The organism is Primorskyibacter flagellatus (genome assembly GCF_014638275.1).
Classification (GTDB): Bacteria; Pseudomonadota; Alphaproteobacteria; order Rhodobacterales; family Rhodobacteraceae; genus Pseudooceanicola; species Pseudooceanicola flagellatus_A.
The window spans coordinates 832,944-890,614 of the sequence record NZ_BMFJ01000001.1; the positions used below are offsets into that span (position 1 = coordinate 832,944).

Sequence of the window (57,671 nt, forward strand, 5' to 3'; positions counted from 1 at the left end):
GGCTTTTCGCTGTCCGAACTGGCCGGGGCCGGTGGACGCGGCCGCAAGGTCAACCCGCCGAAATACCGCCACCCGGAAAATCCCGAAATGACCTGGAGCGGTCGCGGGCGTCAGCCGGACTGGTACAAGGAAATTGTCGGTGCGGGCACCGATCCCGAGGATCTGCTGATCGCCAAGTCGAAGTGATCCCGGCCCTTCGGGGTCGTGACTGTCTTTGGTGACAGGGGCAAAACCGGGCCGGGAGGTATCCCGCTGCCCGGTTTTTCATCCTCTGCCGGCGAAATCGGTCCGCGGGGTCGGGTCGATAAATTTACCATTTGATAAAATTTTGATCCGTGCCACGCTGCGGGGGAGGACATCCGCCGGAGACACAGATGAGCCATTCGCCCCGCACCGACGGCATCGCCGCCAGCCGCCTGACGCCGGACCAGCTGGCGCAGAACTTCACCGACCTGCACCCCGCGCTTGATCCGCACGAGGCGCATGTGGCTGCGGACCGGTGCTATTTCTGCCATGACGCCCCCTGCATGACGGCCTGCCCGACCTCGATCGACATCCCGCTGTTCATCCGCCAGATCGCCACCGGCACGGCGGAGGCGGCGGCAAAGACGATCTTCGAGCAGAACATCCTTGGCGGCATGTGTGCCCGGGTCTGCCCGACGGAGACGCTCTGCGAGGAAGTCTGCGTGCGCGAGGTGGCCGAGGGCAAACCGGTGGAGATCGGCCGGCTCCAGCGCTATGCCACGGACCGGCTGATGGCGAAGAACGTGCATCCCTTCGACCGCGCCGCGCCGACGGGCAAGCGGGTCGCCGTGGTCGGCGCGGGTCCGGCGGGTCTGTCCTGCGCGCACCGGCTGGCGATGAAGGGGCATGACGTCGTGATTTATGACGCGCGGCCCAAGCCGGGCGGGCTAAACGAATATGGCATCGCCAGTTACAAGTCGACCAACGGGTTCGCACAGGCCGAGGTGGACTGGCTGATGCGCATCGGCGGGATTGAACTGCGGACCGGTCAGACTCTGGGGGCCGATGTGACGCTCGATGGTCTGGCGGCCGACTATGACGCCGTGTTCCTTGGCATGGGTCTGGGCGGGGTCAATGCGCTTGGCCTAGCGGGCGACGACCTGTCGGGGGCGGCGGATGCGGTGTCGTTCATTGCCGACCTGCGGCAGGCTGACGACCTGACCGTACTGCCCGTGGGGCGCGACGTGGTGGTGATCGGTGGCGGGATGACGGCGGTGGATGCGGCGGTACAGTCGAAGCTGCTTGGCGCGCAGACCGTCACCATCGCCTACCGGCGCGGGCAGGACCGCATGGCGGCCTCGGTCTATGAACAGGAGCTGGCGAGCGCGAAGGGCGTTCATATCCTGACGAATGTTCAGCCCGTGGCGCTGCATGGTTCGGATGCGCTGGAGGCTGTGGAGTTCGAATATACCGAAGACCGCGACGGACGGCTGACCGGTACGGGCGAGCGGATCCGCATTCCCGCAGACCAGTGCTTCCGCGCGGTCGGTCAGGTTCTGGCGGACACGCCTCAGGGGATCGACCTCACGGGCGGCAAGATCGCCGTCACTGGGGCCGGGCGCACCTCCCGCGCGGGGGTGTGGGCCGGGGGCGACTGTGCAAGCGGTGGCGACGACCTGACCGTGACCGCCGTGGCGGAAGGGCGCGACGCGGCGGAAGACATCCACGCCGTGCTGATGGAATAGGGCGGTGCAGACCGGGGGACGGATTTGTGATATGCCACCGGTATTTTTCATGGCTGCCGCAGGCGCCGCGAAACGGGGGACGGACATGCCGGATGTCGATGCCGCATTGAACACCCACTACACGACGGGTCACCTGCGCGAGGCGTTCCTGGCGGGCATCCGGGCCTCCGGCGCCGACCCGGACGCGCTGCGCCACGAGGACATCGAGAACGGTGACGAGTTCCACACCGGCGGCGGGCGCGCGACCGACGACCTGCTGGCGCAGGTGCCGCTGGCGCGCGGCATGCGGGTGGTGGACATCGGCTGCGGGGTCGGCGGTCCGGCGCGCAAGTTGGCCTTCCACCACGGCTGCCACGTCACCGGCATCGACCCGACGGAGGAATTCATCGACCTCGCGCGGGAGCTGTCGTCGCGCACCGGTCTTTCCGATCTGACGGAGTTCGTCGTGGGCAGCGGCACCGACCTGCCGCTCGCGGACGGATCGCAGGACCTTGCCCTGCTGCTGCATGTGGGCATGAATATCCCCGACAAGCCCGCCCTGATGGCGGAGGCGTTCCGTGTGCTGAAGCCCGGCGGGCATTTCGCGATCTTCGACGTGATGCGTGGCGGGGGCTCCGGATCGCCCGGCTATCCGCTGCCCTGGTCCAGCGTGCCCGAGACATCGTTCCTGGAACCGCTCACCGCCTATCGCGATATGGCAGAAGCGGCGGGGTTCACGTTGCACGCCTCCCGCGACCGGTCGGATTTCGCGCTGGACTTCACCGCGCGGATGAAGGCGCAGTTGGCAGAGAGCGGGCCGCCGCCGCTTGGTCCGCACGTGATGATGGGCGCGGGCGCGCCGGTGCGGATGGCCAATTTCAACGCCGCCATTGCCGCCGGTCAGACCGCGCCAACCGAATTGATCCTGAGGAAGCCGTGATGGGGCTGAAGCGCATCAACTTCACCGATCTGCCTGTTGCCGATTACCAGCGGGCGCTTGAATTTTACCGCGACACCCTCGGCATGGGCGTGCAGACCGATGCCGACTACGGTCCCGGCGGGCGCTGGATTTTCCTGACCGTGCCGGGGGCGGAGACGATGCTGCATTTCGTGCCCTCCGGTCAGCTGACCCGACCGGAGGGCCAGCCCGCGCTCTACCTCGTCTGCGACGATGCGGATGCGGAGGCCGCGCGGCTGAAGGCGGCGGGGGTGGCGATCCACTCCGGCCCCGATGACGCGCCCTGGGACCCCACGGTGAGATGGGTGATGATCCACGACAGCGAGGGCAACCTCGTCCTGCTGCAATCCAGCCAAAGCGAAGGAGCCTGAGCCATGGCCGACCTGACGACAGACTTCCTGGGGATCAAATCTCCGAACCCGTTCTGGCTGGCCTCGGCCCCGCCGACGGACAAGGAGTACAACGTGCGCCGCGCGTTCGAAGCGGGCTGGGGCGGTGTCGTCTGGAAAACCCTCGGCGAGGCCGGGCCGCCTGTGGTCAACGTGAACGGCCCCCGTTATGGCGCGATCTGGGGCGCGGACCGCCGGCTGCTTGGTCTCAACAACATCGAACTGATCACCGACCGCGACCTCTATCGCAACCTGGAGGAGATGACGCTGGTCAAGAAGGACTATCCGGACCGCGCGCTGATCGCCTCGATCATGGTCCCGTGCGAGGAGGCGTCGTGGAAGGCGATCCTGCCGCTGGTGGAGGAAACCGGCGCGGACGGGATCGAGCTGAACTTCGGCTGTCCGCATGGCATGTCCGAACGCGGCATGGGGTCGGCCGTGGGGCAGGTGCCCGAATACATCCAGATGGTGACGGAGTGGTGCAAGATGTACTACTCAAAGCCCGTCATCGTGAAGCTGACGCCCAACATCACCGACATCCGCAAGCCTGCCACGGCGGCAAAGCTTGGCGGGGCGGATGCGGTCTCGCTCATCAACACGATAAACTCGATCACCCATGTCGACCTCGACCTGATGGCGCCTGAGCCGACGATCGACGGCAAGGGATCACACGGGGGGTACTGCGGCCCGGCGGTCAAGCCGATCGCCCTGTCCATGGTGTCGGAAATCGCACGCAATCCCGAAACGCACGGCCTGCCGATCAGCGGCATCGGCGGGGTGACGACCTGGCGCGACGCCGCCGAATTCATGGTGCTTGGCTGCGGCAACGTGCAGGTCTGCACGGCGGCCATGACCTATGGCTTCAAGGTGGTGCAGGAGATGATCTCGGGCCTGTCGCAGTGGATGGACGAGAAGGGCTATGCCTCTACCTCGGATTTCGTCGGCAAGGCGGTTCCGAATGTCACGGACTGGCAGCACCTGAACCTGAATTACGTGACGAAGGCGCGGATCAGTCAGGACGACTGCATCAAGTGCGGGCGCTGCTATGCGGCCTGCGAGGATACCTCGCACCAAGCGATCTCCATGTCGGCGGACCGGGTGTTCGAGGTGATGGACGACGAATGCGTGGCCTGCAATCTCTGCGTCAACGTCTGCCCGGTGGAGGACTGTATCACCATGGTGCAACTGCCCAAGGGCACGGTGGACCCGCGCACCGGGCGCGAGGTCGGGGACTATGCCAACTGGACCACGCATCCGAACAACCCGGGTGCGGTGAAGGCGGCAGAGTAGGCGCGCGGCACCGGGGGGCTGTCTGCCCCCCGCGACGGCCGATGGCCGTCTCCCCCCGAGGATATTTGTCAAACCAAAGAAGCAGGAGGTCACCCGCCGCCCCGCACCGGTCCGTCCTGCGGCCTAAGCGGTGGCGACGGGCTTCTTCGGTTTGCGGTCATCGGCGTCCCCGCCTGTACCGCAAGACCCAGACTGGCGCACAAGGGTTAGCAAAATGTTTCTTTGGTTTCGGAAATATCCTCGGGGGGTGCGGGGGGCAGACGGCCGCCCGTTCCGACGGATTACTCCAGCCCCTGCCGACGGGCGTCCCGGAGGGTCAGGGCAAAGAGCGCCAGCCCGGCCAGGCTGAGCGCCGCGCCGACATATCCCGAGGCCGGGAAGCCGTAGCCCGCCGCCACGACGCGGGCGGCGAGAAAGGGGCCGAGCGCATTCGCGAGGTTGAACGCGGCGTGGTGGAGCGAGGCGGCGAGCTGCTGCGCCTCTCCGGCGACGTTCATCAGGCGGGTCTGGAGCACGGTCGACACGCCGCCGAGCAGGCCCATGAACAGAACCGGGACGGCCATGGTCCATAGCCCCGCTTGCGCCGCCAGCGGGTAGCAGGCCAGCACCAGCGCGCCGCCTCCGAAGGCCAGAACGGCGGTGGCGTTCATGTTGCGGTCGGCCAGTGCGCCCATCACAAGGTTGAACACGGTCATGCCCGCACCCGCGGTCATGAGCATCAGTGCCACCGCGGTTTCCGAGCCTCCGAGCGTCGTCTGTACGGTCGAGGCGATGTAGGTGTAGACGGCGAAGAACCCGCCGAAGCCGATCGCCCCGGTCGCGAGGGTCAGCCAGACCTGCCGGTTCTTCAGCGCGGCGAGTTCGCGCAGCGGGTCGGCACCGGGGTCCGCGGGGGTGCGTGGGGCCTTCAGCGCGACCGCGACGGCTGTTGCAAGCGCAAGGCCCGCGACGATCACGAAGCCGGAGCGCCAGCCGAGCCCTTCGCTCAGCAGGCTGGCGGCGGGCACGCCAAGGGTCGTGGCGATGGTCAGTCCGAGAAAGACCCGCGCGATGGCAGAGGCGCGGCGATTGCGCGGTACCACGGAGGCGGCGACAAGGGCGGCCACCCCGAAATAGGCGCCATGCGGCAGCCCGGAGAGGAAGCGGGAGGCGGTGAACAGACCGAAGGTCGGTGCGAGCGCCGACAGCGCGTTGAACAGGGCGAAGGCCAGCATCAGCCAGATCAGCAGCACCCGTCGCCGCACCCGCGCTCCGGCCACCGCCAGCACCGGCGCGCCGACCACGACGCCAAGCGCATAGGCGCTGATCGCGTCGGCGGCGCGCGCCTCGGTCACGTCGAGGTCGGCGGCAAAATCCGGCAGCAGGGCCATGGCGGCGAATTCCGTCGTGCCGATGGCAAAGCCGCCCATGGCGAGGGCGGTCAGCACGGCACGGGCGGAGATCGCCGGGGCGGCGGAAAGGTCGCTATTCGGACGGGCGGGCAGGTCGGAGGGGTGCGCGCTGCGCAAGGTCATGGGATGTCTTTCAGGCTCCGGGGGGCCGCGGTGCGGGTATCCCTCAGTGTCTCCTCCCGAGGGCGTAGCTAACGGCATGCAGGACCCGCGGCAATCCCGGACGGGGCCGGGAGCGGGTTTGCGGAATTGTCGGGCAGGGAATGCCGGGGGGCGGTGTCACACCCTGAGCATGCGGGTGAACAGAGTGATCAGGTAGGTTTCGGCGTCCGGGAAGGGATCCTTTACGCCGGGGCCGAGCACACGGCGCACCTGCACGTCGAAATCGGCGTAGTGCTGGGTCAGCGACCAGATGGAAAAGATCAGGTGGCGCGGGTCGGAGGGCTGAAGCCGGCCGTCCTCCATCCACCGGGCGATCATCGCGGCCTTTTCGTCGACCAGCGGACGCAGATCGTTGGACAGGGCGGGTCCGATGTAGTCCGCGCCCTGCAGGATTTCGTTTGCGAACAGCCGGCTTTCGCGCGGCATGTCGCGGCTCATCGCCAGCTTGCGGCGGACGTAGGTGAGAAGTTCGTCGAGCGGCTCGCCCTCCGGGTCGATCTCGCGCAGGGGGGCGACCCAGGTGTCCATGAGCGTGTCGAGAAGGTGGGAGTGAATCGCTTCCTTGCTCGGGAAGTAATAAAGCAGGTTGGGTTTGGAGAGACTGGCCGCCCTTGCGATCTGGTCGACCGTTGCGCCCTTGAAACCATTGGTGGAGAAGACCTCGAGCGCGGCGTCGGTGATCGCGGCTATCTTGGTCCGCTGGATGCGGGTCTGGCCTGTGGCGCCGTCTTTCAAATCCTGCCCTCGTGCAAAATATATTTCCAATCAATGTTTCGGAGTTTTCCCGCCCCGTCTACCCATGACCAAAATTTGGTCGCCGGTGTGTGCGGGTTTTGCCGCCGGGGTGGCGAATTTCTTGACTGGACCCCGCCCTCTGATAGCCTCCGCTTTGACCGATTGGTCAAAATGTCGGCAATGCGGGGACGATGATGGCTGCACCGGGCGAGAACCTCAGAATCAACGGCGACCGGCTCTGGGACAGCCTGATGGAGATGGCGAAGATCGGCCCCGGCGTCGCGGGCGGCAACAACCGCCAGACCCTGACCGACGAGGATGCCGAGGGTCGCGCGCTGTTTCAGGGCTGGTGCGAGGCGGCGGGCTGCGAGATGGGGCTCGATTCCATGGGCAACATGTTCGCGACGCGCCCCGGCACCGATCCGGACGCGCTGCCGGTCTATGTCGGCTCGCATCTCGACACGCAGCCGACCGGGGGCAAGTACGACGGAGTGCTTGGCGTTCTCGGCGGGCTGGAGGTGGTGCGGACGCTCAACGATCTGGACGTGAAGACAAAGCATCCGATCGTCGTGACCAACTGGACGAACGAGGAGGGGACACGCTACGCCCCGGCCATGCTCTCCTCCGGTGTGTTCGCCGGGGTGCATGAGGAGGACTGGGCCAAGGCGCGTGTCGACGCCAAGGGCAAGGCCTTCGGGGACGAGCTGAAGCGGATCGGCTGGGAAGGGGACGAACCTGTCGGCCAGCGGAAGATGCACGCCTTCTTTGAACTGCATATCGAACAGGGCCCGATCCTGGAGGCCGAGGGCAAGGACATCGGCATCGTCACCCACGGACAGGGGCTCTGGTGGCTGGAGGTCACGCTGACCGGCAAGGACGCGCATACCGGGTCGACACCGATGGCGATGCGGGTGAACGCGGGGCTGGGCATGGCGCGGATCACAGAACTGGTTCACCGGATTGCGATGGAGAACCAGCCCGACGCGGTCGGGGCCATCGGCCAGGCGAATGTCTATCCGAATTCGCGCAACGTGATCCCCGGCAAGGCTGTGTTCACGGTGGATTTCCGGTCCCCGGATCAGGCGAAGCTGGACGGGATGCGCGACCGGCTGGAGGCGGAGGCGCCGAAGATCGCCGAGGAGTTGGGGCTCGGGATTTCCATCGAGGCGGTTGGTCATTTCGATCCGGTCACCTTCGACGACGGTTGCGTCGGCGCGCTGCGCTCGGCCGCCGAACGCCTGGGCTATTCGCATCGCGACATCATCTCGGGCGCGGGGCATGATGCCTGCTGGATCAACCGTGTCGCGCCGACGGCCATGGTTATGTGTCCCTGCGTGGACGGGCTGAGCCATAACGAGGCTGAGGAGATCAGCAAGGACTGGGCCTCGGCGGGGGCCGATGTGCTGCTGCATGCGGTGGTCGAGACGGCTGTCGTCGTCGATTAATAATAACGCCGGGGGCGCTGCCCCCGGAGCCCCCGGGATATTTGGGAAACCAAAGAGGGGCATGCCGAGGGAGAACGGACATGAGCAAGGTCATCAAGGGCGGCACCGTCGTCACCGCCGACCGTCAGGTGAAGGCCGATGTGCTGATCGAGGGCGAGACCATCGTCGAGATCGGCGAAAACCTGAAGGGCGACGAGGTGATCGACGCCTCGGAGGCCTATGTGATCCCCGGCGGGATCGACCCGCATACGCATCTGGAAATGCCCTTCATGGGCACCACGGCGGCCGAGACCTTCGAGACCGGGACCTGGGCGGCGGCGACGGGCGGAACCACGATGGTCATCGATTTCTGCCTGCCGGGCGAGGACGGGTCGATCAAGAATGCGATCCAGGAATGGCACCGCAAGTCCGCGCCGCAGATCTGTTCGGACATCGGCTATCACATGGCGATCACCGGATGGAACGAGCAGGTGTTTTCAGAGATGAAGGATGCCGTCGATGCGGGCGTGAACTCCTTCAAGCATTTCATGGCCTACAAGGGCGCGCTGATGGTGGAGGACGACGAGATGTTCGCGTCGTTCTCGCGCTGCAAGGAACTCGGCGCGCTGCCGATGGTGCATGCGGAGAACGGCGATCTGGTCGACCTGATGCAGAAGAAGTTCCTGGCCGAGGGCAAGACCGGGCCGGAATGGCACGCGCGCTCCCGCCCGCCGGAGTTCGAGGGCGAGGCGGCGAACCGGGCGATCACCATCGCGGATGCGGCCGGGGTGCCGCTCTACATCGTTCACGTGTCCTGCGAGCAGGCGCACGAGGCGATCCGGCGCGCGCGCCAGAAGGGGATGCGCGTCTATGGGGAACCGCTGGCGCAGTTCCTGACGCTGGATGATGACGAATACCTCTCCGAGGACTGGCTGCATTCGGCGCGCCGCGTGATGTCGCCGCCGTTCCGGGGCAAGGAACATCAGGACGGGTTGTGGGCCGGTCTCCAGTCGGGCTCCTTGCAGGTGGTGGCGACGGACCATGCGGCGTTCAATTCGGACCAGAAGAAGATGGGCGTCGGGGACTTCACCAAGATCCCGAACGGCACCAACGGGCTTGAGGAGCGGCTGGCCGTGCTCTGGACCCGCGGGGTTGAGACGGGCCGCCTGACGCCCGAGGAATTCGTCGCTGTGACCTCGACCAATATCGCGAAGATCCTGAACATGTATCCCCAGAAGGGGGCCATCGTGCCCGGTGCGGATGCGGATATCGTGGTCTGGGATCCGTCGATCAAGAAGACGATTTCGGCGTCCAATCACCATTCGATCCTGGATTACAACGTGTTCGAGGGGTTCGAGGTCACCGCGCAGCCGCGTTACACGCTGAGCCGGGGCGAGGTGATCTGGGCCTGGGGGCAGAACTCGCAGCCGCAGCCGGGCCGCGGGCGGTTCGTGCCGAGAAAACCGTTCGCTTCGGCGCACAAGGCGCTGAGCAAGTGGAAGGAGCTCAATTCGCCGCGCTCGGTGAAACGGGATCCGATGAACATCCCGGCGGGGATCTGAGTGTCTGCCGCTCCCGTTATTTCGGCCAGTTCGCTCGACCTGACCTTTCAGACCAACGACGGTCCGGTGCACGCGCTGAAGGGTGTGGACCTGGATATCGGGAAAGGCGAATTCGTCAGCTTCATCGGTCCGTCGGGCTGCGGCAAGACGACGTTCCTCAGGTGCATCGCGGCGCTGGAGGAGCCGACGGGCGGCACCCTGACCGTCAATGGCATGACGCCGGAGGAGGCGCGGAAGGCGCGGGCCTACGGCTATGTGTTCCAGGCTGCGGGGCTCTATCCGTGGCGGACCATCGCGGGGAACGTCAGGCTGCCGCTCGAGATCATGGGGTTTTCCAGGGCGGATCAGAAGGCGCGGGCCGAGAAGGTGCTGGACCTGGTCGACCTCGCCGGGTTCGGCGGCAAGTTTCCCTGGCAACTGTCGGGGGGGATGCAGCAGCGTGCCTCCATCGCGCGGGCGCTGGCCTTCGACGCGGATATCCTGCTGATGGACGAACCCTTCGGCGCGCTGGACGAGATCGTGCGCGACCACCTGAACGAGGAACTGCTGAAGCTCTGGGCGCGGACGGGGAAGACCATCGGCTTCGTAACCCATTCGATCCCAGAGGCGGTTTACCTGTCGACCCGCATCGTGGTGATGAGCCCGCGTCCGGGACGGATCACCGATGTCATTGAAAGTCCGCTGCCGAAGGAACGCCCGCTCGACATCCGCGACACGCCGGAGTTCCTCGAGGTGGCGCACAGGGTGCGTGAGGGGCTCAGGGCCGGGCATGCCTATGACTGATCCCTGCTTCATCTTGCCCCAAATACTCAGAACGGCGCGACGGCGGCCGGCGGCGGGCCGTGAGTATTTCTGGCAAGATGAAGCGGAAGGCGCGCGCGATGCGTAGCCTCGGTCCGGTTCTGGTCGTGGTCGCGGCGATTGTCGCGCTCTGGTATGCCGCCTGCGTGCCGATGAACATCCACACGGCGGTGACGGATGCGGAGCGGGCCGGGGTCGCAGTGTCGCCCGATGGCGCGGCGGTCCGGCGGGATATCGGCGCGCTGCGGCTGGCGCTTGGCAACACCCATGTCTGGGGCGACACCTTCGCGCAGGAGAAGCCGCGGCTGCCCGCGCCGCATCAGGTGGCGGCGGAGTTGTGGGATACGGTGGCGATGAAGAAGGTGAGCTCCAAGCGGAGCCTCGTCTATCACGGCTGGATCACCCTGTCGGCGACTTTGGTCGGCTTTGCCATCGGAACGGTGGCTGGGGTGCTTCTCGCGGTCGGCATCGTGCATTCCCGTGCCATGGACATGAGCGTGATGCCCTGGGCCATCGCGAGCCAGACGATCCCGATCCTCGCCATCGCGCCGATGATCATCGTGGTGCTGAATTCGGTCGGTGTGCAGGGGCTGGTTCCGAAGGCGATCATCTCGGCCTATCTGTCGTTCTTTCCGGTGGTGGTCGGGATGGTGAAGGGGCTGCGCTCTCCGTCGCCGATGGACCTGGATCTCATGCGGACCTGGAGCGCGAGCCGGGGGCAGACCTTCCGGAAGCTGCGGCTGCCGGCTTCGGTGCCGTATCTCTTCGCCTCGCTCAAGATCGGGATAGCGGCGTCGCTGGTCGGAGCGATTGTCGGTGAACTGCCGACGGGGGCGGTGCGCGGCCTTGGTGCGCGGCTGCTGACGGGGAGCTATTACGGCCAGACCATCCAGATCTGGTCGGCGCTGTTCGCGACGGCGATCCTCGCGGCGGGGCTGGTGGCGCTGATTTCGGCGCTGGAAAGGGCGACGCTGGCCCGCATGGGGGTAGGGCGGTGAGCCTGTTTTTGGTCCTGTTCGCGCTGCTGCTATGGGCGCTGGCCTGGTGGGTCAACGTACGGATCGCCAACGGTCCGGCGGCGGGGACGCGGGCGGCGCGGCTTGGCGTGCCGGCGATCTTCGGGCTGACGCTGCTGGTCATGTGGGAACTGGTGGTGCGCGGTCTTGGCGTGCCGCTGGTCATCCTGCCGCCGCCCTCGCTGATCGCGGAGCGGTTCGCGGGAAGCCTGCCGATCCTCTGGGCGGATTTCATGCAGACGGTCGTGAAGGGCGCGCTGTCGGGCTATGCGATCGGGTGTCTGGCCGCCTTCGGCACGGCGATCCTGGTCGACCGGAGCGATTTCCTGCGGCGCGGGCTGATGCCGGTCGGGTCCTTCGTCGCCGCGCTGCCGATCGTGGGCACCGCGCCGATCCTCGTCATGTGGTACGGGTTCGACTGGCAGAGCAAGGCGGCGGTGGTCGTGGTCATGGTTTTCTTCCCGATGCTGGTGAACATCACCGCCGGGCTGCAGGAGACATCCGCGATGCAGCGCGACCAGATGAAGACCTGGGCGGCAAGCTACTGGCAGGGCTTCTGGAAACTGCGGCTGCCGGCGGCCATGCCGTTCATCTTCAACGGGCTTAAAATTTCATCGACGCTGGCGCTTATCGGGGCGATCGTGGCCGAATTCTTCGGCTCGCCGATTGTCGGGATGGGTTTCCGCATATCAACATCCGTGGGACAGCTGGCGCTGGACATGGTCTGGGCGGAAATCGCCGTGGCCGCCATCGCCGGGTCTGCCTTCTACGGTGTCGTGGCCTTCATTGAGCGAAAGGTCACGTTCTGGCACCCCTCTCAGAGAGGGTAATAACAGGGAGTCTTCATGATGAAACAGCTACTTACAGGTGCGGCCCTCGCGGCTTTCGCCCTGACCGCCCCGGCGGCGCAGGCAGCGGACGAGGTCAAGCTTCAGCTTCAGTGGGTCACGCAGGCGCAGTTCGCCGGGTACTACGTGGCGCTGGAGAAGGGCTACTACGAGGAAGAGGGGCTGGACGTCACCATCCTGCCGGGCGGTCCGGACATCGCGCCGCCGCAGGTGCTGGCGGGCGGCGGGGCGGATGCCATGCTGAACTGGATGCCCTCGGCGCTGGCGGCGCGGGAAAAGGGCCTGCCGGTGGTGAACATCGCGCAGCCGTTCAAATCCTCGGGCCTGATGCTGACCTGCTGGAAGGACACCGGCATCACCGGGCCGCAGGACTTCAAGGGCAAGACCATCGGTGTCTGGTTCTTCGGCAATGAATACCCGTTCCTGTCCTGGATGAGCCAGGAGGGCATTTCGACGGAGGGCGGCGCGGATGGCGTCACGGTGCTCAAGCAGGGGTTCAACGTCGATCCGCTGATCCAGCGGCAGGCGGATTGCATTTCGACCATGACCTACAACGAATACGGTCAGGTGCTGGATGCGGGCGTCTCCGAGGATGAGCTTGTGACCTTCAAGTACGAGGACATGGGTGTCGCCACGCTGGAGGACGGGATCTACGTGCTGGAAGAGAACCTGGCCGATCCCGCCTTCAAGGAGAAGATGGTGAAGTTCGTGCGCGCCTCAATGAAGGGGTGGAAATACGCCGAGGAGAACCCGGACGAAGCGGCGGAAATCGTGCTGGAGAACGACGAGACCGGCGCGCAGACCGAAGCGCATCAGAAGCGGATGATGGGCGAGATCGCCAAGCTGACCGCCGGATCCGACGGGTCGCTGGACGAGGCCGATTTCCAGCGCACCGTGGACACGCTGCTGGCGGGCGGGTCGGACCCGGTGATCTCCAAGCAGCCCGAGGGCGCCTGGACGCATGAGATCACGGATGCGGCGCTGAAGTGATCCCGTCCCGGCCGGGTGCGGGCCTTTGGCCCGTGCCTCCGGCGGGGATATTTTTTGCAAGATGAAGGGGCGGCGGTCCGGTCCGGGCCGCCGTTTCGTTTTGGGGAACGGATTTGTCGTGATAAATTTCTGGTCTCGCGACGCGGGGCCGGGGTAGTCAGGACGGACGGAACGGAAGGCAGGCAGGATTTGGACGGGTCTGAACGACAGAAGCAGTCGCGCCCGGTCGAGGTGGCGGAGGCGATCAAGGACTGGGTCGTCTCCCAGGGGCTGCGCGGCGGCGACCGGCTGCCCGGCGAGGCGGAGATGATGGAGCGGTTCGGCCGGTCCAAGGGCACCATCCGCGAGGCGATGCGCGTGCTGGAAGCGCAGGGACTGGTCAAGACCCGTACCGGACCGGGGGGCGGCAGTTTCGTGCATGAGGTGTCCGAACTGCGCGCGCGGGCTCTTTTGGGGAACTACTTCTATTTCCGCGATCTGACCCTGCAGGACATCTACCAGATGCGGCGGCTGCTGGAGCCGGAGCTGGCGGCCTCGCTCGCCGGGAAGCTCAGCGAGGAGCAGCTCGCGGCGCTGGAGGAGGTGATCGACCACTACCGGCATCCCTCGACCAGCGTCGAGGAGGAGCGGGATCAGCATGTGGAATCGCTGAGGTTCCACGCGACGCTGGCGGGTTATGCGGGAAACGAGCTGCTTGGGTTTCTCATCGGATTCATGGCGCAGATCCTGACGGAGATGACGGTGTACCGGCGGCTTTACGAACTGCCGAACGTGGAACTCTGGTCGAAGGGCCGCGCCTACCAGCTGCAACTGGTGGAGGCGCTGCGTGAGGGCGATCCGGACCGCGCGCGGCTGATCATGGCCGATCACATGGCCACCGCGCAGGCGCTGATGGAGGCGCAGGAGGCGGTGGTCGTAAAGGGCTTCATGCCGACCTGAGGCGGGTCAGTCTGTTTCCACGAAGGGGGCAGGGGTGTCGTCCTCCGGATCGGCGGGGACGCTGAGCCTGGCGATGTCCTCGGGCGTGGGAGCACGGTCCGGGGTGGCCTTGGTGGGCACAAGGCGCAGCCATTCGGCATAGGCCCCGGTGGTGGCGCGTGCGTGCAGTGCGGTCAGGTCGGCAAGCGGGGTTTCCGACCAGTCGATGCGCAGGGTCAGGGGCGGCGCGTCCGGTCCGATCACCAGCAGCGCTGCGGACATCAGCCCGCGGGAATCGCTGCCCGCCGCGTCGCCGGCCCGGAGCGCGGCGAGGATGCGCTGGTCGAAAGGCGCATCGGAGGTGGCGAAGGCGTCAAGGATGGCGTCGAGCACTGCCTCGCCGGCAAGCATGTTGCCCGAGACGATGACCCGGTCGCCCGCGCGGTGGCCGCAGGCGGGGACGCTTTCACTGCCGGTGAAGGCGGCGGTGCTGCCCTTCGGATCGATGGCCGCAAGCTGGCGGTAGGCGCGACCCGCGTCAGGGGCGGTGGTGGTGGTGACGGCCTCCTCTGCGCTCATGCCTTCTCGCATGCGCGCCAGTACGCCTTCGCCCCAGACCGTGGAGGGCGAGGTGCCCTGGCTGGCCGAGAGGCCGGAGGCGAGATCGCCGCGCAGGACCCAGCCCCCGACGCATAACGAGCCCGTCGCGGCGCCTGCGCCGAATCTGCCTGTTTCCGCGTCATATGCGAGGAGGGAAAAGGTCATGCGGGGTCTCCCTTGAAATTGTCCTCTTGAATTTATCATGAGAATTTGCCTGACTTCAATTTATCATGATCAATAAACATAGCCTGCAACAGGGAGAGGCTTCATGACCGACCAAATTTTCAACTGGACCCGCCGGGGCGTTCTGGCTGCCGGTGTGGCCATGTCCTTGGCGCTGAGCGCGACGGCGCCGGTTCAGGCGCAGACTCCTCCGGGCGTGCTGATCGTGGGCCAGATCGCCGAACCCAAGGCGCTCGACCCGGCGGCGGTGACGGCCGTGAACGACTTTCGCATCCTGATGAACGTCTATGACGGGCTGGTGCGCTACAAGTCGGGCACGCTTGAGGTCGAGCCGGCGCTTGCCGAGAGCTGGGAGATTTCGGAGGACGGAACGGAATACACGTTCTCTCTCCGCGAGGGGGTCAAGTTCCACGACGGGACCGACTTTGACGCGGAGGCGGTGAAGTTCAACTTCGACCGGATGCTGAAGGAGGATCACCCCTTCCATGACACCGGACCCTTCCCGCTGGCCTTCTTCTTCTCGGCCGTGGAGGAGGTGACGGTGGTCGATCCGATGACCGTGACCTTCAAGCTGAACGCGCCCTATGCGCCGTTCCTGTCGAACCTCGCCTATCCGACGGGGCTGATCGTGTCGCCGGCGGCGGTGGAGGCCAATGGCGCGGACTTCGGGCGCAACCCGGTCGGGACCGGCCCGTTCAAATTCGCGGAATGGCGGTCGAACGAGGCGGTCGTGGTCGAGGCGAACCCGGACTACTGGGACGGCGCATCGGCGCTGCAGGCCGTGGTCTTCCGCCCGATCACCGATGCAAACACGCGCACCGCGGAAATGCTGGCCGGCGGGATTGACGTGATGGTCGAGGTCCCGCCCGTCGCGCTGTCGGAATTCGAAGGTGAGCAGTTTTCGGTGCTGGAGCAGGCCGGACCGCATGTCTGGTTCCTGATCCTGAACGCCAAGGAGGGTCCCTTTGCCGACAAGAAGGTCCGGCAGGCGGCCAACTATGCGGTGAACAAGACGGCGCTTGTCGAGCAGGTGCTCGAGGGCACGGCGGATGTCGCCGCCGGTCCGACCCCGCCCGCCTTTGCCTGGGCCTATAACGAGGCGCTGGAGCCCTATCCCTACGATCCGGAGAAGGCCAAGGCGCTGCTGGCCGAGGCCGGGGCGGAGGGGGCGGAGCTGACCTTCTTCGTCACCGAGGGCGGGTCCGGGATGCTTGACCCGATCGCCATGGGAACGGCGATCCAGGCGGATCTGGAGGCGGTCGGCTTCGATGTGAAGATCGAGACCTACGAGTGGAACACCTTCCTCGGAGAGGTGAACCCGGGGCTTGAGGGCAAGGCGGACATGGCCGAGATGGCCTGGATGACCAACGACCCGGACACGCTGCCTTATCTCGCGCTGCGCACGGATGCCTGGCCGGACAAGGGGGGCTTCAACTCGGGCTATTATTCGAACCCCGAGGTGGACAAGCTTCTGGAAGATGCGCGGGTCGCGACCGATCAGGGGGAACGCGCGAAGCTGTATCAGGAGATGCAGACCATCGTGCAGGACGACGCGCCCTGGGTCTTTGTCGCGAACTGGAAGCAGAACGCCGTGACATCGGACCGCGTGGAAGGGTTCGAGCTGGAACCGTCGTTCTTCCTCCTGCTCAAGGATGTGGTGAAGAACTGAGCGGGTGTAATGTTAGCGAGTATGGCCGGGCCGTCCGCGGCCCGGCCGGGTGCCGCACCTTGCGGTGCGGCATGCCTCCGGCGGGGATATTTTTCGCAAGATGAAACGGGCTTCCCGCCTTAGCCTGACGTCCGGATGATCCGGGCGCGCCGAAAGGAGGGCCGCCATGGGCGGGTACATTCTGAAACGACTGGTCTCTGCGATCCCGGTACTGTTCGGGATCACGGTGATCGTGTTTCTCATCATGGCGATGATCCCGGGGGATCCGGCGCTCGCAATCCTCGGGTCCTATGCGACGCCGGAGAACGTGGAGAAGCTGAACCGGGATCTCGGGCTCGATCAGCCTCTGGTGGCACGGTATTTCATCTGGCTCGGCAATATGCTGACGGGGGATTTCGGGCGGTCGTTTTCGCTGAACCGGCCGGTGATCGACGAGGTGCTGGACCGGTTCTCGGCGACGCTGATCCTGGCGGGGACGTCTCTTGTGCTTTGCGCGATCTTCGGGATCGCGGCGGGCGTGGTGTCGGCGGCGCGGCAATACGGGTTTGCGGACAAGGCGATCACCTTCGCCGTGCTCCTGGGGATTTCGATCCCGTCTTTCTTCCTTGGCATGATGATGATCCTGCTGTTCGCGGTGCGTTGGAAGATGCTGCCGGTCTCGGGGATGTACGCGATCTATGGCGGGGGGGACCTGCCGGACCTGCTCAATCACCTGATCATGCCGGCGCTCGCCCTGGCCGTGGTGGCCACTGGGGTGGTGGCGCGGCTGTCGCGGTCGGCCATGCTTGAGGTGCTGCGGCAGGACTTCGTGCGGACCGCGCGGGCCAAGGGTGTGCCCGAGGGGCGGGTGGTCTGGGGCCATGCGCTGCGGGCCGCCATGGTGACGATCATTCCGGTGCTCGGCGTGCAGGCGGGGTTCGTGCTGTCGGGCGCGGTCTATATCGAGATGGTGTTCCAGTGGCCCGGCGTGGGGCGGATGCTGGTGGATGCGATTCTGAAGCGGGACATCCTGCTGGTGCAGGGGGGCGTGGTCTTTGTCGCCGCCTGCTACGTGCTGTTCAACATCGCGGTGGACGTGGCGCAGTCCGTTCTCGACCCGAGGATCAAGACATGAGTTTCTTCAAGCTCCTCATCCGCAACCGTCTCGCCTTTGCCGGGCTGATCGTCATGGGGCTGGTGCTGGCGCTGGTGATCGCGACGCCGATCCTGCCGCTGTACGAACCGAACGTGACCGACACGGCGAACCGCTTTCTCAAGCCGTTCGAGGGGGGGCATATCCTCGGGACGGATCATCTTGGGCGGGACCTGCTGTCGCGGTTGCTCTGGGGGACGCAGCTGTCGCTGGCCGTGGGAATTTCGGCGGCGGTTTTCGCGGCCTTCTTCGGGGCGGCGATCGGGATAGTCGCGGGCTATTTCGGCGGGACAACGGACAACGTGATCATGCGCGGCGTCGACATGCTGATGGCCTTTCCCTACATCCTGCTGGCGCTAGCGATCGTCGCGGCTCTGGGTCCGGGGCTGGTCAATGCGCTGATCGCGGTGGCGGCGGTGAACATCCCGTTCTTCGCGCGCAACATCCGGGGGGTGACGGTCGGGATCGCGCACAAGGAATTCGTCGATGCGGCGCGGCTGGCGGGGGAGAGTCACCTCAAGATCATCCTGACGGAGATCGTGCCGAACGTGATCCCAGTCATCGTCATTGCCATGTCGACCACCATCGGCTGGATGATCCTTGAAACCGCCGGGCTGTCCTTCCTCGGGCTGGGGAGCCAGCCGCCGCAGGCCGATCTGGGGTCGATGCTGGGGGAGGCGCGGTCCGCGCTGATCACCAATCCGCATACTTCTGTCGTGCCGGGGGTAATGATCCTGATCATCGTCATGGCCATCAACCTGCTTGGGGACGGGGTGCGGGATGCGCTCGACCCGCGTCTGAGGTCCGGGGCATTGACCCGCCCGCGTCCTGCCACGCTGGTTGAGCGCGAGGGGCCGGTGCCCGCGCCGGTGGAAAGCGGAACGCTGGTTCTGACCGATCTGCAGACGCAGTTCCGGGTCGGGGAGCGGGTCTACAAGGCGGTGAGCCATGTGTCGCTGCATGTCGCGCCGGGCGAGTGTCTGGGGGTGATCGGGGAGTCGGGGTCGGGGAAATCCGTGACCGCTCTGTCGATCATGGGGCTGGTGGCCTCGCCTCCGGGGGTGATCGTCGGCGGCTCGGCGATCTATGACGGGACCGAGCTGATCGGCGCGCCGTACTCCAAGCTGCGCAGCTACCGGGGCGACAAGGTGGCCTATATCTTCCAGGACCCGCTGGCGACGCTGCATCCGCTCTATACGGTCGGCGATCAGCTGTGCGAGGCGATCCGGGTGCATCATTCGGTCAGCAAGGCGGAGGCGTGGACGCGCGCGGTCGAACTGCTGAAACAGGTGCGCATTCCGAATGCCGAGGGGCGCGCGAAGGTCTATCCGCACGAGATGTCGGGCGGGATGCGGCAGCGGGTCGGGATCGCGATGGCGCTGGCCAACGATCCGGATGTGATCATCGCGGACGAACCGACCACCGCGCTTGATGTGACGGTGCAGGCGCAGATCCTCGCTCTGCTCAATGATCTGCGGCGCGAGCGGGGGCTGTCGATCATCTTCATCACCCATGACTTCGGCGTGGTGGCGCAGCTGTGTGACCGGGTGGCGGTGATGTATGCGGGGCGGATCGTTGAGACGGGGCCGACGCAGGAGGTGCTGGACGATGCGGCCCATCCCTACACCCGTCGCCTGATCGCCTGCGTGCCAGAACTGGGCGAGGGGCGGCGGGAACTGCACGCCATTCCGGGCCTGCCGCCCGCGGTGGACAGGCTGCCCGCGGGCTGTGCGTTTGCGCCGCGCTGCGACAAGGCGCAGACGCTTTGTCAGGTCGGGGTGATCGAGCTGGAGGGCGGGGCGAGCCGCAAGGTGCGCTGTCTTTATCCCGAGACGGACATCGCGGGGATGGCCAAGCCGGTCGCGCAGGTGCCGGAACTGAAGAAGGGGGCAGGGGCATGAGCGTCGCGCTGAAGCTGGAGAACCTGAGCAAGACCTTCGAGGTCGGCAAGCGGCTGTTCCGCGAACCCAAGGCGCGGGTTCATGCGGTGCGGCCCGTCACGCTGGATGTGGAGGAAGGCGAGACGCTTGGCATCGTGGGGGAGTCGGGTTGCGGGAAGTCGACGCTGGCGCGGCTGCTGGTCGGGCTGCTGCCGCCGTCCGAGGGGCTGATCGAGATCAACGGCGCGAAGCTCGACAATGCCGATCCTGCGGAGTTCGGGAAGAAAATCCAGTATGTGTTTCAGGATCCGATTTCGTCACTGAACCCGCGCAAGACGATCCGGCAGGTGATGGAAGCGCCGCTCCGGCATCTCCACAAGATGGACAAGGCGGCACGAGACGCGCGGATTTCCGAGATCTTTGCGAGCGTGAACCTGCGGGAGGAGTTTCTGGAGCGCTATCCGCATGAATTCTCGGGCGGGCAGGCGCAGCGGATCGGGATAGCGCGGGCCCTGGCGGCCGATGCGAGAATTCTCATTCTGGATGAACCGGTCTCGGCGCTCGACGTGTCGGTACAGGCGCAGGTACTGAACCTTCTGGAACGGCTGAAGGGAGAGCTGGGGCTGACCTATCTCTTCATCTCCCATGACCTCGCGGTGGTGGAGGCGATCTCCACCCGCGTGGCCGTTCTGTATTTCGGGACGCTGGTCGAATTGGGCGCGGCGGAGGACATTTTTCGCGCGCCCCGGCATCCCTATACCAAGCTGCTCGCGTCCTCGGCCCCGGTGGTCGGGCGGCCTCTGGTCAATCCGGAGGGCAAGGCGACGGACTTGCCGGACCCGTTGAACCCGCCGCCCGGATGTGCCTTCGCGGCCCGCTGTCCCAAGGCGACGGAGATCTGCCGGAAGGCGCCGCCGAAGCTGGAGGCGGTCGAGGGCGGGACGCAGAAGGCGGCCTGTTATCATCCGCTGTCGGAGGGAGAGCAGATCTTCGGGTAGGGCGCGTCCTGAGGCGATCGGGTTGGAGCCAGTGATGACGAGGCCGGATAATCCATGAATTGCGGGAGGAGCGCGGACCTCGGTCCGGCGATCTCCTGCATCACCACGGCAAATTCCACCATCCCGTCACACCGCTGCCCGATTTGCCCTGCAGGTTAAGCGTCGTACCCCCTGTATCCGAGTGAGAGGTTCGATGACCGGCACTGTTGCGAACTCCCGGCTGGCGCTTGAGGCGGGGCGGCAGTTGCGGGCCTCCCCGCTCTGGCGCGCCTGGTTTCTGCTGGCCTGCGGAACCATAGTTCTTGCCATCCTGCTTGGCTGGTTCGGTCCGCAGTTCATCCCCGACAGCAGCTACCGGATTAGGTCGCGGCCGCTGATCGTGCTCCTGTCGCTGTTCACCTGCCTGCCGGTTCTGCGCGCCTTTCTGACGGTGGTGCCGGAGGAGAGGCGATTGCGCCGGAAGGCGGTCATCTGGGTCATGGCGCTGTTCGGCTTCGGCATCTGCTGGCTCAGCTATGGCCGGGTCCTGGACGACACAATTCCGGCGCTGATGGCGCGCGGCATGGGGGAGGAGACCAGCCGGAGCTTTCGCGTGATCGAGGCAAGGCCGGACGCACGCAGCCGGACATGTCGGAGGGAACTGACCGTCCTCGTCAACCGCGACACGGTTACGCTGTGCGGGATCGACCGGGCGCTGCTGGAGCGCCTGTCTCCGGGGGATCGCGTGCTGATCGACGGGCACCGGATCGCCAAGGGGATGAGTGTGGACGGGCTGCGTCTGCCGCGATAGCGGGTCATCGCAGAGGCAGGTTTGACTGGTACGCCTCAAGGGAGCCGGGGATGTCCTGCCGACCATCGGATACCCCCGCCTGTCCCGCGATCAATCCACGGTTTTGTGCACCGTTTTTGTGAAATCCACGACATATCGGCCTTGTGAACGAGGGCACCGGGGGGCAGGATGGTCCGAAGAGGTTGAATCCGACGACAGGCACCCCAGATTCAGCTTTCGTAAACGGAAAGTCCGCGCGCTGCCTGACCGGGGCCGGGGACTTTGCCCAAGACAAGGACAGAGCATGCAAGAGCCTCTCAACCCCTCCTATCCCGTCCTTCCGCTGCGCGACATCGTGGTGTTTCCGCACATGGTGGTTCCGCTGTTCGTGGGCCGGGAAAAATCCGTCAAGGCGCTTGAGGACGTCATGGCAGAGGACAAGCAGATCCTGCTGTCCAGCCAGATCGACCCCGCCGAAGACGATCCGACCACCGAAGGCATCTATGACGCCGGTGTGCTCGCCAACGTGCTGCAACTGCTGAAGCTGCCCGACGGCACCGTGAAGGTGCTGGTGGAGGGCACGGCGCGGGTGCAGATCCTCGGCTTCCTCGACAACCCGGACTTCTTCGAGGCGCGGGCCGAATACCTCAACGAGGTGACCGGCGATCAGGAGACGATCGACGCCCTGCTGCGCACCGTCGGGCAGGAATTCGAGCGTTATGCCAAGGTCAAGAAGAACATCCCCGAAGAGGCGCTGACCGCCGTTTCGCAGACCATGGAACCGGCAAAGCTCGCCGACCTCGTGGCGGGGCATCTCGGCATCGAGGTGGAGCAGAAGCAGGAGCTTCTGGAAACGCTGTCGGTCTCCGAGCGGCTTGAAAAGGTCTATGGCCTGATGCAGGGCGAAATGAGCGTTCTGCAAGTCGAGAAGAAGATCAAGACCCGCGTGAAGTCGCAGATGGAGCGGACGCAGCGCGAGTACTACCTCAACGAACAGATGAAGGCGATCCAGAAGGAGCTGGGCGACGGCGAGGACGGCGAGGGCGAAATCGCCGAGCTGGAAGCGCGCATCGAACAGACCAAGCTGTCCAAGGAAGCGCGCGAGAAGGCGGACGGGGAGCTCAAGAAGCTCAAGAACATGTCGCCGATGTCGGCCGAGGCCACGGTGGTGCGCAACTACCTCGACTGGATGCTGTCGATCCCGTGGGGCGTGAAGTCGCGCGTGAAGAAGAACCTGCACAACGCGCAGGAGGTTCTGGACACGGATCATTACGGTCTGGACAAGGTCAAGGAACGCATCGTCGAATACCTGGCCGTGCAGCAGCGGAGCAAGAAGCTGAAGGGGCCGATCATGTGCCTCGTCGGCCCTCCGGGTGTCGGGAAGACCTCCCTCGGCAAGTCGGTCGCGAAGGCCACGGGGCGGGAGTTCATCCGGATTTCCCTTGGCGGCGTGCGCGATGAATCCGAGATCCGGGGACACCGGCGGACCTATATCGGCTCCATGCCGGGCAAGATCATCCAGGCGCTGAAGAAGGCGAAGACCACGAACCCTCTCATCCTGCTCGACGAGATCGACAAGATGGGGCAGGACTTCCGTGGCGACCCGGCCTCGGCCATGCTGGAAGTGCTTGATCCGGAACAGAACTCCACCTTCGTGGATCACTATCTTGAGGTCGAGTACGACCTGTCGGACGTGATGTTCCTGACCACGGCGAACAGCTACAACATGCCCGGGCCGCTGCTTGACCGGATGGAGATCATCAGCCTCGCCGGGTATACCGAGGACGAGAAGCTGGAGATTTCCAAGCGGCACCTCCTGCCCAAGCAGGTCAAGAACCACGGGCTGCGCAAGGGCGAGTTTTCCATCGATGACGCCGCGATGACCGAGATGATCCGCCGCTACACGCGCGAGGCGGGGGTGCGGAACCTTGAGCGCGAACTGGGCAAGATCGCCCGGAAGGCCGTGACCAAGATCATCAAGGGCGAAGTGGAGTCAGTGTCGGTGACGCCGGAGAACCTTGACGATTACCTCGGCGTGAAGAAGTTCCGCTATGGTCTCGCCGAGAAGGAAGACCAGATCGGCGTGGTGACGGGGCTTGCCTATACCTCTGTCGGGGGCGACCTGCTGCAGATCGAGGCGCTGCGCCTGCCGGGCAAGGGCCGGATGAAGACCACCGGCAAACTGGGCGACGTGATGAAGGAGTCGATCGATGCGGCTTCGTCCTACGTCCGTTCGATCGCTCCGGAGATCGGGGTGAAGCCGCCTCGTTTCGACCGGATGGACATCCACGTCCACGTGCCGGACGGGGCGACGCCGAAGGACGGTCCTTCGGCCGGTCTGGCGATGGTCACGGCCATCGTATCGGTGCTGACGCAGATCCCGGTGCGCAAGGACATCGCCATGACGGGCGAGGTCACGCTTCGCGGCAATGCCTCTGCCATCGGCGGCCTGAAGGAGAAGCTTCTCGCGGCACTTCGCGGCGGTATCAAGACGGTGCTGATCCCCGAGGAGAACGAGAAGGACCTGGCAGAGATCCCCGATAACGTGAAGGAGGGGATGGAGATCATCCCCGTGACCCATGTGCGGGACGTGCTGAAGCTGGCGCTGGTCCGTCAGCCCGAGGCCGTCGACTGGGACGAGGAGGCGGAAGAAGCCGCCGCCGCAGCCCGTGCCGCCGCCGCGGTGGACGGGGCCGGGGAGACGGGGCGCGCGGCGCACTGACCGGTCCTTATAAGGTAGAGAAACGGCGCGTCCCCCGGGGCGCGCCGTTTTCGTTTGGCTCGGGAGATGGTTCGCCGTGGCGTCGTGCTCGGGGTGGACCTGGGCGTCCGGGACGGGAGATCCGTGGGTCAAGCCCGAGGATGATGGTGGGGCAGGTGCACAACGTCGCTCCCTCTCCCCCGCGGGGGAGAGGGTTGGGGTGAGGGGGCACCACCGAGAATGGCAGCGTCAGGGAGGCACCCTCAGGGAAAAAGCGGCATGAGGTCGTTACCGCGCCTCCCGCACTCCGCGCGCTGCCCCTCCGGCCATCAGAGCCAGCACAACGGCGGCACCCCAGACCGCCAGCACCGACGCGGCCTCTGTTCCGATCCGTTCCGTCAGTCCGCTGACCCCGGCGATCCAGCCGGTCAGCCCGGCGCCGACCGCGAACCCTGTCGTCTGCAGGGTTGGCAGGAAGGAGGAGACGCGGGCGCGGTCGGTCTCCTCGGTCAGGCGCATGACGACTTCGGACACCGGGCCCCAGACAAGTCCGAAGGCGACGCCGCAGAGAGCGTGGCCAAGCACCACCAGCGGCAGGGTCGCCGTCCCGAGGCCGAGGCCGGTCAGCGCAAGACCGGCCGCCTGTACAAACGGCCCGTGGCGCAGGATGCGGGAGCGGGTGTCGACGTTCCAGCCGCCGACGATCATGGCGGTGCCGCTCCAGGACAGGGCCAGCGCGATCAGGATCCAGCCGGTCCAGATCGGGGAGAGGTCGAAGACCGCGCCCAGGGACAGCGCCAGGAAGACAGAGGACGCCGCCTGCGCCACCGGCATCAGGAAGTTGGTCCAGGCGGCGAGGCCGAGCGGGGTCGGGGTGAAGAAGCCCTCCGGGAAGAACGGGGTGCGGCGGATGCGGTCGGTGCGGAAGGCCAGCGCGAACAGCCCCAGGCCTAGCGGGATCGCCAGCCCGGGCCATGTCGAACCGGGCAGGGCGGAGGGCAGGGCGAAGGCCAGGGTGCCGAGCAGGGCGATGACCACGGGCAGGCCGGCGGGGCGGCGGCTGGCGGGGTCCTCGGCACCGGCGCGGGGCAGGACGGCCGGAACGGTGGCGAAGAACACCAGCACCAGCGGCAGGCAGACCAGCATCGCCGCGCGCCAGCCGAACAGCTCTGTCGCGTAGCCCCCGGCCAGCGGTCCGATACCGGCGGCCAGCGCCCAGACCACCGCCTCGACCGAAAAGACCCGCGCGACCAGATCGGACCGGATCAACTGCGGGATCATGCCGTAACAAAGCGCCACGATGATCCCGTCCGACAGGCCCTGCAGGCTGCGGCCCAGGGCAAACACCCAGCCCGATCCGGCCAGCGCGGTCAGAAGGACGCCGGTCAGGAAGACCGTGGCCCCCGCCAGCCCGGTGCGCCGCGCGCCGAGCCGCGCGCGCAGGGCGGCAGAGACAAGGCCCCCGGTCACCACGCCGATGAAGAACAGCGCATAGGCCAGCGGCAGACGGGCCAGAGCGCCGAGATCGGCATAGGCCACGGGAATGGTGGCCGCGATGGACAGATCGTTGAACGCATGCATGCCGACGCCGGAGGAGATCAGCATGACCGGCCCGCGCTGACCGGGAGAGAGCAGCACCTTCCAGGTGGCGGGCGGGGGAATGTCGGTGGCAGTCACGTGGCGGGTCTCCGGTTGGTCCTGGCGCAGGGTGCGGGTTCAACCATGGTTGAGGTCAAGAGGAAAGATCGGCACAACTGGCGGTGGTTCGACGGATCCGCTAGGGTCCCGACACATCCCCTCAGGAGCAGGCACACCATGACCAGCGATACAGACGACAGCTACCCGGCACAGGGCCAGGCCGCCGCGGCCGCGCGAAAGGCCGCGAAGGCGGCGGCGCGGGCGGCAGGCGCGCCGGTGGCGGCGCTGCCCCCGGTCCAGGACGTGACGGAGGAAGGTCCCGGCCCGCTGAAGCTGCGCGATGTTCTGGATGCGGTGGCAGAGCGGAGCGAGACCAAGCGCGGCGATGCCAAACCGGTGATCGAGGCCGCTCTGGCGGTGATCGGCGAGGCGCTGGCGGCGGAACGGGAGCTGTCGCTGCCGGGCTTCGGCAAGCTGAAGATCAAGCGCAGCAAGACGCAGGGAGACCGCCGCGTGATCGAGGCGCGGATCCGTCAGGACATCTCTCCCGCTGACGCCGGGTCGGGTGGCAATGATGGGGTTGCGGAACAGGACGACTGAGGGTAAAGACCCGCCCTACGGGTGATTAGCTCAGTGGTAGAGCGCTTCGTTCACATCGAAGATGTCAGGGGTTCAAATCCCTTATCACCCACCACTTCCCTTTCGCTGAAAGGGGGGACGGCGCTCCCAAATTGCACTGTTCGGCAGAGGTTTTGCCTGAAACTGTGAGAGCAGGTTCGGGCGAGGCGGTATATGAGCGTGCCTGACGCCTTGGACACGGTAGTTCGGGCATTCTCCCCGGCGTCGCGGTCCGACTGGGGGATAGGACGGCGGGGGATCCTCGGATCAAGTCCGAGGATGACGGCGGCTCGAAGGCGATGGTTGGACGTGCAATCCGGCTGATAGTCCTGTTGATGCATTTTGTCGGATGGGTCGGTTGTGGGGGTCTCGGAGATACGGGGATGGCGGGCTGAAGCCCGCCCTGCGAATGCCTCTCCGTTTCACCGGTGACCGTCATGCTCGGACTTGATCCGGGGTTCTCCTGACATGGCTTCCTCGGTTGAACTTCAATGATGACCGCCTCCGCAGCAACGGCCCGCATCTGGTTGTGCCCACTCCCGCGCCTAAAATTTCACCGCTCCGATCAATATCCGGGCATCACCGCTGCCTGTCATCGCCGATCCCATTGAGGCGCCGCGTCGGTCCGGCGCATCCTCGGACCGCGCATCGCAGATGCGGACCCATTTCAAAGACAGGTGACACCCGTGCTCGACCGACTGATCCCGACCGCCCTTGCCGCCACGCTTGCCCTTGCCGGGGCCGCGACCGCCCAGACCAAGGTGGGCTTTGCGCTCGACTGGAAATTCGAAGGCCCCGCCGCGCCGTATTTCATCGCCATGGACGAAGGTCATTATGCGGCCGAGGGGCTGGAGGTCGAGATGATCGAAGGCGCCGGGTCGCTCGACGCGATCCCGAAAGTGGCAACCGGGGCCTATCCCTTCGGCTTTGCCGACATCAATTCGCTGATGCGGTTCGTCGATCAGAACCCCGGCGCGCCTGTGATCGCCATCATGATGATGTATGACAAGCCGCCGTTCGCGGTGGTCGGGCGCAAATCGCTTGGCATCGAGAAACCCGCCGACCTGGAGGGCAAGGTGCTGGGCGCGCCGCCGCCGGACGGAGCCTGGGCGCAGTTCCCGATCTTTGCCGCCGAAACGGGACTGGACGTCGGCAAGATCACCGTCGAACCCGTCGGGTTCCCGACGCGCGAACCGATGCTGGCCGAGGGCAAGGTGGCCGCGGTGACCGGCTATTCCTTCTCCTCCACGCTGAATGCAAAGCGGCTTGGCGTGCCGGCGGATGACCTCTCGGTGCTGCTTATGGCGGACTACGGTCTGGCGCTTTACGGGAACGCGGTGATCGTGAATACCGAATTCGCCGCCGCCAACCCGGAGCTGGTGAAGGGCTTCGTCAAGGCGACCGCCATGGGCTGGAAGACGGCGATTGCCGATCCGATGGCGGCGATGGAGTACCTCGTGAAGCGCAACCCCGCCGCGGACAAGGCATTTGAGGCGGAGCGGCTGTCGATGGTCATCGATGACAACGTCATCACGGACTACACCACGGCGAACGGTATCGGCGGGATCGACATGGACCGCATGGCCACCGCGATCGAACAGACCAAGGCGGTCTACGAGTTCAAGGCAGAGCCGGACATGGCGCTCTACTTCGACGGCAGCTACCTGCCCGAGGCGTCCGAGCTGATGATGAAGTGATCGGTCGGGCCCCGGCCGGATGTGCCGGGGCCAGCCTGCACGCCCATGACAGACCTTATCGAGATCAAGGGCGTCACCCACGCCTACAAGACCCCGAACGGCCCCCTGCCGGTGCTCGACAACCTCACGCTGTCGGTGCCGGAGGGAGAGTTCGCGGCGGTCGTCGGCCCCTCGGGCTGTGGCAAGTCCACGCTCACGCGGCTGGTGGCGGGCCTGATGAAACCCGACACGGGCGAGGTCTGGCTGCACGGAGAGCGTGTGAAGTCCCCGCGCAAGACAGTCGGCATGGCCTTCCAGAACCCGGTGATGCTGGAATGGCGGACGATCCTGCAGAACGTCATTCTGCCGCTTGAGATCGTCGCACCGTCGATGTCGCAGCCTGACCGGAAGGCGCGGGCGATGGAGCTTCTGCAGCTGGTCGGGCTGGACGGGTTCCAGGACAAGCGGCCGTCGGAACTCTCGGGGGGGATGCGACAGCGCGCCTCGCTGTGCCGGGCGATCGTTCACAAACCGGACGTTCTGATCATGGACGAACCCTTCGGCGCGCTGGACGCCTTCACGCGGGAGGACCTCTGGCAGACCATGCATGCCCTGCGCGCGAAAGAGCCGTTCACCGCCGTTCTGATCACCCATGACCTGCGTGAATCGGTCTACCTTGGCGATCAGGTAATCGTTCTGTCCGGGCGGCCCGCGACGACGCAGTTCGTGCTGGACGTGGACTATCCCGGCGGGGCAGGGCTGCGACAGCTGGAAGGGCTTTATACTCCGGAATGCGCGGCCATGCTGGCGACGCTCAGGGAACAGATCCAGATTGCGCAGGGGCGGCAGCCCGGTCCGGCGGTGCACTGATGCGGATGGTGCAGAAGATCGGCGTGCCGGTTCTGGCCATGGCGCTGTTCGTGGCCTTCTGGGAATTCCTTGTCTGGGTGAACAACTGGCCGGATTACGTCATGGCCTCTCCCTCCGACCTGCCGGAAGCCTATGCGCGGTTCTGGAAGCTGTTCCTGATCGGCGGCTGGCAGACGCTCTGGCGGACGCTGGCGGGGCTGGGGCTGGCGGTGATCTTCGGGATGCTGCTAGGCATGGTGATGGGGTTCTCGCGGATCGCGCGTGACGGGCTCTATCCGCTGCTCGTGGGGTTCAACGCGATCCCCAAGGCGACGCTGGTGCCGGTGCTGGCGCTGCTGTTCGTCGGGCAGCACAACTTCAACACCGTGATGATGGCCTTCCTCATCTCCTTCTTCCCGATTGCCGTGTCGGTTGGCATCGGCCTGTCGACGCTGGAGCCGGAATACCGCGACATCCTCCGCTCACTCGGCGCGTCGCGCTTCACGATCTTCCGCAAGATCGCGCTGCCCAAGACCCTGCCCGAATTCTTCGGCGCGCTGAAGGTGTCGGTCACGCTGGCGTTCATCGGCACCAACCTTGTCGAAATCATTTCTCCGCACGGGCGGGGGCTTGGCGCGCTGTTCCAGTCGGGGCAGATCAATTCCAACTATCCGCTGATGTTCGCGGTTCTGATCGCGCTCGCCCTGCTTGGCATCCTGCTTTACTACGGTGTCGTCGCGCTTGAACGCATCTTCGCGGGATGGGCCGAACGGCCGCAACAGTAGCCGGGTTTTGCCGCATCGCGGCGGGACAGGCCGGGCGGGGGCGTTTGTGCCCTTGTCCCCGGCCCCCCGATCTGGAAACTGAGGGAAACCTCCGAGGCCCCATGCAAGAGATCGACGCCACCTTCCGCGCCCGCCTGCTGACCCTGATCGGCCAGATCTACCCGCGTGAGGACGCCATTTCCCTTGCCGTCCGCATCGAACAGGCCTTCTGGCCCGAAGGAACCACGCACCGCCGCCGGGGCCGGGTACCGGGCAACCGGCAGTGGTCCGAACGGGACGCGCTGGTCATCACCTACGGAAACTCCATCGTGGACGGGCAGCACAAGCCGCTCGATCTGTTGCGGGACTTCCTGCACAGCGAACTGGCCGGGGTGGTGAACGGGGTGCATATCCTGCCGTTCTTTCCCTACACCTCGGACGACGGGTTTGCCGTGACGGACTACCGTGCGGTGAACCCTGTTCTGGGCGACTGGGCCGACATCAAGCGGATCGGGTCGGAATTCCTGCTGATGTCGGACCTCGTGCTGAACCATGTCTCGTCGCAGTCGACATGGTTTTCAGAGTATCTTCAGGGGCACGAGCCCTACGACGGGTTCTTTTTCGAGGCCTCGCCGGAGGACGATCTGTCCACCGTCGTCCGCCCCCGCACCAGCCCGTTGCTGCGGGAGGTCGAGACCTCGCGCGGGCCGCGCCATGTGTGGTGCACCTTCAGCCACGACCAGATCGATCTCGACTTCTCCAACCCCGAGGTGCTGCTGGAATTCCTGCGGGTCATGCGGCTGCACATCGACAACGGGGTGCGGATCCTGCGGCTCGACGCGGTGGCCTTCATCTGGAAGGAGATCGGAACAAAGTCGATCCACATGCCGCAGACCCATGCCATCGTCCGGCTGATGCGGCTGCTGGCGGATTTCGCGACCGAACCGCTCATTCTGCTGACGGAAACCAATGTCCCGAATGCCGAGAACCTGAGCTACTTCGGCAATAGGAACGAGGCGCACGCGGTCTACAACTTCACCCTGCCGCCGCTGGTGCTGCATGCGATGATGGCCGGGACGGCGAAGAACCTGATCCGCTGGCAGGGCTCCATGCCGCCCGCGCAGCTTGGGTGCGCCTACCTGAATTTCACCGCTTCTCACGACGGGGTCGGGATGCGGCCGGCGGAGGGCATCCTGAAGCCGGAGGAAACGGCGGAGGTGATCGAGACCGTGCGCAGGTTCGGCGGTCTGGTGTCGATGCGCGCGTTGCCGGGGGGCGGGGAGAGCCCGTATGAGCTGAACATCACCTGGTTCGAGGCGATGAAGGGCACGTTCGCGGGCGAGGATGCGCATCAGATCGAACGGTTTCTGGCCTCGCAGACGCTGGTCATGGCGTTGGAGGGGATCCCGGCCTTTTACATCCACTCCCTTCTGGCCACGCCGAACGACTACGAGGGGGTGGAGAAATCCGGCCATAACCGCGCGATCAACCGGCACAGGTGGGATTACGGCGCGCTGCAGGCCCGCCTGGACGACCCGAAGACCCCGCAGCACATCGTGCTGGAAGAGATGAAGCGCCGCATCGACATCCGTCGCCGCCAGCGCGCGTTCCATCCGAACGCAACGCAGTTCACGCTGCAGCTGGACCACCGGATCTTCGGTCTCTGGCGGCAGAGCCTCGACCGCGATCAGTCGGTGTTTGCCTTGCACAACGTGTCGGCAGACCATGTGGAAATCGACCCTTTCGCCATCAACCTGATCGAGGGCGAGGACTGGGTCGACCTGATCTCGGGCCGGTCGGTCGACCCGGCGCTGCCGGCGATCAGCTTTGCGCCCTATGAATGCCAGTGGATCACCAACCGGGCCTGAGGTGATACCGCGTTGACCCCGGTCGCAGCGGGTCCGGCGCGCCATCGGCTTGCCGAATTCCCCGCATTCCGCTTTCGCCCGGATACTCACGCTTTGACAGCCGCCTGACCTTGGGTCAGCCTGCGCATGCAATTCGGACGGCGGGGGCATGCCCCGCGCCGCGTGAGGAGGGAGACGCGGGACCGTGACCAGCCGCAGCCAGTCGCCGGAGAAGAAGACCCAGATACTCGACGCCGCCGCCGCCCTTCTGGCGCGGGACGGGGTGCAGGCGCTGTCGTTCGAGAATGTCGCGCATGAGGCCGGGCTGTCACGGCAACTGCTGAGGTATTACTATTCCGACATGGACGTTCTGGTCGGCGACCTCTGCGACCATCTGTCGGGCGTGTACCAGCGACTGCTGATTTCCGGGATCGTCGATATCGGCCAGGTGGAGCGGCTGGACTTCTTTCTCGATTTTTTCTTCGGCGTCGCGCAGGACCACCCGATGCCGGCAGAGCTTGAGACCTACGACGCCATGGTCGCCTATTCCGTCGGCTCGCCGCTGGTGCGGGAGAAGATGTGTGCGCAGTACCGGGTGCTTGGGCAGGTGATCGTGCATGAACTGGCGATTGCCCATCCATCACTGAAGGGGGCGGCCTGCGAAGAACTGTCATTCCTCTTCGTGTCGATGATGCATGCGCACTGGAGCTTCGTCGCCAGCCTCGGCCATTCCCGCGACCATAACCGGCTGGCGCGCAACGCCTTTGCCCGGCTGATCCGATCCTATCTCGACGATCCCGCGGGTGTCCCCGCGATGGAAAAACCCTGGTCGCGGGAGGCCTGAACGCCCGCTGTGCGCGGGCGATTCGGTCATGGTGAGAAGGGAAATGTGCGGAGGAGCGGTAGAAATCCCGCGAAGGCGCGTTTTTCATTTTGAAAAAATTGCTGCAGCGGTTGTGTCAGCGCAGTGAAGCGACGTCTTGAAAGACGCGTCATTCCGGGCGGGGTATCCCCGAAACATCCATTTTCGTTGTGAAAAATCCCGATTTTCGGATTTGACCGTGTTGCCCGGCCGCCGCTCAAATAGCGCATGTGCAAGTGTGTGATTGCGTCCCTGACGTCCTTTCAGACGGAGATATTTGAGATGACCAAGAAACTACTCGGCCTCGCCCTTCTGCCTTTTCTGGCCTCCGGTGTGCAGGCTGCCACGTTCACCGCCTTTTCCAGCCTCGAAGACGGGATCGTGTCCATCGATTCCGATACCGGCACGGTGACCTCGATCGGGGGCGATTACACGGCGACCCTCACCACTGCCCTAAGCGGCATGGCCTACGACTCCAACGGCGTTCTCTGGGGGATTGCCGGGTCGCCGTTTGCCAACGTTTCCATCGGAACGATCGATCCGGCAACCGGGGACTACACCCTGATCGGCACCGACAACATCGGTTCGCTGAGCGGGGCGGCCTTCGGGCCGGACGACACGCTTTATTCGCGCGACGGCCGCAGCCCGCATGACGTCATTGCGTCGATCAGCAAGACCGATGCGGTGCCGACCTTCGTCGGCAGTTTCGGCGTGGCGGCGACGGTTGGCTTCGCGATGACCCTGGACGGGCTGTTCGGCTATTCGGTCAACGTCTTCACCGATGAGCTGCTGAGATACGACTTCACGCTCGACACGACGACCACCATTGGCGTGACTTCGGCGGGGATTTCGGCGCTGGCTTTCGCGGGGTCCACGCTCTACGCGACGACGGATACGGGGACGGATTCCCTGATCTCCATCGACACCGGCACCGGGGCCGAACTGAGCCGGGTGGCGCTGTCCTCCGGCATCTTCACCAACATCAGGGCATTGGCGGCCGTTCCTGCAAGCGCACCCGCCATACCCGTGCCGGCAGCCGGCCTTCTGCTGCTGAGCGCGCTCGGGGGACTTTGCATCCGGCGGGGCAGACAGGCCCCCAAGTAATGTGGCGTCGCTGACCTGCAAGGTTCCTGACGGAAAGGGCGCCCCGCGGCGCCCTTTCTCGTGCCGGATCAGCTGTAGTCCCTGAGGTCCGCCGCGACCGCCTTGAGCATGTCGGTCATCAGGGAATTGTCGGCGGAATGCACCCTGTTCCAGGTCGGGATGAAGGGGGTTTCCGACGGGTTTTCGAGGAAGATGCGCCCCGCTTCCATGATGTTCTCCGCAAAGAGTTCGGCCGTCTTCTCCTCCCGGTGGCGGTCGACGGCGAGGCCGTTCATCATGGCGTCGTTGTAATAGGCCTCCAGCAGGTCGAGGGCAGAGCGGTAGTAGGTGGCCTTCAGTGTGCGGAAAACCTCTTCGTTGAAGACGGTGCCGTCGGCGGCCAGCTTGCGGAAGATGGCCTTGCAGATGTCGATGGACATGCGCGACAGCCCGGTCGACTTGTCGTCCGCAGACAGGTCCTGGTGCTTGTGGTCGTAGTGGTCGGCGACCTCGACCTGACAGACCGCCTTGGGGGCGAGGTTGCGCCAGGCTTCGGAAAGGACGCCGATCTCGAGTCCCCAGTCGGAGGGAATGCGGAGGTCGGCCAGAATGGACGTTCTCATCGCGAATTCGCCGGAAAGCGAGTAGCGGAAGGCGCGCAGGAAATCGATGTAGTCGCGGTCCCCGATCACCCGTTTCAGCGCGATCAGCAGGGGGGAGACAAGCATGCGCGCCACCCGCCCGTTGATCTTTCCGCCGCCGACGCGGGCGTAGTAGCCCTTGGCCACCTGATAGGGGAAATTCGGATTGACGACCGGGTAGACCAGCCGCGCCAGCAGGTCCTTTTCATAGGTCAGGATATCGCAGTCATGGATTGCCACCACATCGCTGTCGGCGCAGGCGAGCAGGAAACCGATGCAGCCCCAGACGTTCTTGCCCTTGCCGGGTTCGGCGGGGGCGAGGCCGAGGGCCTGAAGCCGCGCCTCGATCTCTTTCATCCGGGGGCTGTCGTTCCAGATCACCACGTGGTTCTGCGGCAGGACCGAGAAGAATTCGCGGGCGTGGCGGTACTGCTGTTCGTCCGCGCGGTCCAGCCCGATGACGATGCGATGCAGATAAGGGACCTGCGCCAGTTCGTTCAGGATGTTTGGCAGCGCCTCGCCCTCAAGCTCGGAATAGAGCGAGGGGAGGATCAGGGAGATCTTGCGCGAAGTGGAATAGCTGACCAGTTCGTGGGTCAGATCCTCGGTCGATCTTGTGCGCAGGTTGTGAAGGGTGGCGATGTTGCCGTTCTGATGAAAGTCTGCCACCCGATGTCCCCGTGTTGCTATCCCAGTTCCGAAACTAGCCGGAGAATACAATCGTTCCAACCGGCGGGACCGGATTTTTCGCTGCGTCGTATCCGGCCCTCGCGTTCGCCGGTCAGGACGGGCAGCGGATTGCCGGAGGGATTGGCGATGATGAAGCCGCGTTCGGCCTTTTCCAGCATCTCCACATCGTTCGGCGCATCGCCAAGCGCGACGGTCAGGGGCGAGCCGTAGCTTTCGGCGATCTCTTCCATTCGGTCCGCCTTGGTGCCGCCGAAGGACAGGGTGAGGAACCGTCCGCCGCGCCGGGCCCGTACGCCTGCAGTCGCCAGCGCGTTCACAAAGTCGCGGGCCTGTTCGCGGGTCCCGGTGAAAAGGCCGGGTTCGGAGAAAGCGCGCCGGCGGGCGTTGGTGGCGGCGGTGCTGGGCAGGCCGGTGTTCTCGGCCACCTCGGAATCGGTCATGTCGCCGAAGCCGCGGAACAGGGCACGCAGATCGCCCGGAATGGTATCGAGCGCGGCGCGAAGATCCCGGTAGGCATCGCCGGTCTCATCGGGCGTGGCGCGGGGCGGCAGCAGACCGGCACCGTTTTCGACGATGGCGGGACAGGCGGCGAGGCGCATCTCCTCCCGCAGGGGGGCGATCTCTGCGGCGGTCTTGGAGGAGGCGATGACCACCGGCACCCCCATGGCGCGGAGGCGGGACAGGGCGGGCAGGGCGGCGGTCCAGCTGTAGTCGTGATGATCCAGCAGGGTGCCGTCGAGATCGGTGAAGACGAGGAGGGGCGGGACGGACATATGGCTCTTGCGGGGCGCGGGGGGCTTTTGCTATGGGCTGCCGGGTCGGGTGATTAGCTCAGCTGGTAGAGCGCTTCGTTTACACCGAAGATGTCGGGGGTTCGAGTCCCTCATCACCCACCATCCCTTTACAAACAATTTCGCACCGAGAGGCGCTATGTGGTCCGATACCTGGCGACAGTCGCCACGGATCGGGCAGGATTGGTGACGCAGTTTAGCAACAAGTGACCCTGCGGCAGGATCCGGCCCAAAAATCGGTTGCTTAAATTATGGCGAGAATGCGACCTTGGCTGCGACCGCGGAATTTACAGGGTGATATTTAATGTCTGGCCACATTCAGTCCGGTGCCGTGCGCAGATCTTCCAAACGCGCGCAGTTCCTGTCCACCACGATCCTCGTCACGTTGCTGTCCGGTCCGGCGCTGGCGGATTCACTGACCTGGAACCCGGCGGGCGATCCTCCGGGGGCGTCGACCGGGGGCAACGGTGACTGGGATACCGCGACGGGGAACTGGGACAACGGGGTGGCCAACGGGCTGAACTTCGTCAATGGCGCGGATGACGTCACCTTCACCGGCACGGGCGATGTCATCTCGATCAACAACGGCGGCACGACGGTCAACCCGTTGTCGCTGAGCTTCGGGGCGGACGGGGTCACGATCAACGGGCCGGATGCGCTGAACGTGGCCGGGTCGATCACCTTCACCAACGGCGCCTTCGGGGCGACCATCAATGCGGAGATGGAGGGGGCTCTGACCTTCAACTCCGCCGGGACGCTCACGCTGACCGCCAACAACAGCGCGAACTTCAACGGATCTCACCAGGTCGGCTCCGCCGGGACGCTGGTGATCGACAACGACAACGCGCTTGGTGACGGCACCGGCAACCTTGCCATCAGCGGGGCGGCCACGGTGGACGTGACCGGTAACAACCTTGCCATCAACGACATTTCCGTGAGCGGGAACAGCAACCTCTCCGGCGGCACGGTCACGGTCGGCGGGCAGGCCCTGCTTCTCGACGGAACGGTGTCCTCGACCCTGCAGGGCGCAGGCAACGTTGTGACCAATACCGGGACCACGACGCTGAACGGCGGGCAGATCAGCGTCACCGGCACGACCACGGTCAGCGGCGGGACCCTGAACGTCGACGCCACCTCGGTGATCGGCGCGACAACGACCGTCGCCGTGAACGGCGGCACGCTTGCCAACGCCGGGACGATCGGCGCCGACACGACGGTCAACACGGGCGGTACCTTCGATTCCTCCGGCACCACGGGGAACGTGACGGTCGCGGGCGGCACGCTGAACCAGACCGCGGGCACCATCGCCACGCTGGACAGCAACAACGCGGGATCGGTGTCCAACCTGACGGGCGGGGCCGTCACCGGCACGACGACGATCAGCAACGGCACGGTCAATGTCGGCGACGGCGCGAACGACGGAACGCTGACCGGGACCACGACGCTGAGCGGCGGGACGCTGAACGTCAACAGCGGCACGGTCGGCACGGTGAACGGGTCGGCGGGCAACATGAATGTCGCCGAGACCGGCAACCCGACCAGTGTCGGGGCGGTAACCAACTCCGGCATGACGCTGACGCAGACGGGGGGCACGATCGCCTCGCTCGCCAGCAACAACGCGGGGGCGGTGTCGAACATCAACGGCGGCGAAGTCAGCGGCACCACCACCATCACCAACGGTACGGTGAGCGTGGGCGGCGGCACGCTGACCGGCGCGACCTCGGTCGCCACCGGCACGCTGAACGTGACCAGCGGGACAACCGGCGCGGTGGACATCGCCAGCGGCGCGGTCAACATCAGCGGCACGCTCGGCGGGACCACGGTCGGGGCCGTCACCAACTCCGGCGGGACTTTGACGCAGACCGGCGGGACGGTGGCATCGCTCGCGAGCGACAACGCGGCGTCGGTGTCCAACATCAACGGCGGCGAGATCAGCGGCACAACGTCCGTCACCAGCGGCACGGTGAACGTCGGTGGCGGCACGCTGACCGGAGCCAGCAGCGTCGGTGGTACCGGTACGCTGGCCATCACCAGCGGCACTGTCGGGGCGGTCAGCGGTATCGCCGGCACGCTGAACATCAGCGGCTCACTGGCGGGAACCACCGTCGGTGCGGTGTCGACCAACGGCACGTCGGTGACCATGTCGGGCGGTACGGTGGACAGCTTTACCACGGCGGGCGGGCCGGTTGCGCTGAACGGCGGCCAGATCACCAACGCGGCAAACCTGAACGGCGGGGCGGTGACCATCGCCGGGGCCGACATCCAGGGCACCACCACGGTCGACGGCGCGTCCGTGACCATGAACTCGGGCACACTGGCGGGCATGCAGGTGACGTCGGGCGACGTTACGGTGAACAACGGCACGACCGGGGCAGTGACCAACAACGCCACCTTCACCCTGACCGGCGGCACACTGGGCGCGGTGACCAACACCAACACCTTCATCCACTCCGGCGGCACCGCCGGAAGCATGAACAACTCCGGCACCTACCGGCTGACCGGGGCAGGCACGCCGTCGGTGACGGGCAACGTCACCAACTCCGGCACGCTCGACGCGGCGACGGATGCGGGGGCGCAGAGCCTGACGGTCGGCGGGTTCTTCGACCATTCCGGAAACATCACCGATGCGGGCGGGCTGTCGATCACGGCCGGGTCGGTGATCCTGCGGTCGGGCGCGCTGTTCAACGGCACCAACGACCTTGACGGGGGCATCCAGTTCTCCGGGCCCGTCACCAACGAAGCGGACCTTGACGTGACCGGCGCGATGACCCTGACCGGGGCGCTGGTCAATAGCGCGACCGGGGTGCTCGACATAGGGTCGGCGGTGGCCATGGGCGCCAACGCGGTGACCAACAACGGGACGATGAACGTGCTCGCCGCCGGGACGGTGACGACCACGGGCGGCGTGACGAACAACGCGACGATGGACGTGGACGGCACCGTCGACGGCGGCGTCGCCAACGCGGCGGGCGCGGGGCTGAACCTTGCCGGGACGATCACCGGCGATCTCGGCAACTCCGGCACCACGGTGGTGGACGGTGCGGCCAGCGTGAACGGTACGACGACGAACGCCAGCACAGGCACCTTCACGGTGAACGCGGGGCAGAGCCTGACGACGCCGACGCTCACCAACTCCGGCACCTTCACCCTGAACGGCGACCTGCTTGGCGGGACGACGATCACCAACAGCCTGGCCTCCGGTGTCTTCAGCCTGGGCGCGGCGGGCAGCATCACCGCGGCGGACACCCTGCTGAACCAGGGCGGGGCGAGCTTTTCCATGGCCACCGGGTCCACCGCGGGCTTCACCGGGTCGATCAACAGCCCGGTGGACGGCATCGCGGGCAGCGTCGTGAACACCGGCGCCGGCAGCACGGTCACCGTGGGCGGCGCGCTGACGGCGGCAAGCGGGGTGGTCAACGAAAGCTCTGCCTCGATGACGGTTTCGGGGGGCGGCGTGATCAACGGAGATGTTACCAACTCCCGCAGCGCGGGGCTCGACATCGACGGTACCGTCGCCGGGTCCGTCACCAACCAGACCTCGGGGACCGTGGCCCACTCCGGCACGATTACCGGCGACCTGAACAACCTTGTCACGGGCGTCACGACCGTGGACGGCGATGCCGCGGTCAACGGAACGACCGACAACGCCGGCACGCTGACGGTCAACGCGGGCAACACGCTGACGACGCCGGTGCTGAACAACACCGGCACCACGACGGTGAACGGGGACCTTGCCGGGTCCACCGCGATCACCAACACGCAGGCGGCGGGCAACATCGGCCAGATGACCGTTTCGGGCACCGGGACGATCACGGGCGGCGGCGCGCTGATCAACAACTCGGACGCGGATTTCACGGCTGCCAACGGGTCGACCGTGGGTGTTGCAAGCATCCAGAACACCGACACCGGCAGCACGGTCGCGCTGAATGGCACGGCCAACGTGACCGGAGCGATCACCAACGAAACCGATGCGACGATGACGGTTGCCGCAACCGGCGTCGTGACGGCCGGCGGCGCACTGATCAACCAGAGCGCGGCGGACATCACCACCGCGGCCGGGTCGTCGGTCACGGCGGACAGTGTGCTCAACACCGGGGCGGGAACCGCGTTCAACCTGGCTGGCACGCTGACGTCAACCAATGACGTGGTGAACGCGAACAGCGCCGCGCTGACCGTGGCCACCACCGGGACGGTCACCGGCAACGTGGTCAACCAGTCCGGGGCCACGCTGACCCATGGCGGGACGATCGATGGCACGCTCGACAACTCTGCCACCACCATCGTGAACGGCCCGGCGACGGTGACCGGGGCGACCACGAACTCCGGTGCGCTGACCGTCAACACCGGCGCGTCCCTGACGACGCCGATGCTTGGCAACACCGGCACCGCCACCTTCAACGGAGATCTCGCGGGCGCGCTCACCAACTCCGGCACGTCGACGTTCAACGGCAATCTGACGGGGTCGGCGACGAACAGCGCGGCGGGCACGCTGAACTTCTCGGGGGCCAGCACCATCGGCGGCGCGGGCACGGTGGACAACGCAGGGACCATGAACGTGACCGGCACGATGACCGGGGGGACGACCTCCAACTCCGGGACCCTGAACCTGACCGGCGGCGCGAACAACGTCACCAGCGCGGGCACCCTGAACGCCACCGGCGCCACGACGACCGAGGGTCTGACGACCCAGGCCGGCAGTACGCTGAACCTGAACGACGGGGTGTCGGGATCGACGCTGACCGTCAACGGCAACGCGGATCTGAGCGGTACAGGCAACGTCGACATCAGCCTGGCGACCAACTCCACCTCCGGCGACGCCATCATCGCGACGGGCACGCTGACCGGTACGAACTACAACCTGAACTTCAGCAACACGGGCGGCGCCAGCGGCGGTAACGTGAACGTCACGGTGCTTCAGTACACGGGCGCCAACACGCTGACTTTCGGGACCGTGACAGGCCTCGGCTCCTCTGGTTCGTTCGACTACGTGCTGGTCGACGACGGGGTCGGGACGGTCAGCGTGCAGTCCTCCCTGTCTTCGGGCGTCGGTTCGCTCGGTGCCACCGTGGGTCTGACGCAGAGCCTGATCGGCACGATCATCAATCGTCCGACGAGCCCCTTCGTCGCCGGCTTCGTGCCTGAAGAGGGCGGCAATCCCTGCGGCAACGGTGGATGGGCACGCCTGACCGGCGGGCGGGCAGATGCGGAGGGCGACTTCTCCAATGCCACGGGCCAGTCCGGCACCACGCCGATCGGGCTGAACTACGGCGGTATCCAGGTCGGCGCCGACCTCGCCTGCTTTGACGGGTATTACGACGGCTGGAACATGGCTTTCGGGACCATCGGCGGGGTCAACAAGGGCAAGACCTCCAACCCGGTCTTCGGGGTGAACGCGGTGACCGGGGTGCTTGATCCGACCAACACCCTGTCGCTGACCAAGACCGAATTCACCCAGACCTATGGCGGCGTCTACATGTCCGCCAACCGGGGCCGGTTCTTCGCAGACCTTCAGTATCGTTATGAGGATACGGAGTTCTCTACCACCAACACGGCGACGGCGGCAGGCAACCCGACTCTTGGTCTGAACAACACCAAGTACAAGAGCGAGGCGAACACGATCTCCGGTTCGCTCGGCTACGCCTTCCCGATCGAACGGGTGTCGGGGCTGGCCTTCGTACCAACCGCCGGTTTCGCGATCACCAAAACCAAGCTCGACAACATCGTGAACGCCTCGGGCGACGTTCTGGCGACGCAGGACCGGACCAGCCGCACCGCCTTTGCCGGGGCGACGCTGTCGCGCAGCCGGATCGCCGAGGACGGGCAGAGCGCCATCAACTACTTTGCGACGGCGACCTACTACCACGATTTCTCGGACGAGTTGCAGGGCACCTTCACCTCGGCCGGGACCCCGTCGAGCTTCACCATCGACAACCTCGGCTCCTACGGGGAACTCAGCGCCGGTATCAACTATACCAAGCTGCTGAACCCCGGGCAGCTTGGCCGGGCGCGGCAGTTCGATGCCTCGCTCCGGGTCGATGGCCGCAAGAGCGGGAACCTGGAAAGCTGGGGCATCACCGGACAGGTCCGGTTCCAGTTCTGATCCGGGGCACATCTTCTGAACCGCCGGGCCGCGCGCCCGGCGGTTTTTGCGTAAAGGTGTTGGCGGATGCCGCTCACAGTCGTAGGTTGCCCGCGTCGGCGCGGGACCGGCACGGGACGGGCGGGGGACTTCGCTTGACCGTGGACCCCGGCGCGGACAAAAATGTATTTGCAGAACGACGGTTAGACAGGCCGGGCATAGTGGGAGACCGTTGAGGGAATGTCGCGATTCAGCAAGGTGGTCTGGAGGGAAGGGCTGTTTCTAAAGCCGCAGCACCTTCAACAGGCGGACAGATACGTCGAACGGCTGATCGCGGCGCGGACCGAACACCTCACGCCCTATCCCTGGGGTATCGTGGAATTCGAGGTCGACGACGCGCAGTTGCGGCAGGGTCGTCTGGGGCTCGCCAAGATCAGCGGGATCATGCCGGACGGGATGCCCTTTGCCGCGCCGCAGATCAACGACCTTCCGCGCGAGATCGATGTGCCGGAGGAGGCCATCGGCAAGACCATCTGGCTGACCCTGCCGAACGCGCCGCAGAACGGGCAGGAGATGGGGCTGCTGGAGGACAAGGGCACCCGCTACGTGATCCGGGAGGAGACCAAGGTGGTCGACAATTCGCTCGCCAGCCGGAACGAGGAGGCGCTGGAAATCGCCGTCCCCCGGCTGGAACTGTCGATCCGCGACAAGGCGCCGGACGGGTTCCAGGCGATCTGTCTTGGCCGGGTGTCGGATGTGCGCGACGGGACGGTGGTGACGCTGGACCAGACCGTGCCCCCTGTCGGGCTGGTGCTGGACTGCCACCGCGCGTACCAGGGATACCTCAAGACGACGATCGGCGCGATCGAGGCGCGGCTCGAGGTTCTGGAGCGCTATGCGGCCGATCCCAGTTCCGCAGGGGGAATGCAGGACAAGGACTACCTGATGCTGATGGTGCTGAACCGGGTGCTGCCGGTCCTGCGCCACCTTCAGAACCTGCCCTGGGTGCATCCGGAGCGGCTGTACGAACAGCTGCTGGCTCTGGCCGGGGAACTGACGACCTTCGAGGATCAGGACCGCAAGGTGCGCGACTATGGCCGTTACCGGCACGATCAGCCGAAGGATACGTTCTCTCCGCTGATCGCGGACATCCGGCGGCTTCTGTCACGCGACGTGGGCCGGGCGCTGCGGCTGCCGCTGGAACATCGCGGCGACAACCGGTTCCGCGCCGATGTGAACGACCCGAACCTGTTCGCGACCGCCAGCTTCGTGATCGAGGTGAAGGCCGATCTGCCGCTGACCCAGATCCAGCAGCAGTTCCCGAGCTTCTGCAAGTTCGGCCCCGCGTCGCGGATGCGGGACCTGATCGTCAACAACCTGCCGGGGATCACCCTGGTGCACACGCCAAACCCGCCGCCCCAGATCCGGGTGGTGGCCAACCACGTCTACTTCGTCATCGACAAGATGAATCCGCTGTGGCGGGATTTCTCGACGGCGCCCACCATCGGGTTGCAGATCGCCGGGGCCTGGCCGGGGCTGGAGCTGGAGCTGTGGGCGATACCGGGGAAATAAGCCATGGCCGCTGACAACGACGACGACCGCACGGTATTCGGACAGAAGCTGCCGCCGCAGGCGCCGCGGCCAGGCCAGGCTCCGGGGCAGCCGCCGGCGCAACAGCCTCCGGCGCAGGGTCAGGGGCAGGGTGAGGGGGACCGGACCGTCTTCGGCATGCGGGTGCCGCCGCAGCAGCCCGCGCCGCCGCCGCAGGCACCCTATCCGCCGCAGCAGCCTCCGGCGCATCCTCAGGGGGGGCAACAGCCCTATCCGCAACCGCCGTATCCGCCCGCGCAACCGCCGCAGGGCGGTTACCCGCAGCCGCCCTATCCGCAACCGCCGCAGCCCCCGGCCTATGGTCAGCAGCCGCCCTACGGCCAGCCGCCGCAGCAGCCCTATCCGGCACCGCAGCCACCCGCGCGGGGCGGGGACGACACATGGTTCGGGGGGCGCGTGCCGGGGTCGGCCCCGTCTCCCCAGGTGCCGCCGCATCAGGCACCCCCGTCGCATGGACAACCGTCCTATCCGCAGCCGCCCTACGCGCCGCCGCCGCAGGGTCAGTTCCCGCCGTCCAATTCCGGCTGGACCCAGTCCCCGCAGGGCTATCCCGCACCGTCCTATCCGCAGCATCCGCCGCAACAGCCACCCGCGCCGGGCTATCCGAACTGGTCGTCGGGCGCGCAGCACGTGGATCCGCAGTTTCCCTCGGCTCAGCGTCCGCAGGCCGCGCCGCGTGCCCCGTCGGTGCCACGCATCGCCTTCAACGACGCGCTGCGCGGGGCGGGGCTGGACATCGGCACCTCGTCCAACCCGATCATCGCCGCGGCGTCGGACCTGCTGATCCTGCTTGGCCGCCTGCGCACCGGCATGGTGGAGATGCAGGCGATCCCGCTGCGCGACCACGTCGTGCGGGAAATCAACAGCTTCGTGCAGAAGGCCCAGTCCGCCGGCATCGCGCCCGAGGATATCGAGGTCGCGCGCTATGCGCTGGCCGCCACCGCGGACGACATCGTGCAGACGGTTCCGGGGTCCGATCCGGGCTACTGGGCACAGTTCTCCATGGCGGCCGAACTGCTGAACGACCGGTCCGCTGGGATCGGGTTCTTCGCGCGGCTCGACCAGGTGATCGGGCTGGCGCATCAGCGGCGGCACGTTCTTGAGCTGATGTTCGTCTGCCTCTCTCTCGGGTTCGAGGGCAAGTACCGGACCGAACCGAACGGGGCCGTGGCGCTGACCCGCCTGCGCAACGAGGTCTACCAGAGACTGCGGGCCGCGACGCCGCGCCCCGGTCAGGACGTGTCGGTGCGCTGGACCCCGGTGATCCTGGGCGGGCGGCGGCGGAGTTCCGTGCTGCCGATGTGGATCGTCGGCGGGGTGGCGGCGGCGATGGTGGTTGCATTGTTCGCCACGCTGTCGTGGATCCTGTCGACGGAGGCGCAGGCGGCGCAGGGCCGGATCCTTGCCCTGCACAACCCGGCGGACCGTCCGATCATCCAGGCGACCGGAGAGGTCAAGCGCACCGAATACGAGGCAGAGGCCCCCGCGCAGCTGGACCGGATCAAGGGCCAGCTTTCCGAGGAGATCGCCGACGGCCGGCTCAATGTGGAGATCAAGGGCGACTACATCGCCATCCGCGTCGGGCCTGTGCTGCGGTTCAAGTCGGGCTCGGCCGATCTGAGCGAGGATTTCTCAGCCATGGCCAAGATCATCGCGGCGGTGCTGGAATCCGAACCCGGCGAAATCGTGGTGGAGGGGCATTCCGACAACATCCCGCTGCGCGGCACCGGGCGCTACAAGACCAACGAGGCGCTGTCGGAGGCGCGGGCCGGTACGGTCCGTGACCTGCTGGTGCAGACGCTGAGCGATCCGACCCGTGCCACCATCGTCGGCGTCGGGCCGAACCAGCCGCTCGATACCGAAAACACGCCCGAGGCGCGGGCCAAGAACCGCCGGGTGGAAATCCTTCTGAGGCAGGAACAGAAGCAATGAGATGGCTCTCCAAGCTCTGGAGCAAACCCTGGGCGCGCATTCCGATGACCGTTCTCGGCGTGCTCTGCATCTGCGCGGCGATCTGGTTCGGGCTGGCGATGACGGGGGTGGAGCTGCTCCAGTCCGGTCTGCTGCGCGGCGGACTGATCGCGCTGATCCTTGTGCCGATCGGGGTTTATTACCTGATCCGCTACCTGCGGCGCCGCAAGGCCGCGCAGGAGCTGGAAGAGAGCCTGATGGAAACCCCGGTCGGGGACGGCGCGGTTCTGGCCGAACGCATGCAGGAGGCGCTGGCGCGGCTGAAGAAGGACGGCGGGGCGACCTATCTCTACGACCTGCCGTGGTATGTCATCATCGGCCCGCCCGGCGCGGGCAAGACCACCGCGCTGGTCCATTCGGGGCTTGAGTTTCCGGGTACGGACAAGGCCGCCGTCGCCGGTTTCGGCGGGACCAAGAACTGCGATTTCTGGTTCGCCGAAGACGCGGTGATGATCGACACCGCGGGCCGCTACACCACGCAGGACAGCGACGCGCGCGCCGACAACATGAGCTGGGCGGCGTTTCTCGACCATCTCAAACGCGCGCGGCCGAACCAGCCGATCAACGGGGTGATCCTGGCGTTTTCCTGCGAAGACATGATGACCGCCAGCGACGACGATCTGGACAGCCACGCGCTGACCGTGAGGAAGCGCCTGTCGGAACTGCACGAGAAGCTGCGCATCGACGTGCCGGTCTATGTCATGTTCACCAAGGCGGACATGATCGCCGGCTTCCGCGAATACTTCGGCCCCTTCGGGGAGGAGCGGCGCAAGAACGTCTGGGGCGTGACCTTCCAGACCGGCGACCGCAAGGAGGAGACCTACCGCGCGGTTCCGGCGGAATTCGATGCGCTGATCTCGCGCCTGTCGGACGAGGTGACGGACCGGCTGAACGAAGAGCCGGACAGCGTCACCCGGATCTCGATTTTCGGTTTTCCGGGGCAGATGGCGCTGCTGCAGCGCAACGTCAGCGATTTCCTGCGCCGGGTGTTTCAGAAACCGCAGGAAACGGGGGCGATCCTGCGCGGGTTCTACTTCACCTCGGGCACGCAGGAGGGCACGCCGATCGATCAGGTGCTTGGCACTGTCGATCTGGCCGGGGACGGCGGCGGGCTCGGTCTGGGGTTCATGTCCGGCAAGGGGCGGAGCTATTTCCTTTATGACCTGCTCAAGAAGGTGATCTTCGAGGAACGGGACTGGGTCGGCTATGACCTTCGCACCATGCGGCGGCGGGCTCTGATGCGGTCGGTCGCGTCGCTGACGATCGCGGTCGCCTGTCTCGCCGCCATGGGGCTGTTCGGCTACGCCTTCTGGCAGAACGCGACACTGGTGCGGGCGGCGGAGCAGCAGTCGCAGCTGTACCACAAGGAAGCCGAGCCGCTGTTCGCTGCGACGGAGATCACCGATCCCGATCCCTCTGTCACCATCAGCGCGCTGGCGGTTCTGCGCGAAATTCCGGGCGGTTACGGCAATCCGGTCGAACAGCCGTTCTACGAACGCGTCGGCCTGTCGCGGCGCAAGGCGGTGCGGACGGCGGCAACCACGGCCTATCACATGGGGCTTGAGCGACACCTGCGTCCGCGGATGATGCTGTACCTCGAGAACGAGCTGCCGCAACTGGTGGCGGACCGCCAGCTGGACCGGGCCTATCACGCGCTGAAGGTCTACATGCTGCTGGCGCGCGAACCCAATGCCAAGGCGGACGATCCGTCCATCGTGGCCTATTTCGCCGAGGCCTGGCTGCCCTATTTCTCCGAACCCGGGCAGGACAACGAATATCGCGAGATGATGGCGCATCTCGCCGCCATGCTGGAGCTGGACGACAAATCCACCCCGCTGGTGAAGGCCAACGGCACGCTCATCAGCTCGGTGCAGAAGGAAATCGCGCCGCTGTCGCTCGCCGAACGGGCCTATTCGTCGATCCTGAGCGATGCCGCCGACATGATCCCCTTCAGCGTGGTGGAGGAGCTGAGCGGTGCGAAGATCGACCAGGTCTTCCGCACGACGGACGGCACACCGCTGGAATCGCTGATCGTGCCGGGGCTGTTCACCTATGGCGGGTACTGGAGCACGTTCCGCGACGAGATGGAGAACGCGCGCACCCGGCTTGAAGACGAGAAATGGGTGCTGGGCGAAGTTGGCGAGAAGGCGGATTACGAACGCCAGCTGACCGGGTTGGCGGGCGATCTGCACGCGCTTTACCGGCGCGACTTCGTGGCGCGCTGGACCGGCATGCTCGACCGGATCGAACTGGTGCCGATGTCCAACGGCGCGCCGCAGTTCCCGTCGCTGGCGGTAGCGTCGTCCGCCGCCGCCTCGCCGATCCTGCAACTGGCCGAGGCGGTGGACCGTGAGACGCGGCTCAGCCGGTTCCTCGACATGATCGAGGGGGCGGAGGTGTCGCCGGAGGCGCTGGCCTCGGGCGACATCGGCAACCAGCTGGCGGATGCGGGGTTCGACGAGGTGGAGCGCCGGTCCGGCGCGCTCAAGCGGATCGCGCTGAACATGATCCGCGACAAGGCAAAGTTCCAGGGAAGGGCGGGGGCGGCCTCGGCTTCTCCGCTGCAGCGCCAGCAGCTTGAACAGATCGAGGCGCCGCTGGAGAAATGGCACGCCTTCGTCAAGGGCGACCCGGTGCTGCGCAACCGGCCGGTGGACGTGGTGCTGGACGGGCTGAAGGACATCCTCACCAACCGGCAGGCCGCCGCGCGCAGTCCGACTGGGCTCGAAGAGCAGGGGCTTCAGGATGCGCTCAACAGCCTCGTGCAGAACACGCCGTTCTACCCGGAACAGATCAACGTGTTCATCAACCAGATCGAACGCGAATTCCTGACGATCTCGGCCAATGCCAGCATGAAGGAGCTGAACCGTGCGCTGGCGGAGGAGGTCACCGCCTATTGCCGCCAGAACGTCGAGAACCTCGCGCCCTTCGCCAATGGAAACCGGTTCATCCCGACCAACGCCTTCGGAGAGTTCTTCGGGCACAACGGGCGGATGGACAAGTTCTACCAGACCTACCTGCGGGACCACACGCAGCGCGCCGCCGACGGCTCCATCGTCGGGCGGGAGGACAGCCCGCTTGGTGCACGACTCGCCTCAGGCACGCTGTCGCAGTTCGCGCGGGCGGAACGGATCCGGCAGGCCTTCTTCCCGCCAGATGCATCCACGCCGTCGGTGGTCTTCACGATCCGGCAGCTGCAGAGCTCTGACCTCGTGGAGGGCAGCTATCTCGACCTCGGGGACCGCAAGGTGCAGCTGCTGCCGAATTCCTCAGGCTCCCGCGTGACCTGGCCGGACGACCTGTCGCAGATCATCCTGACGGCCCTGCCGCAGCGGCCCGAGGCCTCGAACACCGAGGGTTACAACGGGGGTCAGTGGGCGATCCTCAGCTTCCTGGAACGCGGACGGGGGCGCCCGCAGGGCTCTGCCGTGGACATCACGCAGAACGTGGGCGGGAGGCCGGTCAAGTTCCGGCTGGAGTTCGACTCCATCACCGTGCCCTTCCTGATGCGGGAGCTCAGGGATTTCCGCTGCCCGGCGACGTTGGAATGAGGATGCGGGCATGAGCGCGGTGATCTACGGCAAGCATCCGGCATTCGGCGACTTCCTCGCCCATGGGTTGCCGCACGAAGTCTTCGTCGTGCTGGATCGCTGGCTGGAAGAGGTGCTGCCCGTGCTCAAGCAGGGGCTGGGCGACGAATGGGAGGTCGCCTGGCGCAACGCGCCGGTGCTGCGGTTCTGGATCGGGCCGGAGGTGCTGAAGGCGCCGCTCATGGGGCTGTTCATCGCCTCGCAGGACAAGGTCGGGCGGCGCTATCCGCTGATCTTCGGGCTGACCGGGGTTGTGGTGCCGCCGCCGGTGCACCGCGCGCATGACGACGCGCCTTACGATGCGCTGTGGCGGCATGTGTCCGAGTTCCGGATGCCCGAGACGGGGCCGCGCGGGGCAGAGACCCTGCTGGCCGGCTTCGAGGTGCCGGAACCGGCGGGCGCGGCCTGGCAGGCGGGGCAGGACACGACGCTCTGGGCGCAGCGGGCGGACGGCGACCTTGCGCGGCTGCTGGCGGATGCGCGGGCGGCGGATGCACAGCAGGCGCAGCTGGCCCGGTCGCACTGGTGGCAGGGCGCGGATGCGACGCACGAAGCCGGGTGGCTTGGCGCGCCGGGCCTGCCGGACGCGGACTCGCTGCGCTGGCTGATTACCGGGCGGCAGCGGGCCGCCGTTCCGGAACAGGGGGCCGTTCATGAGTGATCCGTTTGCCGAATTCCGTTTCGACTCTGCCACCGCCACGGATGTGGGCCGGGTGCGGTCGGTGAACGAGGATTCGCACTATGCCTCGGACGACGCGGGGATCTGGCTCGTGGCCGACGGCATGGGCGGTCACGCGGCGGGCGATTTTGCCAGCCAGACCATCGCCGGGCAGGCCGCCACGGTTGGCCGGGCGGTGTCGCGGCAGGACCTCAAACAGCGGTTCCTGCAGCGGCTGACACAGGCCAATTCCGCAATCCTCGCGCATTCCATGACGCTTGGCCGCGGGGCGATCGGGTCCACGCTGGCGGCGCTGCTTGTCAAGGACGGCGCCTATGTCTGTGTCTGGTCCGGCGACAGCCGCGTGTACCGCCTGCGCGAGGGTTTGCTGCAACGGGTCTCCAAGGACCACACGGAGGTCCAGTCGCTGCTGGACGCGGGCGCGATCACGCCGGAGGAGGCCGCGAACTGGCCCCGCAAGAACGTCATCACCCGCGCCATCGGCGTCACCGAGCCGCCGGAATATGAAATCCGCGAGGGGCTGGTTGCGGACGGCGATCTTTTCCTGATCTGTTCGGACGGGATGACGGAATATTTCGAGGACCCGGAGATCGAGAGCGTGCTGAACGAGGGCGGCGCGCTTGACGTGCTTGCCCGCCGGTTCGTGCAGGGTGCTGTCGACCGGGGCGGCAAGGACAACGTGTCGGTGGTCATCATGCAGGCGCACCGGAGAGAACCGCCGGAGCAGACGGTGGAAGGCATCTTCCCCGAGTTCGGAGGCCTGCTGTGAGCGAGGACAAGACCCAGCCTCCTCCGCCGCCGCGCCCCGAGGATGACGACGGCGACCGCACGCTGCTGGTGCCGATGCCGGGGCGTCCCGGCGCGCCCGTGCCGGAGGAAGAGGACGACGACCGCACGCGCATCGCGGGCGGATCGACCTACAGTCCCGCCACGCCGCCGCAGGGTACGACCTACAGCCCGATGTCGCCGCCTCCGCCCGCCGGCGGCGGTGCGCCCTCGGACCCGTCCGGGCAGAGCACGCCGCCCGGTGCCGCGTCGCAGGTGCCGCCCGCGGCTCCTGTCGTGCCGCCGGTGGTGCCGCCCGTCGCGCCTGCCGCGCCGCCGGTCAGTGAACCGCTGCGGGTGCTCGAACCCGGCACGATCATAAACAACATGTATCAGGTCGAACAGTCGCTCGACCAGGGCGGCATGGGTCGGGTGTTCAGGGGCGTAGAGATCGCGACCGGAGAGCCGGTGGCGATCAAGGTCATCCTGCCTGAAATGGCAGACGAGCAGAAGGTGGCGGACATGTTCCGCCGCGAGGCGCGCACCCTGCGCCAGCTGCATCACGACGCCATCGTGCGCTACTTTGCCTATGTGCCCCCCGATGACAGGCTGAACCTGCACGCCCTTGTGATGGGGTTCATCGAGGGCACCAAGCTGTCAGACCGGATCCGCGATGTCGGGCCACTGTCGAAATCGGAAATCTGCCGTCTTTTCATCCGGCTGGCGGACGGTCTTCAGCGCGCTCACGAGATCGGGGTGGTACATCGCGACCTGTCCCCGGACAACGTGATGCTGCAGGACGGAGAGATCGACAAGGCGGTGCTGATCGACTTCGGCATCTCGCGCTCCTCCCGGATCAAGGATGTGACGCTTGGCAACGAATTCGCGGGCAAGCTGAAGTACGTGTCGCCCGAACAGCTTGGCGCCTACGGCGGCGAGGCGGATGCGCGGTCGGATGTCTATTCGCTTGGCCTGCTCATGATCATCGCCGCCACCGGGGTGGCCGCCCCCATGGGGTATTCCATCGTGGAGGCGGTGAAGAAACGCGAGGAGGTGCCTGACCTGTCGGGCGTTCCGGCAGAGTTCCAGTCGCTGCTCTACCAGATGCTCCAGCCCGATCCGAAGAACCGGATGCCGGACATGGGGCAGGTGAAGCAGGCGCTGCAGGCGATCGCCGGGGGCAGCCAGTTTGGCACGACCGAGATGACGGCGATGCCGCGGACCGCGCAGACCCAGACCAACGTGCAGGTGCCGGGGCTTCAGCATTCGCCGGCTGCCGGGATCACCGGGATGACCCAGACCGGTTTTGGCACGCAGCGCGGGGCGACACAGGGGCCGACCGTCATCCCGGAGCCGGAGCCCGAAAAGCGGCGCGGCGGCATGGGGCTGCTGCTTGGCGTGGTCGTCATCGGCGCGCTCGGCATCGGCGGGGCGCTGTTCTGGTCGCAGGGGTCCGCGCTGCTTGGCGGCGCGGCGGCGCCGGGCGAGAGTTCGTCGAACGGGGGGCCGGAACGGGCCGAGGGCACGTCGGGCGCCTTCTTTGCCGATGCGCTGGCCGACACCGACTGCGCCTATGCGACGCTGCGCGAGGGCGGGGCGCTGGCTGGCGGGATCGAGGCCTTCGCGGGGACCGGCGTTGCCACCGGGCCGCTGGATCTCGACTACGCCGGGCGGTTCGGGGACCAGCCGCAGATGACCCTGCGCGAGGTGCTGCCGGTACAGTGTTCGGTGCCAAGGTTGGCGCGGATCTTTCAGGGCACCACCGCCCCGGCGGTGGAACTGGCGCTGGATCCGGACCGGCAGAGCAAGACCGAGGGCATCGTCGGCACCGTCACGGGGGCGGGGGACCGGACGCTCTGGCTTGCGCTGGTGGCACCGACGGGGCGGATCTTCGCGCTGACGCAACAGGTCCAGCCGCCGGTCGACGGGGTAAGGGAATTCGCCTTCCGGATGCCCGCCGCGCAGCCCGGGACCTACCTGCTGGTCACCATCGCTTCGGACCGGCCGTTGACGCGGACAGGCGCTCTCAAGGACGGGACGGCGGCGGCGGATGCCATGGACCTGATCGGGCGCGAGCTTGCCGGCGACAGCGCCGGGGCGGTGGACATCGGTTTCCTTGAAGTGCCGCGCTAGCGCCCGTCAGCGCACATCGAAGGTGGCAAGCCCAAAGACCGCGTCCTGTAGCAGCGCACGGTCGAGCGGGGCGAAGACACTGTCCGCGAGGTCTCCGATCCGGTCGCTGAGGTCCAGCGGCACATCGCGCGTGCCAAGCACCAGCAGGATCTGCCGGGTTGAGCGGGTTTCGCCCGAACGCGAAACAGGCGCGTCCAGCACCGGCGTATCGCCGTCCAGTTCGATGAAACGCGACAGGTCCTGCACCACGCCGTTATCGTCGATGAGCAGGACCGTGATGAACAATCCTCCGGCCCCGATGATGCGCCCGCGCAGGGAGTCACCGCTGGACAGCTGGGTCGAGTCCAGCGCCAGTCCGATGCGGTTGGCAGGATATGAGGCGACGGCGCGCACTACGTCCAGGGCGGCGCATTGGCGCGCGTCGATGCGTTCGCGGGACTGGGCGGGCGGTTCGGTCTGCCCGGCAAGCACGCGCTGCGCGTAGTTGTCGAGTGCGGCTTCGTCCGTCCCGATGAAAGACACGCCGACGCCGCCGTCGCCGGAGCGGCGGGGCAGGGCCAGGGCACAGTCCGGGGCCGGGGTGGCGCGGATCGTACGCAGCAACTGGCCTACGGCCAGCGCGGCGGGGGTGGGGTTGGCAATCGGCGCCGGGCGCGGGGCGGCGGCGGTCTGGTCGGGCGCGGGATCGGCGGGCTGCTCTGGCTCTGCCCGGACCTCGGGCTCCGGGGTCTGCTCCGGCTCCGTGGCGGGTGTTTCGGGCAGGGGCAGGGCGGCGGTGTCGGGTGTTTCGGACGGGGCGTCGGGGGCGGGTGTCTCCTCCGGTATGACCAGAGCGGCGAAATCCTCCTCCTGCACCTCCGGCGTCAGCTCGGGTTCGGGGGCGACCGGATCGGGCAGGACGACGGCGGGATCCGAGGCCTCGGACGCGAGGTCCGCCACCGCAGCACCGCCTTCGGCCAGCGGGGAGAGGATCGTGTCGTCGATCGGGTTCAGGTCGTCGACCAGCAGGTCGTCGGGATCGGGCTGCGCGGGGATGGGCGATTCGGGTTGCGCCACTTCCGGTTCGGGGGCGTCAGGTTCGGGCGCGACCTCTGCCAGGATTTCGGGCCGGGTGTCGGTATCGGGCTCCGCCTGTGTCAGCTCGGGAGCCGGTTCGGGCTCCGGCGCCTCTTCGATCACCTCTGCCGTTTCGGGGACGGTCTCGGGCGGGGTCTGGGGCGCGACCTGTTCTGCTTCCGCCACCTCCGGCTCCACGGGGGCGATGTCTTCGGCGTCCACCGGCTCGGCCTCCGTTACCTCGGGCTCAGTCACCTCTGGCTCCGCCTCGGCCACCGCTTCGGGGTCTTCCGGCTCCGTCTCCTCGGGCAGCAGCGTCTCCTCCTGCGCGGTCTCCAGCGTTTCGGCGGGCTGTTCGGCGATCTGCTCTTCCGGCGCCAGAGTCTCTGCAGTGTCGGGGTCGACGGGGGCGAGCGTGTCGGGGGTGGTTTCCTCAAGCTCCGTCAGTGGCAGGTCGTCGGTATCCTGATCGGATGCGATGACGGCGTCGAGGATTTCGAGGCTGACGATCAGATCGCCTTCCGCAGAGTCCTCGGGCCGGATCGTCGGCAGCAGCGGGACGGAGGCCGTGAGCAGCAGTGCGACGATCCCGCCGTGGGTCAAAACCGAAACGCCAACAGCGGACAGCCAGTCGCCGAATCGTGCGCGGCCGTAGGGCAGGAAGCTCATTCCGCCGCCCCCGCTCCGACCGTGGCGTTCCGGTGTACGGTGACCAGCTTGATCTCGACCGCGACGAGGTCTTCCGCCGCGATGGCGGAGAGCACGGTGGCGGCAGAGGTGTCGCGGTCGGCCAGAACGTGCAGCGTCGGGAAGTCCACCAGAAGGGGGCCAAGCGTGCCGGGTTCCACCGCCACGCCGTCCAGCGTCATGCTACGGTCCGCCCCGACGACGATCAGCGGCTTGGGCAGCATGTCGAGCGGCAGCTCCTCCGTCTCCGGCAGGGCGATCTCGATGGCGCCGGAGTTGATCAGGCCGCCGGTCGCCAAGAAGAAGAAGATCAGCAGCAGCACGATGTTCACGATGGCGAGCGAGGCATCGACCTGGGCCTTGGAACGCGGCAGGGGCAGACGGCGGGTGGTCATGGATCAGCCGCCCCCGTTGGTGATCTGGACATTGGTGACGTCCGCCCCGCGCAGCGCCTGCATGGCAGTTGCGACGTCCTGCACGCGGGCCTCCGTCCCGATGATGAGAACGACGGCGCCGGGGTCGTCCTGGCTGCCAAGCGCCTCTGCCAGATCGGGGAGCTGGTCGGTTTCGTAGGTCTGGCCGCCGGTGGTGACGGTGCCGCTGCCAAGCGTCCAGAGTGTCACGCGCCCGCCGCGCTGTGCGGGCTGGCTGGCCGGGGCGTCACCAGACCCTGCGACGCCCGAGTTCTCCGCCGCCGGTTCCGACGCGGTGCGCAGGGTGATCAGCGAATAGGGCGTGAGGCTGGTGGACAGCATGAAGAAGATCAGCAGCTGGAACATCGCATCGGCAAGAGGCGTCAGCGCGAAGCGGTAGCTGCGCTTGCGTTCCGGCAGGGCTGATCCGAGTCCGCTCATCGGCTGCGCGTCAGGCGGATTTGGCGTTCGGATCGACGCGGCCATAGATGGCGGCGGACATCAGGGCCTCCATCAGGTTGCGCTCGCGGTCGATGCGGCCCTCAAGCCAGGTGGCAATGAAGAAGGCAACCAGCGCGATGGCCAGCCCGGCGGCGGTTGTGGTGAGCGCGACGTAGATGCCCGAAGCAAGCAGCGTCGGGTCCACCGCGCCATCTGTCACGGCAAGCACGGAGAAGGCGTCGATCATCCCGACCACGGTGCCAAGCAGCCCCAGCATCGGCGCGGCCTGCACCACCATGTCGAGCGAGCGCATCCGTTCGGAGAGCGAGGCGAGTTCGATCAGCGCGGTCTGGCGCGACAGTTCCTCGGCATAGCTGACGTCGTTCGGGCGCGCCTGGATGCCGGAGAAAACCGCCTGAAGCACGCGGGAGAGCACGGACTTCCGCCGCCCGGCGCTGCGGATCGCGTCGTCCACGCGGCCGTTGAGCCAGTCGTCGAGGATTTTCTCGGCCTCCTTCCTGCGTCCGACGCCGAGACGCGCGAACTGGATCAGCTTGAACAGGCCGATGGAGAGGGCGAATAGCGACAGGATCGCGAGGGTTCCGTAAACGAGGTAGGAGGCAAGCTGGAAAACGGTCAGGGTCATGAAGGGTCCGGCGGGAATACGGTGAGGGCGGCGTCAGAGGCCGAGGGCGATGTCGGTGCGGGAAGAAACGGTGAGGCCCGAAAGGCAGGCGCCGCTGTCCTCCGCGCTGCCCGCAATCTTGCAGGTGGCGACGTCGTTCACCACGATCTCGGAGATGTCGGCGCAGGCCAGCGGCAGATTGTACTGTGCAAACCGGCGCTTGCCGGTGTCGAGCGCGCCAAGCGGCAGGGCCAGCATGTTCTGGAACACACCGTTCGCGTCAATCACGGCGAGGCGCAGGGTGATCTCCGCAAGGCTGTCGGGCAGGTTGTTCTGGCCGAAAAAGACCATCTGGCAGGTGCCGTCGCCGCCTTCGCTGATGCGGTTGAGTTCGAGGACAAGCCCCTCGGTCGCGGTGGTGTCCTGTGCGGGGGCGGGCGCTGCGGCGATCAAGGCGAGGCCAAGGGCAAGCGGCAGACTGGGCGGGCGGCTCGACATGAAATCCCCTTCAAAGCAAACGCATTCGGGGGCAATTAGGGTCAGCGGCCCTAAACGAGTCAACAGCGGATTTGGGGAATCAGGGGGATCGCGAAGTCTGCGAGGCCGGGGCGCATCCCCCGGATCACGCGGTCAGCGGTAGACGCCGACGAGGAACTTGGGGGTGTCGACCGGCAGGGCAGGCACATCGACCGGCTTGACCATCGCGTAAGTCGCCGGGGCGACGTAGACCGGACGCGGTTTCACGCCCTGTGTCGAAGTGGTGACGCGCTTGCCCGACACCGCGGGTGCGGCGGCTTCGGCCACGGTCATTTCGGACCCAGTCCGCGCAAGCGGGCGCTTGGACGCGGCGACGATCTGGCTGCCGTTGTCCTGCGCAGCGGCATCAAGGCTGTTGCGGTCGACGGCGGGAAGCTGGCCGGGCGCCTGCACGACCAGGCGCGGGGCGTTTGCGGTCGGTGCGGCGCGATCCGCCTTGGGCATCGCCAAGGCGGAGGTGCGTTCGGTTTCGACACGCGGCAGGTCACGGTAGGAGGATACGGTCACGTCCCCGCCCAGTGCGCCAAAGCCCATTGCGGTGCTGTGTGCCTGAGACAGACCAAGGCCGCCTGCAATTGACAGGCCGATCAGGGTGGAGGATATGAAGAGCGTGCGTATCATGGTCTACAATATAGCATGCACAGGGCCTGTTTCCACATTGGCGATTCCGGAAAGACCGGAAAAAATCAAATTCCGTAGCGGAAAATTGCCGTCGATGGTGAAGTTCCTTTATTTCCAGTGGCTTGCGCATTTCGGGGGCGTTGCGTCCGAGTCACAGCGGCGCATTTCCGCGCGTTCCGGTGCCATATTCGGCGGTTTTCTGGCGGTGCTGCTTGCCGGGACGCCGCAGTCGGCACGGGCGAATTTCCAGTTCTGCAACCAGACGCTCGACGTGGTGAACGTGGCGGTCGGACAGTGGGACGTGGATGAATGGGAAAGCTCTGGCTGGTGGACCGTGGGGCCGAACCAGTGCGCCAATCTGATCGAACACACGCTGACCGCGCGCTATGTCTATGTCTTTGCGCGCGACGTCTTCAACAAGGCGGTGCTGGCAGGGGACACGACCATGTGCATCGATCCGGGCGAATTCCGCCTGCGCGGCGGAGAGGACTGTTTGGTCAACGGCCACATCCCGGCACAGTTCTACGAGGTCGACACCCGCCGGTCGGAACGCTGGACATTTTATCTGAGCGAACCGGCTCGCTAGGGCGTCCGCTTCGCTTGCTGCACAGAACCTCGCGGCCTATACTCGGCGCGAACCCCGATCCGGGACCTGCCAGAGGACCAAGCGTGCCGAACCCCCTGCCGAACCTGCTGCGCGGTGTTGTCGCCGCTGTCACCCTGCCGGTGCTGGCGGGGCAGGCTGCGGCGCAGAACCTGGTGATCGAACCGATCCTGATGGACGTGGATGCCGCCGGGCCGGTCGCGGCCGAACCCGTGCTCTTCGCCGCCTACGAAGCTCCCGCTGCCGCGCCGCGTCTTGGCGGGGCGACGTTGCAGCGCGCGGCGCTCAAGGTTGCT

Annotated in this window: 46 protein-coding genes and 2 tRNA genes (2 of these 48 cut by a window edge); 36 read left to right on the forward strand and 12 right to left on the reverse strand. The window is 66.3% G+C overall.

The features are described from left to right. The 5 genes from IEV87_RS04150 to preA all read left to right on the forward strand — a co-directional run. Nucleotides 1–186: the 3' portion of an H-NS histone family protein gene (locus tag IEV87_RS04150; protein WP_188476407.1), read on the forward strand. The gene continues 141 nt to the left of window position 1, outside the view; only the last 186 of its 327 coding nucleotides appear in the window; its start codon lies off the left edge, out of view; the stop codon is at nt 184–186. Between the two features lie 188 nt (nt 187–374). Further along, nucleotides 375–1,709: an NAD(P)-dependent oxidoreductase gene (locus tag IEV87_RS04155; protein WP_188476408.1), complete on the forward strand. Its 1,335-nt coding sequence runs from the start codon at nt 375–377 to the stop codon at nt 1,707–1,709. Nucleotides 1,710–1,740: 31 nt separating this feature from the next. Next, on the forward strand, nt 1,741–2,628 hold the full coding sequence (locus IEV87_RS04160; RefSeq protein WP_188476409.1) for a class I SAM-dependent methyltransferase: 888 nt from the start codon (nt 1,741–1,743) through the stop codon (nt 2,626–2,628). After that, on the forward strand, nt 2,628–3,017 hold the full coding sequence (locus IEV87_RS04165; protein ID WP_188476410.1) for a VOC family protein: 390 nt from the start codon (nt 2,628–2,630) through the stop codon (nt 3,015–3,017). The genes IEV87_RS04160 and IEV87_RS04165 overlap by 1 nt, the downstream gene beginning before the upstream one ends. 3 nt (nt 3,018–3,020) lie before the next feature. Next, on the forward strand, nt 3,021–4,325 hold the full coding sequence (preA, locus tag IEV87_RS04170; protein ID WP_188476411.1) for an NAD-dependent dihydropyrimidine dehydrogenase subunit PreA: 1,305 nt from the start codon (nt 3,021–3,023) through the stop codon (nt 4,323–4,325). 281 nt (nt 4,326–4,606) lie between these two features. Here preA and IEV87_RS04175 read toward each other — a convergent pair whose 3' ends face one another. Both IEV87_RS04175 and IEV87_RS04180 read right to left on the reverse strand, forming a co-directional pair. Continuing rightward, a complete protein-coding gene (locus IEV87_RS04175; protein ID WP_188476412.1) occupies nt 4,607–5,839 on the reverse strand; it encodes an MFS transporter in 1,233 nt (410 codons plus the stop codon). Between the two features lie 156 nt (nt 5,840–5,995). Then, on the reverse strand, nt 5,996–6,613 hold the full coding sequence (locus tag IEV87_RS04180) for a TetR family transcriptional regulator C-terminal domain-containing protein (protein WP_188476413.1): 618 nt from the start codon (nt 6,611–6,613) through the stop codon (nt 5,996–5,998). 194 nt (nt 6,614–6,807) lie between these two features. On the opposite strand from IEV87_RS04180, the gene IEV87_RS04185 reads away from it, so the two are divergent. The 7 genes from IEV87_RS04185 (at nt 6,808) to IEV87_RS04215 (ending at nt 14,193) form a co-directional block, all read left to right on the forward strand. Continuing rightward, complete coding sequence (locus IEV87_RS04185; protein WP_188476414.1) at nt 6,808–8,058, forward strand: Zn-dependent hydrolase; 1,251 nt, start codon at nt 6,808–6,810, stop codon at nt 8,056–8,058. Nucleotides 8,059–8,138: 80 nt separating this feature from the next. Further along, nucleotides 8,139–9,599, forward strand: a complete 1,461-nt coding sequence (gene hydA, locus IEV87_RS04190) for a dihydropyrimidinase (RefSeq protein ID WP_188476415.1) — start codon at nt 8,139–8,141, stop codon at nt 9,597–9,599. Then, nucleotides 9,600–10,382: an ABC transporter ATP-binding protein gene (locus tag IEV87_RS04195; RefSeq protein WP_188476416.1), complete on the forward strand. Its 783-nt coding sequence runs from the start codon at nt 9,600–9,602 to the stop codon at nt 10,380–10,382. It abuts the gene before it with no gap. A 98-nt stretch (nt 10,383–10,480) separates the two neighbouring features. Next, nucleotides 10,481–11,398: an ABC transporter permease gene (locus IEV87_RS04200; protein WP_188476417.1), complete on the forward strand. Its 918-nt coding sequence runs from the start codon at nt 10,481–10,483 to the stop codon at nt 11,396–11,398. 2 nt (nt 11,399–11,400) lie between these two features. After that, entirely contained in the window at nt 11,401–12,246 is an 846-nt protein-coding gene (locus tag IEV87_RS04205; protein ID WP_188478339.1) for an ABC transporter permease, read from the forward strand. A gap of 18 nt (nt 12,247–12,264) precedes the next feature. Then, nucleotides 12,265–13,254, forward strand: a complete 990-nt coding sequence (locus IEV87_RS04210; RefSeq protein ID WP_188476418.1) for an ABC transporter substrate-binding protein — start codon at nt 12,265–12,267, stop codon at nt 13,252–13,254. A 189-nt stretch (nt 13,255–13,443) separates the two neighbouring features. After that, on the forward strand, nt 13,444–14,193 hold the full coding sequence (locus tag IEV87_RS04215; RefSeq protein WP_188476419.1) for a FadR/GntR family transcriptional regulator: 750 nt from the start codon (nt 13,444–13,446) through the stop codon (nt 14,191–14,193). A gap of 6 nt (nt 14,194–14,199) precedes the next feature. Here the strand turns inward: IEV87_RS04215 and IEV87_RS04220 are convergent, their stop codons facing one another. Beyond that, complete coding sequence (locus tag IEV87_RS04220) at nt 14,200–14,937, reverse strand: DUF1028 domain-containing protein (protein WP_188476420.1); 738 nt, start codon at nt 14,935–14,937, stop codon at nt 14,200–14,202. A gap of 103 nt (nt 14,938–15,040) precedes the next feature. On the opposite strand from IEV87_RS04220, the gene IEV87_RS04225 reads away from it, so the two are divergent. The 6 genes from IEV87_RS04225 (at nt 15,041) to lon (ending at nt 24,125) form a co-directional block, all read left to right on the forward strand. Beyond that, nucleotides 15,041–16,624: an ABC transporter substrate-binding protein gene (locus IEV87_RS04225; protein ID WP_188476421.1), complete on the forward strand. Its 1,584-nt coding sequence runs from the start codon at nt 15,041–15,043 to the stop codon at nt 16,622–16,624. A gap of 166 nt (nt 16,625–16,790) precedes the next feature. After that, nucleotides 16,791–17,738 carry an ABC transporter permease gene (locus IEV87_RS04230; protein WP_188476422.1) on the forward strand — a complete coding sequence of 316 codons (948 nt, stop codon included), beginning with the start codon at nt 16,791–16,793 and terminating at the stop codon, nt 17,736–17,738. Then, entirely contained in the window at nt 17,735–19,657 is a 1,923-nt protein-coding gene (locus IEV87_RS04235; RefSeq protein WP_188476423.1) for a dipeptide/oligopeptide/nickel ABC transporter permease/ATP-binding protein, read from the forward strand. The genes IEV87_RS04230 and IEV87_RS04235 overlap by 4 nt, the downstream gene beginning before the upstream one ends. Then, entirely contained in the window at nt 19,654–20,634 is a 981-nt protein-coding gene (locus IEV87_RS04240) for an oligopeptide/dipeptide ABC transporter ATP-binding protein (protein ID WP_188476424.1), read from the forward strand. Before IEV87_RS04235 ends, IEV87_RS04240 begins: the two co-directional genes overlap by 4 nt. 193 nt (nt 20,635–20,827) lie before the next feature. Then, nucleotides 20,828–21,424 (forward strand): hypothetical protein, encoded by a 597-nt coding sequence (locus IEV87_RS04245; protein WP_188476425.1) that lies wholly within the window; start codon nt 20,828–20,830, stop codon nt 21,422–21,424. A 283-nt stretch (nt 21,425–21,707) separates the two neighbouring features. After that, entirely contained in the window at nt 21,708–24,125 is a 2,418-nt protein-coding gene (gene lon / locus IEV87_RS04250; RefSeq protein WP_188476426.1) for an endopeptidase La, read from the forward strand. A gap of 267 nt (nt 24,126–24,392) precedes the next feature. Here the strand turns inward: lon and IEV87_RS04255 are convergent, their stop codons facing one another. Next, on the reverse strand, nt 24,393–25,781 hold the full coding sequence (locus IEV87_RS04255) for an MFS transporter (RefSeq protein WP_188476427.1): 1,389 nt from the start codon (nt 25,779–25,781) through the stop codon (nt 24,393–24,395). Nucleotides 25,782–25,919: 138 nt separating this feature from the next. On the opposite strand from IEV87_RS04255, the gene IEV87_RS04260 reads away from it, so the two are divergent. The 8 genes from IEV87_RS04260 (at nt 25,920) to IEV87_RS04295 (ending at nt 33,462) form a co-directional block, all read left to right on the forward strand. Continuing rightward, nucleotides 25,920–26,342: an HU family DNA-binding protein gene (locus IEV87_RS04260; protein WP_188476428.1), complete on the forward strand. Its 423-nt coding sequence runs from the start codon at nt 25,920–25,922 to the stop codon at nt 26,340–26,342. Between the two features lie 19 nt (nt 26,343–26,361). Further along, nucleotides 26,362–26,436 (forward strand) — tRNA-Val (locus tag IEV87_RS04265). Between the two features lie 610 nt (nt 26,437–27,046). Further along, complete coding sequence (locus IEV87_RS04270) at nt 27,047–28,057, forward strand: ABC transporter substrate-binding protein (protein ID WP_188476429.1); 1,011 nt, start codon at nt 27,047–27,049, stop codon at nt 28,055–28,057. A gap of 45 nt (nt 28,058–28,102) precedes the next feature. Further along, the gene (locus IEV87_RS04275; protein WP_188476430.1) at nt 28,103–28,906 is read left to right on the forward strand and encodes an ABC transporter ATP-binding protein; all 804 of its coding nucleotides are present in this window, start codon (nt 28,103–28,105) and stop codon (nt 28,904–28,906) included. Continuing rightward, on the forward strand, nt 28,906–29,670 hold the full coding sequence (locus tag IEV87_RS04280; protein ID WP_188476431.1) for an ABC transporter permease: 765 nt from the start codon (nt 28,906–28,908) through the stop codon (nt 29,668–29,670). The genes IEV87_RS04275 and IEV87_RS04280 overlap by 1 nt, the downstream gene beginning before the upstream one ends. Before the next feature lie 101 nt (nt 29,671–29,771). Next, the gene (locus IEV87_RS04285) at nt 29,772–31,517 is read left to right on the forward strand and encodes a sugar phosphorylase (protein ID WP_188476432.1); all 1,746 of its coding nucleotides are present in this window, start codon (nt 29,772–29,774) and stop codon (nt 31,515–31,517) included. Nucleotides 31,518–31,701: 184 nt separating this feature from the next. Next, nucleotides 31,702–32,340 carry a TetR/AcrR family transcriptional regulator gene (locus IEV87_RS04290; protein ID WP_188476433.1) on the forward strand — a complete coding sequence of 213 codons (639 nt, stop codon included), beginning with the start codon at nt 31,702–31,704 and terminating at the stop codon, nt 32,338–32,340. A 300-nt stretch (nt 32,341–32,640) separates the two neighbouring features. After that, entirely contained in the window at nt 32,641–33,462 is an 822-nt protein-coding gene (locus IEV87_RS04295; protein WP_188476434.1) for a hypothetical protein, read from the forward strand. 68 nt (nt 33,463–33,530) lie between these two features. Here the strand turns inward: IEV87_RS04295 and IEV87_RS04300 are convergent, their stop codons facing one another. Further along, nucleotides 33,531–34,751, reverse strand: coding sequence for a glycosyl transferase (locus IEV87_RS04300; RefSeq protein WP_188476435.1), 1,221 nt, complete (start codon nt 34,749–34,751; stop codon nt 33,531–33,533). Nucleotides 34,752–34,768: 17 nt separating this feature from the next. Continuing rightward, the gene (locus IEV87_RS04305; RefSeq protein WP_188476436.1) at nt 34,769–35,545 is read right to left on the reverse strand and encodes an HAD-IIB family hydrolase; all 777 of its coding nucleotides are present in this window, start codon (nt 35,543–35,545) and stop codon (nt 34,769–34,771) included. 47 nt (nt 35,546–35,592) lie between these two features. Between IEV87_RS04305 and IEV87_RS04310 the strand changes: the two genes are divergently transcribed. The 8 genes from IEV87_RS04310 to IEV87_RS04345 all read left to right on the forward strand — a co-directional run bounded on the left by IEV87_RS04310 (nt 35,593) and on the right by IEV87_RS04345 (nt 52,391). After that, nucleotides 35,593–35,668 (forward strand) — tRNA-Val (locus IEV87_RS04310). 199 nt (nt 35,669–35,867) lie between these two features. Then, nucleotides 35,868–41,663, forward strand: a complete 5,796-nt coding sequence (locus tag IEV87_RS04315; RefSeq protein ID WP_188476437.1) for an S-layer family protein — start codon at nt 35,868–35,870, stop codon at nt 41,661–41,663. Nucleotides 41,664–41,882: 219 nt separating this feature from the next. After that, nucleotides 41,883–43,214 (forward strand): type VI secretion system baseplate subunit TssK, encoded by a 1,332-nt coding sequence (gene tssK / locus IEV87_RS04320; protein ID WP_188476438.1) that lies wholly within the window; start codon nt 41,883–41,885, stop codon nt 43,212–43,214. 3 nt (nt 43,215–43,217) lie between these two features. Further along, nucleotides 43,218–45,185: a type IVB secretion system protein IcmH/DotU gene (gene icmH / locus IEV87_RS22950; RefSeq protein WP_188476439.1), complete on the forward strand. Its 1,968-nt coding sequence runs from the start codon at nt 43,218–43,220 to the stop codon at nt 45,183–45,185. After that, complete coding sequence (gene tssM / locus IEV87_RS04330) at nt 45,182–48,775, forward strand: type VI secretion system membrane subunit TssM (protein WP_188476440.1); 3,594 nt, start codon at nt 45,182–45,184, stop codon at nt 48,773–48,775. The genes icmH and tssM overlap by 4 nt, the downstream gene beginning before the upstream one ends. Nucleotides 48,776–48,785: 10 nt before the next feature. Next, a complete protein-coding gene (gene tagF, locus IEV87_RS04335; RefSeq protein WP_188476441.1) occupies nt 48,786–49,475 on the forward strand; it encodes a type VI secretion system-associated protein TagF in 690 nt (229 codons plus the stop codon). Then, complete coding sequence (locus tag IEV87_RS04340) at nt 49,468–50,262, forward strand: PP2C family protein-serine/threonine phosphatase (protein ID WP_188476442.1); 795 nt, start codon at nt 49,468–49,470, stop codon at nt 50,260–50,262. The genes tagF and IEV87_RS04340 overlap by 8 nt, the downstream gene beginning before the upstream one ends. Beyond that, complete coding sequence (locus IEV87_RS04345; RefSeq protein WP_188476443.1) at nt 50,259–52,391, forward strand: serine/threonine-protein kinase; 2,133 nt, start codon at nt 50,259–50,261, stop codon at nt 52,389–52,391. The genes IEV87_RS04340 and IEV87_RS04345 overlap by 4 nt, the downstream gene beginning before the upstream one ends. Before the next feature lie 6 nt (nt 52,392–52,397). Here IEV87_RS04345 and IEV87_RS04350 read toward each other — a convergent pair whose 3' ends face one another. From IEV87_RS04350 to IEV87_RS04375, 6 genes are all read right to left on the reverse strand, one after another. Continuing rightward, on the reverse strand, nt 52,398–54,116 hold the full coding sequence (locus tag IEV87_RS04350) for a hypothetical protein (protein ID WP_188476444.1): 1,719 nt from the start codon (nt 54,114–54,116) through the stop codon (nt 52,398–52,400). Further along, on the reverse strand, nt 54,113–54,529 hold the full coding sequence (locus IEV87_RS04355) for an ExbD/TolR family protein (protein WP_188476445.1): 417 nt from the start codon (nt 54,527–54,529) through the stop codon (nt 54,113–54,115). Before IEV87_RS04355 ends, IEV87_RS04350 begins: the two co-directional genes overlap by 4 nt. A gap of 3 nt (nt 54,530–54,532) precedes the next feature. Next, nucleotides 54,533–54,988: an ExbD/TolR family protein gene (locus tag IEV87_RS04360; RefSeq protein WP_188476446.1), complete on the reverse strand. Its 456-nt coding sequence runs from the start codon at nt 54,986–54,988 to the stop codon at nt 54,533–54,535. Nucleotides 54,989–54,998: 10 nt separating this feature from the next. Beyond that, on the reverse strand, nt 54,999–55,634 hold the full coding sequence (locus IEV87_RS04365; protein ID WP_188476447.1) for a MotA/TolQ/ExbB proton channel family protein: 636 nt from the start codon (nt 55,632–55,634) through the stop codon (nt 54,999–55,001). 33 nt (nt 55,635–55,667) lie between these two features. Next, nucleotides 55,668–56,111 carry a hypothetical protein gene (locus IEV87_RS04370; RefSeq protein ID WP_188476448.1) on the reverse strand — a complete coding sequence of 148 codons (444 nt, stop codon included), beginning with the start codon at nt 56,109–56,111 and terminating at the stop codon, nt 55,668–55,670. Between the two features lie 132 nt (nt 56,112–56,243). Next, a complete protein-coding gene (locus IEV87_RS04375) occupies nt 56,244–56,771 on the reverse strand; it encodes a hypothetical protein (RefSeq protein ID WP_188476449.1) in 528 nt (175 codons plus the stop codon). 94 nt (nt 56,772–56,865) lie between these two features. Here IEV87_RS04375 and IEV87_RS04380 point away from each other — a divergent pair, with 94 nt between their 5' ends. Continuing rightward, nucleotides 56,866–57,357 carry a DUF1036 domain-containing protein gene (locus IEV87_RS04380; RefSeq protein ID WP_188476450.1) on the forward strand — a complete coding sequence of 164 codons (492 nt, stop codon included), beginning with the start codon at nt 56,866–56,868 and terminating at the stop codon, nt 57,355–57,357. Between the two features lie 83 nt (nt 57,358–57,440). Next, on the forward strand, nt 57,441–57,671 hold the beginning of the coding sequence (locus tag IEV87_RS04385) for a hypothetical protein (protein ID WP_188476451.1). It continues 579 nt past the right edge of the window; the window shows 231 of its 810 coding nt (coding positions 1–231); its start codon is at nt 57,441–57,443; the stop codon falls past the right edge of the window.

Coding starts and splice junctions, on each gene's coding strand:
- IEV87_RS04200 (WP_188476417.1), top strand. CDS start 10,481: ATGCGTAGCCTCGGTCCGGTTCTGGTCGTGGTCGCGGCGATTGTCGCG.
- tagF (WP_188476441.1), top strand. CDS start 48,786: ATGAGCGCGGTGATCTACGGCAAGCATCCGGCATTCGGCGACTTCCTC.
- IEV87_RS04315 (WP_188476437.1), top strand. CDS start 35,868: ATGTCTGGCCACATTCAGTCCGGTGCCGTGCGCAGATCTTCCAAACGC.
- IEV87_RS04370 (WP_188476448.1), bottom strand. CDS start 56,111: ATGTCGAGCCGCCCGCCCAGTCTGCCGCTTGCCCTTGGCCTCGCCTTG.
- IEV87_RS04240 (WP_188476424.1), top strand. CDS start 19,654: ATGAGCGTCGCGCTGAAGCTGGAGAACCTGAGCAAGACCTTCGAGGTC.
- IEV87_RS04210 (WP_188476418.1), top strand. CDS start 12,265: ATGAAACAGCTACTTACAGGTGCGGCCCTCGCGGCTTTCGCCCTGACC.
- IEV87_RS04260 (WP_188476428.1), top strand. CDS start 25,920: ATGACCAGCGATACAGACGACAGCTACCCGGCACAGGGCCAGGCCGCC.
- IEV87_RS04225 (WP_188476421.1), top strand. CDS start 15,041: ATGACCGACCAAATTTTCAACTGGACCCGCCGGGGCGTTCTGGCTGCC.
- tssM (WP_188476440.1), top strand. CDS start 45,182: ATGAGATGGCTCTCCAAGCTCTGGAGCAAACCCTGGGCGCGCATTCCG.
- IEV87_RS04340 (WP_188476442.1), top strand. CDS start 49,468: ATGAGTGATCCGTTTGCCGAATTCCGTTTCGACTCTGCCACCGCCACG.
- IEV87_RS04175 (WP_188476412.1), bottom strand. CDS start 5,839: ATGACCTTGCGCAGCGCGCACCCCTCCGACCTGCCCGCCCGTCCGAAT.
- lon (WP_188476426.1), top strand. CDS start 21,708: ATGCAAGAGCCTCTCAACCCCTCCTATCCCGTCCTTCCGCTGCGCGAC.
- IEV87_RS04305 (WP_188476436.1), bottom strand. CDS start 35,545: ATGTCCGTCCCGCCCCTCCTCGTCTTCACCGATCTCGACGGCACCCTG.
- IEV87_RS04220 (WP_188476420.1), bottom strand. CDS start 14,937: ATGACCTTTTCCCTCCTCGCATATGACGCGGAAACAGGCAGATTCGGC.
- preA (WP_188476411.1), top strand. CDS start 3,021: ATGGCCGACCTGACGACAGACTTCCTGGGGATCAAATCTCCGAACCCG.
- IEV87_RS04360 (WP_188476446.1), bottom strand. CDS start 54,988: ATGAGCGGACTCGGATCAGCCCTGCCGGAACGCAAGCGCAGCTACCGC.
- icmH (WP_188476439.1), top strand. CDS start 43,218: ATGGCCGCTGACAACGACGACGACCGCACGGTATTCGGACAGAAGCTG.
- IEV87_RS04355 (WP_188476445.1), bottom strand. CDS start 54,529: ATGACCACCCGCCGTCTGCCCCTGCCGCGTTCCAAGGCCCAGGTCGAT.
- IEV87_RS04275 (WP_188476430.1), top strand. CDS start 28,103: ATGACAGACCTTATCGAGATCAAGGGCGTCACCCACGCCTACAAGACC.
- IEV87_RS04185 (WP_188476414.1), top strand. CDS start 6,808: ATGGCTGCACCGGGCGAGAACCTCAGAATCAACGGCGACCGGCTCTGG.
- IEV87_RS04350 (WP_188476444.1), bottom strand. CDS start 54,116: ATGAGCTTCCTGCCCTACGGCCGCGCACGATTCGGCGACTGGCTGTCC.
- hydA (WP_188476415.1), top strand. CDS start 8,139: ATGAGCAAGGTCATCAAGGGCGGCACCGTCGTCACCGCCGACCGTCAG.
- IEV87_RS04235 (WP_188476423.1), top strand. CDS start 17,735: ATGAGTTTCTTCAAGCTCCTCATCCGCAACCGTCTCGCCTTTGCCGGG.
- IEV87_RS04245 (WP_188476425.1), top strand. CDS start 20,828: ATGACCGGCACTGTTGCGAACTCCCGGCTGGCGCTTGAGGCGGGGCGG.
- IEV87_RS04160 (WP_188476409.1), top strand. CDS start 1,741: ATGCCACCGGTATTTTTCATGGCTGCCGCAGGCGCCGCGAAACGGGGG.
- IEV87_RS04295 (WP_188476434.1), top strand. CDS start 32,641: ATGACCAAGAAACTACTCGGCCTCGCCCTTCTGCCTTTTCTGGCCTCC.
- IEV87_RS04285 (WP_188476432.1), top strand. CDS start 29,772: ATGCAAGAGATCGACGCCACCTTCCGCGCCCGCCTGCTGACCCTGATC.
- tssK (WP_188476438.1), top strand. CDS start 41,883: ATGTCGCGATTCAGCAAGGTGGTCTGGAGGGAAGGGCTGTTTCTAAAG.
- IEV87_RS04375 (WP_188476449.1), bottom strand. CDS start 56,771: ATGATACGCACGCTCTTCATATCCTCCACCCTGATCGGCCTGTCAATT.
- IEV87_RS04165 (WP_188476410.1), top strand. CDS start 2,628: ATGGGGCTGAAGCGCATCAACTTCACCGATCTGCCTGTTGCCGATTAC.
- IEV87_RS04280 (WP_188476431.1), top strand. CDS start 28,906: ATGCGGATGGTGCAGAAGATCGGCGTGCCGGTTCTGGCCATGGCGCTG.
- IEV87_RS04230 (WP_188476422.1), top strand. CDS start 16,791: ATGGGCGGGTACATTCTGAAACGACTGGTCTCTGCGATCCCGGTACTG.
- IEV87_RS04365 (WP_188476447.1), bottom strand. CDS start 55,634: ATGACCCTGACCGTTTTCCAGCTTGCCTCCTACCTCGTTTACGGAACC.
- IEV87_RS04380 (WP_188476450.1), top strand. CDS start 56,866: ATGGTGAAGTTCCTTTATTTCCAGTGGCTTGCGCATTTCGGGGGCGTT.
- IEV87_RS04155 (WP_188476408.1), top strand. CDS start 375: ATGAGCCATTCGCCCCGCACCGACGGCATCGCCGCCAGCCGCCTGACG.